Source organism: Lysobacter humi (ex Lee et al. 2017), from assembly GCF_054781815.1.
Genome location: NZ_BAAGTR010000009.1, coordinates 106506 through 160945, shown reverse-complemented (window position 1 = coordinate 160945; position 54440 = coordinate 106506). Strand labels below are relative to the sequence as shown.

Genomic DNA, 54440 nt, shown 5'->3' with positions numbered 1-54440 from the left:
CCTCGGGCTCGTCATCGTCGACGAGGAGCAGCGCTTCGGCGTGCGCCAGAAGGAGGCGCTGAAGGCGCTGCGCGCGAACGTACACCTGCTCACCCTCACCGCCACGCCGATCCCGCGCACGCTCAACATGGCCATGGCGGGCCTGCGCGACCTCTCGATCATCGCCACGCCCCCGGCGCACCGCCTCGCGGTGCAGACCTTCGTCGTGCCCTGGGACGATGCGCAGCTGCGCGAGGCCTTCCAGCGCGAGCTCTCGCGTGGCGGCCAGGTCTACTTCCTTCACAACGACGTCGAGAGCATCCAGCGCATGCAGCGCCAGCTGCAGGAGCTCGTGCCCGATGCACGCATCGGCGTCGCCCATGGCCAGATGCCCGAGCGCGAGCTTGAGCGCGTCATGCTCGACTTCCACAAGCAGCGCTTTAACGTGCTGCTCTCGACCACGATCATCGAGTCAGGCATCGACATCCCGAACGCGAACACGATCATCATCAACCGCGCCGACAAGTTCGGCCTCGCGCAGCTGCACCAGCTGCGCGGGCGCGTCGGCCGCTCGCATCACCGCGCGTATGCGTATCTCGTGATCCCGGATCGCAAGGCGATCACCGAGGACGCACGCAAGCGACTCGACGCGATCGCCTCGATGGACGAGCTCGGCGCCGGCTTCATGCTCGCCACGCACGACCTCGAGATCCGCGGCGCCGGCGAGCTGCTCGGCGAGGACCAGAGCGGGCAGATGGCGGAAGTCGGCTTCAGCCTGTACACCGAGCTGCTGGAGCGTGCGGTGCGATCGATCCGGCAGGGCAAGTTGCCCGACGTCGACATGACCGAGGCGCGAGGCGCCGACGTCGAGTTGCATGTGCCGGCGTTGATCCCGGATGACTACCTGCCCGACGTGCATACGCGCCTGACGCTCTACAAGCGCATCAGCAGCGCGCGCAATTCGGATGACCTGCGCGACCTGCAAGTGGAGATGATCGACCGCTTCGGCCTGCTGCCCGAACCCGCCAAGAACCTGTTCGCGATCGCCGAGCTCAAGCTGCAGGCGACGGAGCTGGGCATCCGAAAGCTCGACCTCGGCGAGGCCGGCGGGCGCGTGCAGTTCACCGACAAGCCGAAGGTGGACCCGATGGCGGTCATCAAGCTCATCCAGGGCCAGCCGAAGCACTACCAGATGGAAGGCCCGGACAAGCTTCGGATCAGGCTCGACCTCGCCGAGCCGGGGGCGCGGATGGCGATGGCCCGCGGGCTGCTGCTCACGCTCGCCGCGCGGGCGTGACCTGCGGCCCATGCGCACCCGGGCGGAACGCGGTGAGATGGCCGCACTCTGGGGAGAGTCCGCCATGCGCATCGCCGTCCTGCTCCTGACCCTGCTGGTCGCCAGCTGTGCGAGTACGCCGGACGCGTCGCAGGGCGCGACCTTCGTACTCGTCCGCCACGCCGAGAAGGCCAGCGACGACCCGCGCGACCCGACGCTGACCGAAGCCGGCCAGCGCCGCGCCGAGCGCCTGGCCTGGTCGCTCCGGCAGCGACCGGTGACCGCCGTCTACGCGACGCCACTGCGGCGCGCGCAGCAGACCGCCGCGCCGGTGGCGCGCGAGCATGGCCTGCCGGTGACGACTTACGAGGCGGCGGCTTCGCCGGTCGAGACCGCACAGGCATTGCGCGCGGCGCATGCGAGCGGCACGGTGCTCGTCGTCGGCCACAGCAATACCGTCCCGGCGATCGCCGCGGCGCTCTGCGGCTGCGCCATCGGCCCGATTGCCGAGACCGAGTACGGCCGACGCATCACGCTCACCGTGCTGCCGGATGGCCGCGTCACCGTCGACGACCGTCGCGAGCCCTGAGGCACCGGCCGTAACCCGCCGCCCACGCCGCCGCGGCTAGGGTCGGGCCACCTTCCACGGAGCCCGCCGATGCGCGACCTCGCGATTCGCCTCGCCCTGCCCCTCGTCCTGCTCGGCTCGGGCTGCGCCACCGCGGTCACCGGCGTCGGCATCACGCCGGGCCAGCCGATCCGGATCGCGCCGCCCGGCATGGTCACCCTGCCGGACCGCTCGACGCTGCGATACATCGGTATCGAGAACGATTCGCGCTGCCCGCCCAAGGTCTTCTGCGTGCATGCCGGGAGTGCGGACATCGTCTTCGAGCACCGTCCGACGAACGGCGATCCGCGCCGCCTGACCGTGAATTCCGCGACGCCCGGCACGGTTTCGCTCGGTGCATGGACGCTCAGCGTGCTCGAACTCGTTCCCGGACGCAGTCCACCGGTCGAGATCCGCGTCGATCGTTCACCCTGAACGCACGAAGCGGATCGGCAACCGTTTGTCAAGCCATCGCGACTGGACTATGTTCGAAGCGTGACCGCGGCGGGGCCCGCGGTACGGGGGAGAACATGAGGAATCGATTCCACGCACTGGCGGGCATCGTCCTGCTGGGTGTCGCCACGACCGCATCGGCGCAGGCCGCGGATCCTTGTCCCGCCCTGCCGGCCGACAGCGGACTGACCTGGGAGCACAAGGTCACCGCGGGCATGCAGTTCTGCACCGCGATCCGTGCGGACGGCAGCGAGGCCTTCGGCCTCTACATGGCCAAGGACACCGCATTCGAGCCGTCGCGCTCGGCGCGCGCCGAAGCTTCCGAGATCGACGGCCGCCCGGTGCACTGGTACCGCAGCGAGATCGCGGGCAAGCCCGACGTGCAGGCGCGCGAGACGCTGCTGCGCCTCGCCGACGGGCGCGTGGCGCACGTCTGGATCCAGGCGCGCTCGAAGGACGAGCTGGGCGAGGTGATCGCACGCACCCGCTCGCTGCGCTTCGGCGCGAACGCGCAGCTCAGCACCGCCGATTGATCCGCACGCGGGCGAGGGAGCGCCCGCCGCGTCAGAAGCGCCCGGCCTGGTAGTCGGCGAATGCCTGCTGCAGTTCCTCGCGCGTGTTCATCACGAACGGGCCATAGCGCGCGACCGGCTCGCGCAGTGGCCGGCCGGCGATCAACAGCGCACGCGCGCCCGATGCACCCGCGCGCAGCCCGACCGCGGGCCCTCCGGCGAGAACGCCGAGTTGCCCGGCCCGCAGCGTCGCATCGCCCATGCGCGCCTCGCCGTCGAACACGTAGACAAAGCCGGCGTGGCCTTCGGGCAGGCGGTGCGTCCACCCGGTGTCCGCATCGAGCGCGATGTCGAGATAGACGGGCGCGGTCGCGGGCTGATCGATCGGTCCGATCGCGTCGTCGACCTGTCCCGCGATCACCTTGACCTCTACGCCGGCGACGGGCCGGGCTACCGGGATGCGCTCCGGCGCGAACTCCTGGTAGCGCGGCGCGCACAGCTTGTCGCGCGCGGGCAGGTTCACCCACAGCTGGAAGCCGCGCATGCGGCCTTCCTGCTGCTCGGGCATTTCCGAGTGCACTAGACCGCGGCCGGCGGTCATCCACTGCACGCTCCCGGGCACCAGCACGCCCTCGTTGCCGTGGTTGTCGCGATGGCGCATGCGCCCGTCGAGCATGTAGGTGACGGTCTCGAAGCCGCGGTGCGGGTGATCGGGAAAGCCGGCGAGGTAGTCCTGCGGGCGATCCGTCCCGAATTCGTCGAGCATCAGGAACGGATCGAGGGCGTCGAGCTGCGGCGTGCCGATCACGCGGCTCAGGCGCACGCCGGCGCCGTCGGTGGCCGGCATGCCGGTGACGACGCGGCTGATTCGGGCGGACTCGGTCTCGTTCGACATGGCGTGCTCCTCGGGGACTCCAGCGACATACGGCCGCCCCGGCGTCACCCCATGCGCCGGCCCGGAACGGGTCGTTGCAGCGCCGGGACGATCGCGCGGCCGACCCGGTGCGAGGCGCCAGGCGTCACGCCAGCGCAGGCACCGCGGGCGGCGCGGCGCCGTCGTGGATGTAGCGTTCGAAGATCGCCGAGAAGTCGCGGGTGAGGTGGCGCTGCAGCGTGGCCGCATTGAGCGCGGCCAGGATCGCGTCGTAGTGCGCAACGATGGCACCCTCACCCGCCACGCTGCCCAGCTTGAACATGCCGGCGATTGCATCGAGCGCACGCACCGCGTTCTCGCGCGCGAAGGCGTCGGTGGACTGCTGGCGGCCGATCGCGATCAGCGCCTTGTAGATGTCCTTGACCTGGTCGATGAATGACTTGCGTACGTCGATGCTGAGCACGACGTCGCCGATCGCGAACTTGAGCTCGACGTCCATGTCGATGGTGCCGGCCGTCTCGATCGAGGCCCAGTGCACGCGCTGGTTCGCGTACTCGTAGCGCCGGATGGTGCGCTTGCTCGACACCGCGCTGTCGCCGTCGACGTGGATCAGCGCGAGGTTGGTGAAGCAGTACTCGTCCTTCTTCGACTTGATCAGGAAGAAGATGCGCTCGCCGTCCTCGTGGAAGAGATAGTCGTCGGCATCCACCTTTCCGTAGTCGGCGGGCGAGACGATGATGCCGATGTCGCTGACGCCGAGTGCTTCCGCTGCGAGCTTCTTGAACATGGCCGCTGGCCTCCCTGAATGGTGCGGCGATGCTAGCCCGAAGTGCGGGCGCGCAGGCGCCAACAGCGATGGATGCGCGCGTCGCGCTCGAAGTCGGGCGGGATGGTGCGTGGGCTGATGTCCTCGATCTCGGCGAACGCGCCGACCTGTGCTTCGTCGAGCCTGAAGCGCCGGTAGTTGTTCGAGAAGTAGAGGACGCCCCCCGGCGCCAGGCGCGCGATCGCCGCGCGCAGCAGGCGCACGTGCGAGGCCTGCACGTCGAAGTCGCCGGCGCGCTTGGAGTTCGAGAATGTGGGTGGATCGCAGAAGACGAGGTCGTACTGGCCGGCGTCGGCCTCGAGCCAGGCGATCGCATCGGCCTGGACGAGCCGATGGCGCGCCCCGCCCTGGCCGTTTTCCGCGAGGTTGTCGGCGCACCATTGCAGGTAGGTGCCCGAGAGGTCGACCGTGGTGGTGGCGCGCGCGCCGCCGAGCGCGGCGTGCACGGTGGCCGCGCCGGTGTAGGCGAACAGGTTGAGGAAGCGCGCGTCGCGGGCTTCCTCCGCGAGGCGCAGGCGCATCGGGCGATGGTCGAGGAACAGGCCCGTGTCGAGGTAGTCGAACAGGTTCACGCGCAGGCGCGCGTCGCCCTCGCGTACGGTGATGAACTCGCCGCGCCGGTCGAAGTGGCCGTACTTGCTGCCGCCCTTGCCGCGCTCCCGCGTCTTGACCGCGACGTTCTCGCGGGCCACGCCGAAAACCTCGCGGGCAGCCGCCAGCAGCTCGCCGCGCCGGCCGCGGGCGACCGCCTCCGGGATGTCCGCGGGCGGTGCATATTCCTGGACGTGCAGGAACGTGCGCGGCGCGGGCTCGTCGGTCGCGTAGACGTCGATCGCGGCGGCGTATTCCGGCAGGTCGGCGTCGTAGGCTCGGAAGCAGGTGACGCCGTCGCGCTCGCGCCAGGCCTTGAGCTTGCGCAGGTTCTTGCGCAGGCGGTTGGCGACCATCTCCGCACCGGGCGAGAGCGCGACAGGTTCCGCACGGACCGGCGCGGTGGCCGGGCCGATCGGGTCGACGACGAGCAGGGACGTCTCGATCGCACCGTTGAACATCGGATAGACCTTCTTCGCGCGCAGGCCGGTGGCGCGGGCGAGCGTCTCGTCGCCGCAGAGCAGGCTCGCGCGCCAGTCGGGCACGGCGCGACGCAGCGCATCGCCGAGGCTGCGGTACAGCGCGGGATCGGCCGCGAGGCGCGCGTCGTACGGCGGATTGCTGGCGACGAGGCCCGGGGCCGCCACGCCACCCTCCACCGGCTCGACCTTGCGTCCGCCGACCAGCCAGGGCGATGCATCGAGCGTCGCGACGTCGCCAGCTTCGAAGCCGATCACGTCGACGAGGCCGGCATCGAGCGCGTTCTCCCGCGCCGCGCGCACGGCCTGCGGATCGATGTCGCGGGCGAGGAAGACAGGTCGTAACGCCGCGCGGCCCGCGGCCTCGCGCGCGATGGCGTCGACGCGCAGGTCGGTCCAGCCATCGGCATCGAAGCCGAGCCAGCGGGTCGGCAGGTCGTCGCCATGGCGCAGCAGGCCGGGCGCGACGTCGGCGGCCATCAGTGCGCCCTCGATCACCAGCGTGCCGCTGCCGCACATCGGGTCGATCAGCGCGCCGCCGTCGCGATAGACCTCCGGCCAGCGCCCACGCAGCAGCACGGCCGCCGCGAGCACCTCCTTCAGCGGCGCCTCGACCTGCTTGCGACGCCAGCCGCGGCGATGCATCGGGCGGCCCGACAGGTCGATGGACAACGTGGCGCGGCCCTTGCGCACGACGAGGTTGAGGCGGACGTCGGGCGATTCGAGGTCGACGTCGGGCCGCGCACCGGTGCGCGCGCGGAGCTGGTCGACGACTGCGTCCTTCACGCGCTGCGCGGCGTACTGCGCGTGCTTGAGCGCGCTGCCGCCGACGTGGGCGTCGACCGCGAGGGTCGCGCCCGGCGGCAGGTGTTCGGTCCACTCCACGCGCCCGGCGCCGGCGTAGAGCGCGTGCTCGTCGGGGCAGTCGAAGTCGGCGATCGGCCAGAGCACGCGGCTTGCGAGGCGGGACCACAGCACGGCGCGCTGCGCATCGCGCAGGCTGCCGGTCACGTTCGCGCCGGCCGTCGTCGCGGTCGCGGCCTCGCAACCGAGCGCGAGCAGCTCGTCGACGAGGAGGTATTCGAGGCCCTTGCCGCAACTGGCGAAAAAGCGCATGGCTCAGAGCTCCCGCAGCAGGTCGGCGAAGGCGTGCGCACTGGCGTCGACATGCCTCGACAGCCGGTGGCCATCGTCGACGAGCAGCAGCCGGGCGCGCTGCGCGCGTGCCCAGGCGACGACGTCATCCGCGGGAATCAGCTCGTCGTCCCAGCCGTGAACGATCGACGTCGGCACGTTCGCGGCTTCGAGCGGATGCGCCGCGTTGAGGCGCACGGGCGGCGCCATCAGGAACAGCCCGGTCACCGGCAGTTCGAGCGAGACGCGCCCGCTGATCCAGGCACCGAGGCTGGAGCCGGCGAGCACCACCGGCCCGCGCGTGGCGGCCTCGCCCGCGCGCTCGCGCAGGCGCTCGAGGCGGCGGGCCACGTCGCCGAGCGGGCTGACGTCACGCAGTGCATCGAGATCGGTGTAATCCGGGCGCTCGTGGCTGTAGCCGAAGCGCTCGGCGACTTCGGCGAGCGCCGTCACCTTGGTGGCGTCGGGGCCGCTCTCGAAGCCATGGGAGAGGATGCAGTGTCCGCGCATGCGGGGCGTGGCCGGTCGGGGAAGTCGGCCATTGTCGCCCGGCCACGCGGCCGGCGCGTCACGACTGGATGCGCACGGCGTCGCCGAGCCGGATCCAGCCGCCCTCCACCACGCGCGCGCAGAGCCCGCCGTGGCCGCGCATGGCGTTGTAGCCGCCTTCGCCGAGCACCTCCTCCATCTTCGAGCAGGGATCGCACGGGCCGGTGCCTTCGAGCAGCACCTCCCCGACGCGGAAGAGGCGGCCCTTCAGCGCGATCAGCGGAATGCCGGAGACCACGACGTTGCGGCGCAGCCCGGACGGGTCGACCGCGCCGCGTCCGGCGAGCGCGGCGATCACCGGCAGGTGCTCGGCCTGCAGCAGGGTGACGCCGCGCTTGCCGTTGCTGCCGGCATAGCGATCACCCACCAGCCCGCCGCTTTCCTGCGCCTCGACCGCCTCGCGCATTTGCATGGGCGCGCCGCGCGCGGGCCGCACGCCGAGCCAGTCGACACGCCCGTCGCGCGGGAAGCGGCCGGTGAGCTGGCCGAGCAGGGAACGATCGGGAAATCGGGCCATCCGGGAAGGTTAACCACCGGCGGTCGCCGCGTCGTCTCGGCCGCGGGTAGCATCGCGACATGCTGCCCGATCTTCCGCCCCTGCCCGTGCACGTCGACCCCCTGCCCTACGCGTCGCGGCTCGATCCGCGTCCGGCCGCGCAGGTGGATCTCGTGATCGTCCACTGCACCGAAGTGCCGGACCTCGCAATGGCGCGCAGCTACGGCGAAAAGGTGCTCTACGCCGGCAGCGGCACCGGCAACAGCGGGCACTTCTACATCGACCGCGACGGTAGCCTGCACCAGTACGTCCCTGTCGAACGGGTGGCGAACCACACGCGCGGGTACAACCCGCGGTCGATCGGCATCGAACTGGTCAACACCGGGCGCTACCCGCACTGGTACGACAGCCGCCACCAGGCGATGGACGAGCCCTACACCCCCGCGCAGATCGACACGCTGATCGCGCTGCTGCGGCGGCTGGCAGCGGAGTACCCCTCCCTGCACTGGGTGACCGGGCACGAGGACCTCGACACGACGATGGTCGAGGCGAGCGACGATCCGGCGCGCCAGGTGCATCGCAAGCGCGACCCCGGCCCACTGTTCCCGTGGGACCACGTGCTGGCGAACGTGCCGCTGCAGCGCCTGAACGCCGCGCCCGCGGCACCCTGAGGCCGCCGGCCGTGCCGGGCCGGCCGCTTATAATTCCGCCCCACTCCGCCCGGATTCCCCGCGCATGACCTCCCCGGTATCCGAGCTGATCGAGCTGCTCCGGCTCGAACGGCTGGAAGACAACATCTTCCGCGGCCAGAGCCGCGACATCGGCACCAAGTACGTCTTCGGCGGGCAGGTGCTCGGCCAGGCCCTCTCGGCCGCGCAGTGCACGATGGATTCCGCGAAGGACGCCCGCGCCGCGCACTCGCTGCATGCCTACTTCCTGCGCGCCGGCGACGTCGAGGCGCCGATCCTCTACATGGTCGACCGCACCCGCGACGGCGGCAGCTTCTCGGTGCGCCGCGTGACCGCGATCCAGCACGGCCAGCCGATCCTGTTCCTGGCCGCGTCGTTCCAGCACGAGGAAGCCGGCAGCGAACACCAGCTGACCATGCCCGAGCTGCCGCAGCCCGACGACATCGACCCGGCCGACGCGGTGCCGGCGGAAGTCTTCGAGAAGCTGCCGATCAAGGTGCAACGCTGGCTCTCGCGCCGCGGCCCGTTCGAGTTCCGCCACGTCTATCCGCGCGACGAGCTGCGTCCGCCCAAGCGCCCGCCCTACCAGCAGGTCTGGTTCCGGCTGAGCGAGAAGGTCGGCGACGAGCCGGAGCTTCACCGCGCGTTGCTGACGTATGCGTCGGACTTCCACCTGCTCGGCACCGCGACGTTCCCGCACGGCATCAGCTACTACCAGCCGAACGTGCAGATGGCCTCGCTCGACCATGCGCTGTGGTTCCACCGCCCGTTCCGTGCCGACGACTGGCTGCTGTATTCCATCGACAGCCCGAGCGCTCAGGGCGCACGGGGCCTGGCCCGCGGCATGATCTACGACCGCGAAGGCCGCCTCGTGGCCAGCACCGCGCAGGAAGGCATGATCCGCGTGCTTCCCGACAAGGCGGGCCGCGGCCCGGTGGTGGGCTGAGATGCGGCAGGTCTTCGCCAGCGCGCGGCTCGAGAACGTCGAAGGCGTCGCGCAACTGCTGCGCGATGCGGGCATCGAGGTCCGCATCACGGAGGGTCGCTCGTACAAGGGAAACCGTCGCCGCACCGCGAGCTACGGCGAGCGCGAGGCGGCCCGGCCTGCCGTCTGGGTCGTGAAGTCCGAGGACCAGGCGCGCGCGCGCGAGCTGCTGCGCGAGGCGGGCCTGATCGACTCCACGCGCGGCGGCGGCTCGAAGCTGCGCTTCCGCTCCGAGTTCGGCGACGAGTCCACCCGCACGCCCGCGCAGCGTCGCGCCACGCGCATCAAGCTCGCCCTGCTCGCCGGCATCGTGATCGTGGTGGTGATGGCGTTCGTGCGCGGCGGCCGCACGCCCCCGGTCGTCGATACCGCCCGCGGCCCGTTCGACGGCCGCACTGCGGCGATGCTCGTACCCGTGGCCACCGCCGTGCTGCAGAGCGAGCTCGCGCGCGTCGACACGCCGGTCGCCTGCCTGTCGGTGGATGGCGTGGATGCGCCGCGCGAGGTGCGCGACGCGCTGCGTCCGCGCGAGCGGCAGACGCTCGTTCCCGCCTCGCACTGCACGCGCATCGCCGACGAGGACACGGGCAGCGTGCATCCGCAATCGAAGCAGCCGGCGACGCTGGTGGAGGTCGCGCGGTTCAAGCCGACGGCCGCGGATGCAGGCACCGTCGAGTTCACCGCCTACCACCACCGCATGTGGGCGCGCTACAAGACGCTCGAAGTGCGCCGCGTGCAGGGCCGCTGGCAGGTGGTGCGCGTCGTGAAGCACGTGGCGACCTGAACGAGGCTGGCGACGGACCGCCATGCAGTACGACCTCGCGATCTTCGACCTCGACGGCACCCTCGCCGATTCGTTCCCGTTCTTCATCGAGGCGCAGGCGGACGTGGCGCGGCGCCACGGCTTCGCGGCGATCGCGCCCCACGAGGTCGAGACGATGCGCGCGCTCGGGCCGCGCGGTGTGATGCGGCACGTGGGCATGCCGCGCTGGAAGCTGCCCTTCGTCATCCGCACCTACATGCGGCTGATGCGCGAGCGCACGTCCCCGATCCCGCTGTTCGACGGCATCGGGGACGCGCTCGCGCACCTCCAGGCGCGTGGCATGGCCCTCGCGGTGGTGACGTCGAACTCGCGCGAGAACGTCGACCGCCTGCTCGGCACGGACCACTGCAGCCGCATGCGGCATTTCGAGTGCGGCGCATCGATGTTCGGAAAATGCCGTCGCCTGCGGCGCGTGCTGCGCCTGGCGGGCGTCCCCGCGTCGCGCGCGATCTACATCGGCGACCAGCTCCCCGACGGGGAGGCCGCGCACGCCGCCGGGATGGACTTCGGGGCGGTCGGCTGGGGCTACGCCACGCTCGAATCGCTGCGGGCCTGTGGCCCGGCACGCGTCTTCCACCATCCGCGGGAACTGGCGTCGCTGGCCGACTGAGGCGCTACCGTGCGGCCGGCGGCATCCGGCGTGACGCGACCGCACCTGCCGGCGGCGCGTGACGAGTCCGATGCGCGATAGCGTCGAATGCCCCGTGCCGCGCATCGGGCCTGCGGGACATCGCGGCGGGCGTGAGACCGACGCGGATGTCTGCCACGGCTTCGCGAATGCACGCGCACGCGACCTGCCGCGTGCTCCCGGCACCGCTCAGGGCCGCCGCGCATCGTGGGGCCGCCGTGGTGTCACACCGTCGGCGCTCGTGCATCGAGAGCACGTTCGAACGCCTGGGAAAACGAAACGGCCGGGCAGTCGCCTGCCGGCCGTTTCGTGGTGCGGCGTCGATGCGATCAGCGACGCGAGCCGCCCGGGCGGATCTCCGCCTGCGACAGGAAGCCGTCGCGGTTCTCGTCCAGGAACGCGAACGCCTGCGCCATCCGCGGCATCGCCTGCTGCACCTCGTCGCGCGTCAGGCGGCCGTCGCGATTGCGGTCGGCCTGCTGGAAGCGCTCGGTGGCTTTCTGCTGGCGCGTGCGCTGGTGCTCGGCGCGCATGCGCTCGTGGCCCGCGCGCAGCTCGCTGTGCACGATATAGCCGTCGCGGTTGCTGTCGAAGCGATCGAAGTTCTGGGCGAGACGCGACTGGCCGACCTCGGTGCGCGCGATGCGACCGTCCTGGTTGGCATCGAGCTTCACGATGCGCTCGAGGTGCCCGCCACCGCGGCCGTGCTTGCCGCCCTTGCCGTGCTTCGGGCGCTCGGTGCGGTCGAGGCGGCCGTCGCGATTGGCGTCGAGCTGGTCGAAGCGCTGAGCCAGTCGCGGATGCGCGGCGGCCTCGGTGCGATCGATCGCGCCGTCGCCGTTCGCGTCGATACGGGCGCGGCCGCCCGCAGCCTGCGGGGCGGCGACGGCGACGCCGGTGGCGGCCACCGCGAGCGCCAGGAAGGTGGCTTGGATGTGCTTCATGGGATCTCCGTGGTCCGGCGTGAGTGCCGACACGGTGGGAAACGCGCCGCCACCGCTGGCGTTGACGCAGGCGTGCGCTTCATTCAGCCGGGGGCCAGCCGCAGTGGGCGGTATGCTGCGTACATGGGCGACACCCCGGCCCGCGACGACCACGACCTCCGCCTCTTCCACACCGGGCTGCATCCCTGCGGCTACTGGCCGGAACGACAGGCGCGCGACCTCGTGCTCGATCCCCGCGATCCGCGTCTCGCCGACTGGTACGCGCTCGCGCTCGGCTGGGGCTTCCGCCGCTCGGGCGACATCGTCTACCGCCCGCATTGCGGCGCCTGCCGCGCCTGCACGCCGGTCCGTATCCCGGTGGCGCCGTTCGTACCCGATCGCACGCAGCGCAAGTGCCTGCGCCGCAATGCCGACGTCGTGATGCGCATCTGCCCCGCCGAGCGCACCGACGAGCACCTCGCGCTGTATCGACGCTACCTCGCCGCGCGCCACGCCGGCGGCGGGATGGACGACCACGGCGCGACCGAGTTCGACCAGTTCCTGACCGGACGCTGGAGCCGCACGCGCTTCCTCGAGTTCCGCCTGGCGCCGGTCGATGGCGCGCCCGGGCGGCTTATCGCCGTCGCCGTCACCGACGTGACGGCCGACGCGCTATCCGCCGTCTACACCTTCTACGACCCCGACGCGGCGGCGCGCGGCCTCGGCACGTATGCGATCCTCCGCCAGCTCCAATGGGCGGCCGAGGACGGTCGCCACCACCTGTATCTCGGCTACTGGATCGCAGGCCATCCCAAGATGGACTACAAGCGCCGCTTCCGCCCGCTCGAGGCGTTCGACGGCCGCCAGTGGCGCCCCTTCGCTCCGGAGACCGAATGACCCGTACCGCCGCGCTCGTCGCCCTGCTAATCCTCGCCACGCTCGTGCTGGTGGCCTGCGTCCGCACGCGCGTACATGGCGACCGCGACGCCTGGGCCCGCGACGTCGGCGCAAACGGCCCGGCCGCGCTCCGCGTGGCCACGTACAACACGTCGCTCTACGACGAGAAGGCCGGGGGCCTGATCGCGCGCCTGGAGGCCGACGATGCCCCCGCGCGCAAGATCGCCGCGGTGCTGCAGCGCGTGCGGCCGGACATCGTGCTGCTCAACGAGTTCGACTACGACCCGCAGGGCCGTGCGGCGGACCTGTTCCAGCGCAGGTATCTGGAGGCCGCGCAGGCCGGCGGCGGCGCGGCGCTGCGCTATCCGTACCGCTATTTCGCACCGGTCAACACGGGCGTGCCGAGCGGGCTCGACATCGACCGCAATGGCACGATCGGCGGCGAAGGCCGCGGGCGCGGCAACGACGCCTGGGGCTACGGCCTGCATCCCGGCCAGTACGGCATGCTCGTGCTCTCGCGCCACCCGATCGACGCCGCCGCCGTACGCACCTTCCGGCTGCTGCGCTGGGGCGACATGCCCGGTGCGCGCCAGCCGATCGACCCGAAGACCGGCCAGCCGTGGTGGCCGCGGGAGACGTGGTCGCAACTGCGCCTGTCTTCGAAGACCCATATGGACGTGCCGGTGCGCACGCCGCTCGGCCGCGTGCACGTGCTCGCCGCGCATCCCACGCCGCCGGTGTTCGACGGCCCGGAGAACCGCAACGGCCTGCGCAACTTCGACGAGATCCGGCTCTGGGCCGAATACCTCACGCCCGGTGACAAGCCCTGGCTCCGTGACGACCGCGGCCGCGTCGGCGGCCTGCCGGAGGGCGAGCAGTTCGTGATCGTCGGCGACTACAACGCCGACCCTACCGATGGCGACGGCGAGCCCGGTGCGATCCTGCAGCTGGTCGGGCACCCGCGCGTGAATGCCTCGGTCGTGCCGCGCAGCGAAGGCGCGGTCGACCGCGCCCGCGAGCGCGGCATCACGCGGAAGGGCGATACGTCGGTGCACACCGGCGACTTCGGCCCCAACGCCGGCACGCTCCGGCTCGACTACGTGCTGCCGTCGACCGGCCTGCCCGTGCGCGGAAGCGGTGTGTTCTGGCCGCGTGCCGGCGAGGCGGGCGCGGACATCGCCGAGGCGAGCGACCACCATCTCGTCTGGGTGGATTTCGGGCCGCGTTGAACGACGGTCGGGTGGCTCTGTCCACCTGTGTCGAGGGCGCGGCGCGCGAGATAGCGGCGAGTGGCACGTGGCAACACCACGATACGGTCCGCGCAACGCACGTCACCGCAAAGCGTGCTCGAGGCGTGACACCGCACCGCCTCGACCCTACTGGTTGAGCCGCTCTCAGCCCTCCGGCGGGCGGCGCCGATCGTCGAGCGCGGAATGCGGCATCGCTGCAGGCGGTTCGAGTGCGGACGGCGCCGCCGGCCCCACGACGGGAAGCGCACGCGGCGCGGTGGTGGCCGTCGGGGCGAAGCCGAACGTGTCGTCGCCATGGCTGGAGACGATCATCCGGACCATGCCGAGCGGGATGAGCAGTTCGACCTCCGCCGGCGCCCCATTCTGGTCGACGCCATCGAGCGTCATCTCGAGGAACGCGCCGCCCGTATCGACGGTGCGGCAGCAGATCTGCGCACCGCCCGGCCCTTCGACCACGAAAGGCTTCACCGCATCGCCGAGCACCTCGAGCGCATTGTCGAACAGGAAGACGGCATAGCCGCATCGGTTCTCGGACATCTCAGTCTCCGTCGCGAAGGTCGACCGCGAGCGCGGCGGCGGCCCGGCGTGCGCGGGCGCGGGCATCGTCCACGTCGCTGCCGAGCGCGAGCGTGACGGCCACGCGGCGCTGGCCCGCCACGCGCGGCTTGCCGAACAGGCGCAGGTGCGTGTCGGGCTCGGCGAGCGCGGCGTCGACGCCGGAGAACACGGGAACACCGTGGCCCTCGGCGAGCACCGCGCACGAGGCGGCAGGCCCGAAGTCGCGAATGGCCGGGATCGGCAGGCCGAGGATCGCGCGCGCGTGCAGCGCGAACTCGCTCAGGTCCTGCGAGGCGAGCGTGACCAGGCCGGTGTCGTGAGGGCGTGGCGAGACCTCGCTGAACCAGACCTCGTCGCCGGCGACGAAGAGCTCAACGCCGAACAGGCCCCAGCCGCCGAGCTCGTCGGTGATCGCGCGCGCCACCTGCTGCGCGCGGTCCAGCGCGAGCGGGCTCATCGGCTGCGGCTGCCAGCTCTCGCGGTAGTCGCCGTCGCGCTGCAGGTGGCCGACCGGCGCGCAGAACGTGGTGCCCCCGACGTGCCGCACGATCAGCAGGGTGATCTCGTAGTCGAAGCGCACGAAGCCCTCGACGATCACCCGGCCCGCGCCGGCGCGGCCGCCGGTCTGCGCGTACTCCCACGCCGCTTCGACGTCACCGGGCTCGCGCACCGTCGACTGGCCCTTGCCCGACGACGACATCACCGGCTTCACCACGCACGGCAGGCCGATTTCGGCGATCGCCTGGCGGTATTCGTCGAACGTGTCGACGAAGCGATAGGGCGAGGTCGGCAGGCCGAGCGTCTCGGCGGCGAGGCGGCGGATGCCCTCGCGGTCCATCGTGAGCCAGGCCGCGCGTGCGGTCGGCACGAAGCGCCTGGTGCTTCCCGCCTGCGCGGCACGGGCTTCGAGCTCGACGAGCGTCGGCGTATGGATCGCCTCGATTTCCGGCACGACGAGGTGGGGCTGCTCGCGTTCGATCAGCGCGCGCAGGGCGTCGCCGTCGAGCATGTCCAGTACGTGGCTGCGATGGGCGACCTGCATCGCCGGCGCGTCGGCGTAGCGATCGGCGGCGATGACCTCGCAGCCCAGGCGTTGCAGCTCGATGGCCACCTCCTTGCCGAGTTCGCCCGAACCGAGCAGGAGCACGCGCGTGGCATGCGGGGAGAGGGGCGTGCCGATCTGCATGGCGGGCGTCGAAGGGGGCCAGCGCACAGTCTAGCGGGCACTTCCATCATCGAATCCTGCGCGTCGCCCGTGCGATGCTTGGCGCATGGGATCCCGCAGCCTGACCGCGCCGATGCTCTTCTGCGTGGCGAGCGCCCTCGCGCTCGCCGTGGCGGGCTGCGAGCGTGGGCCCGCACGCGGGGCCGACGCGCACGTCAGCGGGCTGATGCTCGATGCGCAGCTCGGCGAGATCAGCGGCATCGCCGTCTCGCCCCGTCATCCCGAAACGCTGTGGATGCACGACGACGGCGGCAATCCGCCACGGCTGTTTGCGATCGACCGCAAGGGCGACCGCGTCGCGACGTTCCGCATCGAGGACGTGCCCAAGACCGATTGGGAGGATCTCGGCGGCTTCCGCCGCGACGGCCGCAACTACCTCCTGCTCGCCGACACGGGTGACAACGGCGGCCTGCGGCGGACGCTGCAGCTGCACGTCATTCCGGAGCCCGAGCGGCTCGTCAACGAGCGCCTGCGGCCGAGCTGGTCGATCGTCTTCCGCTGGCCCGATGGCCCGCGCGACTGCGAGGCGATCGCCGTCGACGAGCGCGCCGGCGAGGTCCTGCTGATCTCCAAGCGCCGCCAGCCGCCGGAGGTCTTCCGGCTGCCGCTCGAGCCCGCGATGGAGCACCCGGTGACGGCGAGCCGTGTGGGACGGCTGCGCATGCCTGCCGCGCTCGCGCCGCAGGGCGGCACCAACCAGCGCGCCCCGCTCGCCGCGCAGGTGACCGGGGCGGACATTTCGCCCGACGGGCGCCGCCTGGCGGTGCTGACCTACCGCTACCTGCTCGTCTACAGCCGGCGCAGCCGCGAGGACTGGGCGACGGCGATCGCCCGCCCGCCGCGGATGATCGCCCTGCCCTGGCTGCCGCAGGCCGAGGCGGTCAGCTGGGATGCGAACGGCCGCCATGCCTATGTCACCGGGGAATTCGTCCCGGCGCCGCTGTACCGGATCGACCTCGATGCCGACGGACGGCCTTGATGGGCTGATATCGTTTTGATATCACTTGTGCATCCATCAGGGGTGCCCCATGAAAGAGATCACCGCGCGTTCCCTCCCCGGCCTTCCGGTTCTGTTCGCCCTGCTCCTGGCCGGTGCTGCCGACGGCTGGTTCTTCGCCACGTCGGTCGCCACCTCGCCCGGCGCGGCGGGGCTCGCTGCGCTCGTCGGGGCGCTGCTGTTCTTCGGCCTCTTCGGCCTGTACATGCTCGAGCCGAACCAGGCGGCGGTTCTGAGCCTGTTCGGCAAGTACGTGGGCACCGACCGCACCGACGGCCTGCGCTGGAACAATCCCTTCTACTCGAAGAAGAAGGTCTCGCTGCGCGTGCGCAACTTCGAGAGCGGCAAGCTCAAGGTCAACGAACTCGACGGCTCGCCGATCGAGATCGCGTCGGTGATCGTCTGGCAGGTCAACGACTCGGCGGAAGCCGTGTTCAACGTCGACGACTACGAGAGCTTCGTGCAGATCCAGGCCGAGTCCGCGCTGCGCGCGATGGCCACCAGCTACCCCTACGACCAGCACGAGGACGGCCAGCTCGCGCTGCGCAGCCACGCCGCCGAGATCAGCCAGCACCTGGCGCAGGAACTGGCCGAGCGCCTCGCGGACGCCGGCGTGCACGTGCTCGACGCGCGCATCTCCCACCTTGCCTACGCACCGGAGATCGCCCACGCGATGCTGCAGCGCCAGCAGGCGAACGCCGTCATCGCCGCGCGTACGCGCATCGTCTCCGGCGCCGTCGGCATGGTCGAGATGGCGCTCGCGGAGCTGCAGAAGAACGGCGTCGTGCAGCTCGACGAGGAACGCAAGGCACAGATGGTCAGCAACCTGCTGGTGGTGCTGTGCGGCGATCGCGGCACGCAGCCGGTCGTCAACGCGGGCTCGCTCTACTGATGGACGGCTACGGCATTGCACTCGCCTTCGCGCTCACCAGCGTGCCGGCCTTTCTCGTCGCACGCTCGCTCGCGCGCAGCCACGCACGCGACCTGCAGGCCGGGGGCGGCATCGCCGGCGCCTCCGGCCGCCTGGCCCGCCTCATGAACAGCGTCGGGATCGCGCTGCTCATCGGTGCCGGTGGCATGGCGTGGGCCGCCGGCGACACGCGACGCACGCTGCTCGTGGCGAGCGCGCTCGCATTGATCGTGAACGGCCTCGCGCTCGCCATGCTCGTCGCCGTGCTGCGTGGCCGCAGGTCCGGCCGGTGAGCGAGAAGAAGGCCTACCCCCTGCGCATCAATGCCGAGGTCCTCGCGGCGGCGCAGCGCTGGGCCGACGACGAGCTGCGCAGCCTCAACGCCCAGATCGAGTACGTGCTGCGCGACGCCCTGCGCAGGGCCGGCCGGCTGCCGGGCGGAAGCCCGCCGCCGGGCGATGGTGACGGCGCGGAGTGAACGGGCGCGCGGTGCGCGACATGGCGTCGCGGGCGCCGTGTGGAGCGGGCTCCTGCCGGCGATGCTGGAAAAGATGCTCGCCATCAGCGCGTCGACGATGCCAGGAAACGACATTGACCACGTCCGGAGACCGCCCGAGGCGATCGATACGACACGCCGGCCGGCTCGAACCCGGTGCACCTGTGTTGTTCGGGATCCTGGCAACCGTTGCGTCGCATCCACGTCCGCGGCATGAGGAACGCCCGACGCCTGCATCGTCGTTGCCCGCACGGCGTCGGGATTGCGCCCGGCGATCGCGGCCACCGCGCCAGCCCCGCCCTGACCGCTCCGAACCGCTTCCACGCGCATCGCATGGCGGAGCCCCGCCCCGCCCGTTAACCTGCGCCGCATGCATCCCGGATCCGCCCTGCTGATCAATACGCCCCACGTCGAGGTGTGGCCCGCGCGCCTGCTTCGGGCCCGATCGAACGCGCATGCGCGCCTGCTGGCGCAGGCCCAGCACGTGCTGCGCCGCAAGCGCGACGGGCGCTATCTCGCGGCCCTGCGGGACGGCGTCGCCGTCGCCATGGACGCGCGCTGGCGGCGCGAGCCCGGCGTCGAGGTGGCGCAGCGCGTGCTCGGGCGCGGCCCGCCCGCGACCTCGACGGACCTGCCGCTGGCACGCATCGAGCGCCGCCTGGACGCACTGGGCCTCGACGCCGAAGCCTATGCGGCGCGGAGCGGCCTTGCGCTCGTTGCCGAACCCGCCGTTCTCGCCTTCGCCGGATTCGATCGCTACCGGCGCCCGCTTTTCCTGCGTGCGCCGGCTGCACGCGCCTGGCAGTCGATGCAGGCGACCGCGCGACGCGACGGGGTCGTGCTCGAAGCGATCTCGGGCTACCGCAGCCACGACTACCAGCTCGGCATCTTCGAGCGGAAGCTCGCGCGTGGCCAGAGCGTGGAGCAGATCCTCACGGTGAACGCCGCGCCCGGCTACAGCGAGCACCATTCGGGGCGTGCGCTCGACATCGGCACGCCGGGCGAGCCCCCGGCCGAGGAGAGCTTCGAAGCGACGCCTGCGTTCGACTGGCTGCGCCGGCATGGCGCGGCCCATGGGTTCCGCATGAGCTACCCGCGCGACAATCCGCACGGCATCGTCTACGAGCCATGGCACTGGGCCTGGACCGGCGCTGCATGACGCGCACCATCGACGCGGCCTGGTCGAACGGCGCCAACCACTTCAACCTGATCCGCCTCGTCGCGGCGTGGCTGGTGATCTACAGCCATGCGTGGGCGATCACGGGCACGGTGGGCAACGACCACGTCGCGTGGCTGACCGGCTTCCGCTCCGCTGGCGCGCTCGCGGTGGACGTGTTCTTCCTGGTCAGCGGCTTCCTCGTCGCCGCAAGCTTCGAACGAAACGGCGCGAAGGCGTTCCTGGTGGCGCGCGTGCTGCGGATCTTTCCGGCGCTTGCCGTCTGCGTCGCGGCGACCGTGCTCCTCGGCGCGGCGCTCAGCGCGGATCCCGGCTACTGGCAGGATGCGCGCACCTGGCGATACCTCTGGAGCAACGTGAGTCTGTGGCGCGCGGAGTTCTGGCTGCCCGGCGTCTTCGAGGCGCTGCCGCGCACGGCGGTCAACGGCTCGTTGTGGACGCTTCCGATCGAGGGCCGGTTGTACCTGGCGCTTCTGCTGGCGGGCATCGCCGGTATGCTGCGGCCGACGCGCTATGTGTCCGCCTGGTCGATCGCCCTCATCGGCGCCGCGGCCTACGCCTGGCGCTCGGCGCCACTGCCCGAGCACATCGCCTACCTGCTGTGGGTGACCGCATTCTTCATCACCGGCACGTTGTTCTGGGTGCTGCGCACGCGGATCGTCTTGAGCGGCTGGGCGACGCTCATCCTCCTCGCCGTCGCAATCATCCTGCGCGGGGAGAGTTCCGTTGGTATCGCCGCCTACTTCGCGCTCGTGGCCTACGGCGGGCTGTGGCTCGCATTTTCGGCGCGACGCAATCTGCTTCGGCATACCGACGTGTCCTACGGGCTCTATCTCTACGGCTGGCCGTCGCAGCAGGTCGCGCTGCTGCTCGGGGCAACGAGCGTGGCCGCGAACATCGCGATCGCCTCGCTGATCGCGCTGGCGTGCGCCTTTGCGTCCTGGCACCTCGTCGAGCGACCGGCCCTCCGTCTCAAGAATCGCTTCGCCGTGCGGCTGCCCGCGATGGAACCGGCCTAGTCGAGGCGCGTCGCGGGACGGTTTCGATCAGGCGCTCCCTCGGCCCGGCCCCGCGGGGATCCGGCAGTCGACTCGACGATCCCGCCCGCGATGCCGCCGTCGGCTGAAATCTCAGGATCCAATCACGATGCCCGACGACCTGCTTCCCTGGATTCAGCGGCTGCCTGCGCACGGCCTCCGAGATGCGGCGTCCCGCGCCGCACGGCCGCCCGCGGCACCGGATCCGGATCGCCGGCGCATGCTGGCTGCGGGGCTCGGCGCCGCGGCCGGCGGAATGCTCGCATCCTGCTCGTCCGCGGACGCGCCGCTCGACGTCGACGACGTCGCGGGCATCAAGCAGGTACGTGTCTCGCGCGTGCTACGTCCCCGGAGCACCACGGCGGTGGCCCGGATCCTGGCCGAGACCCGGGGCGGCGTCTCCATCGGCGGCGCGCGCTACAGCATGGGCGGGCAGGTCGCCGCACCCGGATCCCTGCACCTCGACATGCGCGCGCTCGGCCGCGTGCTCGTCGTCGATCCGGCCCGGCGGATCGCACGCGTGCAGGCCGGCGTGCGATGGCGCGACCTGCAGGAGCATCTCGATCCGCACGACCTCGCCGTGCGCATCATGCAGAGCTACAGCAACTTCAGCGTAGGCGGATCGCTGTCGGTCAACTGCCACGGGCGCTACGTCGGGGCGGGCCCGCTGGTGAACAGCGTGCGCGCCATTCGCCTGGTGACCGCGGACGGCGACGTTCGCGAGCTGACCCGGCAGCAGGATGCGGAGCTCTTCGGCGCCGTCTGCGGCGGCTACGGCGGGCTCGGCGTCATCACCGAGGTCGAGGTCGACCTGGCAGCGAACACGCGGCTCGAACGCCGTGTCGAGGCGGTGGCGCTGGAGGACTACCCGGCCTATGTCCGCGAACGGATCGCCGGACGCAGCGACGTCGTGCTCCACAATGCGGACCTGTATCCACCGGCCTTCGACCGGCCGGTCGCGATCAGCTGGCATCGCACCGATGCACCCGTGACGGAGCACCGACGGCTGGTCCCGCGGGGCCTCGACTACACGCGGGAGAAGAACCTGATCTGGGCGGTGTCGGAACTCCCGGGCGGCGCAGCACTGCGCGAGAAGCTCGCCGCGCGCGAGCTCGACGAGCCTGTCGTGCAGTGGCGCAACTTCCAGGCGAGCCTCGATGCGGCCGCGCTGGAGCCCCGCACGCGGCGGATGTCCACCTACCTGCTGCAGGAGTATTTCGTGCCGGTCGCGGCATTCACCGCGTTCGCGCGCTCGATGGCCTCGATCCTGCAGGCGTCGGACGCGCAGGTCCTGAACGTCTCGCTTCGCCACTCGCCGCGCGACCCGACGAGCTTGCTGGCCTGGGCCCGCGACGATGTCTTCTCGTTCGTGCTCTACCACAAGCAGCGCAGGGTCCCGGGTGCCGACGCGGCGACGGCGGCTTGGACACGGCGCCTGGTCGACGCCAGCCTCGACGTCGGAGGACGGCATTACCTGCCTTACCGGCGGCATGCGACCCTAGCGCAATTCGAGCGCGGCTATCCCGCGATCGATGCCTTCGCTGCGATCAAGGCCCGGATCGATCCGGCGTACCGCTTTCGCAACCTGCTGTGGGACCGCTATCTGCGCTAGCGCAACGTCCGCGGTCCACCGCGCCCTGCGTACCGGAAAGGTCGCCGGGCTAGTCCTGCGACCGCTTCACGGCCGCACGCGCAGGCCCCGCGAAATCCGCGATCCGCCAGAGGTAGAAGCTCGCGTAGGTGCGGTACGGCCCCCAGGCCTCGCCGCGCTCGGCGAGCGCGCGGGGCGTAGGCATCGCGTCGAGCCCGTCGACGAGCTGCACGCCCTTGCGGATGCCGAGGTCGTCGACCGGCAGCACGTCCGGCCGGCCGAGACGGAACATCAGCATCATCTCCACCGTCCAGCGGCCGATGCCACGGATGGGGACGAGCGCCGCGATGATCGCGGCCTCGTCCATCACCGACATCTGCCGCACGGTCGGGATCTCGCCGAGCGCCTCGCGGCGTGCGAGGTCGCGCAGGGCGAGCAGCTTGTTGCCGGAGACGCCGCAGGCGCGCAGCGCGACGTCGTCGATCCGGGCCAGCGTGTCGGCATGCAGGCGGTCGCTGCCGATCGCCGCCTCCACGCGCCCGACGATCGTCGCGGCGGCCTTTCCGGAGAGCTGCTGGTAGAGGATCGCGCGGGCGAGCGCATCGACCGGGTCGAAGCTCTTCCGCCAGCGCGGCTCCGGCGCGATCGGCCCGATGCGTCGCATCCAAGGCGCGAGTGCACGATCGACGCGGCGCAGGTGGCGCGCCGCCGCATCCGTGTCGAAGCCCCGGCGCCAGCGCGGCACGTCAGCCCCGAGCCCGAGCGAATGCGATCAGCAGCCAGCCTGCGATCAGGGCGAGCCCGCCGGCAGGCGCGACCGACGTCCCCGTGCCGATGAGCGCGGCGCCTGCGAGGCTACCGGCGAATGCGAGCGTGCCTGTAGCGATGGCGTAGAGGCCGAGCCGCTCCGGCGTGCGTGTTGCGCCGGGCGCCAGTGCCACCAGCGCGAGTCCATGCCCGAATGCGAATGCGGCCGCGATGCCGAGCCGGCGCGCGGCGTCGGGCGATGCCGCATGCGAGGCATAGGCGCCGAGTGCGACCGACATCGCGGCGAGCGATGCGCCGGTCGCGCCGAGCAGGCGGGCATGCAGTGCCGTCGATCGCATCGGTATCTCCTCCGACCCCAAAACGAAAAACGCGCCGGCGAGCGGCGCGTTTTCCGGAGCTCCGAGGCTTACTTCACGGCCCAGAAGACCGTGAACTGGCCTTCCTCGGTGAAGCCGGCCGGGATACCGCCGGTCCAGGCCTCGTACGGGCGGTCGACCGTCTCGTAGCCGCGGGCGAGCGCCCACGCACGCAGTGCATCGCGCAGGTTCTGCAGGTTGCCCATGTCGCCCTTGAACGTGGTGCTGACCACGCGGCCGGCGTCGTTGTGCGCGACCTTGACCGGGCCCTCGAGCTTGATGCCCTCGATCTTGCCCGCGACGCCCGCCTTGCGAACCGGCTGCGCGACATCGAACGAGTAGGTCTGCGAGCCCTGCTCGTTGGTGATGATGCGCACCGGGCCGGCGGCCTCGAGACCGTTCGACGCCATCACCTTGCGGATCCATTCCTGGTTCGCGCTCATCTGGTTCTGGATCTTCTCGCGATCGACCGGTATCGCGGCGGTCACGAACAGCACCGTCTCGGCCGCGCGCGGCTGGATCGTCGGCACCGGCGCCTTGTACTGCTGCTGCAGCAGGCCGTAGTCGACGTTCGGGATCGTCGCGAGCGCATTGTTCAGGCGCTGCAGGCCGAGCTTGATGTCCTCGCCGACGCTGCTGCTCACGTACAGGCCGGCGTAGCGCGCGATCGGATTGAAGCCGTACTGCACGTCGTAGGTCTGCGTGACCTCGACGTTGCGGCCGCGGTTGCCCACGCGCTTGAAGGTGAACTCGCTCTGCTTGCCCGAGCCCGGGGTGTCGCTCTCGATGGCCCACTTGATGCGCTTGCCCGGCTCGGCCTCGACGATCTTCCACGAGGCGTTCGGCACGCCGCGCGCGTCGGAGGTCCAGCCGATCTGCGCACCGACGCCCGAATCCGGGCCCGAGCGCGTGATGTTCGCCTTCGGGTCGTGGAGCAGCACCGGGTTCCAGTCGGTGAAGCGGCGCACGCTGCTCAGCAGGTCGTACACGATCGTCAGCTTGCGGTTCGTCTCCACCTTCTCGACGAGGTGGCGGCTGGACGGCAGGAAGACGCCGATCAGCAGGAACAGCACGAACACGATCGCGAAGGAAATCAGGATCTCGATCAAACGGGTCATTCAGGAGTTCTCCGGGGCCTGGCCCGCGCCACCCGTCGCGGGCTCTGGGCGCAGACCGGCAATCCTAACAAGAGTGAGCGGCGGCTGCGAACACGCGGAACCGCGGCTTTCACCGAACAGTGCGGCAGGTCGCGCCCGCCGTGCGCCACGGCGACGACGGAAAAACCGGCCGTGGCCGGCCAACGCGCCGACGGTTCACGTGCCGCCAGCGATTTCTCTCTAAAGCACCGCCGTCTCCCGGTCAGCGCCGCGGCCCGCCACGACACTTCAGCGGGTCGGGCCCGAGGCGCCGGCGTGCGTCGCGGCCACCGGGCGCCACGAGGCCCGATCAGACGAGCTGCAGCTCGAAGGCCTTGAGGACCGCCCGCGTGCGATCGCGCACGCCGAGCTTCGACAGGATGTTCGAGACGTGGTTCTTGATCGTCCCCTCCGCCACGCCCAGCGAGTTGGCGATCTCTTTGTTCGAGAACCCGCCCGCCATCAGCCGCAGGATCTCGGTCTCGCGGTCGGTGAGCGGATCCGGACGGTCGAGGCTCACGAAGTCGTTGCGCATGTGCTCAAGGCCCGAGAGCAGGCGCTGGGTCACCGCAGGCTGCACGAGCGAGCCGCCGTCGGCCACGGTCTGGATCGCCCCGACGAGCTGGTCGAGCGAGACGTCCTTGAGCAGGTAGCCCTTCGCGCCCGCCTTGATCCCGGCGAGCACCAGCTGGTCGTCGTCGAACGTGGTGAGGATGATCGTAGGCGGCAGCTGCTGCGTGCGAGCGAGCATCTGCAGGGCCTCCAGGCCCGACATCACCGGCATCCGCATGTCCATCAGGACGACGTCGGGCTGCACCTGCGGGATCATCTCCACGGCCTGCTTGCCGTCGGCGGCCTCGGCGACGACCTCGATACCCGAGGCGAGCCCGAGCAGCGAGCGGACGCCCTGCCGGACGAGGTTCTGGTCGTCGACCAGCATCACGCGGATGCGGCGTTCGGCGGGGGCATTCATACGGCGACTCCTTCTCGGACCGCACTGGCGGCGGCGATGGGCAGGACGAGCCGGAGGCGGAATCCCTCCCCCGGGCGTGTATCGATCTCGAGGTCGCCGCCGTGCTGGGCGAGCCGCTCGCGCATGCCGCGCAGCCCGTTGCCGGCCACGAGCAGGTCGGCGCCGCGGCCGTCGTCGCGCGCGGTCATCACGATCCGCCCGGCGTCGCGCCCGGCCGCGATCCACAGGTTGCGCGCGCCCGCATGGCGCACGGCATTGGTGATGATTTCCTGCGTGCTACGCAGGAGCACGTGCGCGCGCTCGGGGTCGTCGAGCGTGAGGGGCGACTCGATGTCCATGTGGATGTCGAGCGAGGGCACGTTCTCGGCCAGCGGGCGCAGGGCGACGGAGAGGTCCATCGCCCCGCCCTCGCGCAGCTGGCTCACGGCCTCGCGCACGTCGGTGAGCAGCAGGCGCGCGAGCGTGTGGGCCTGGCTCACGTGCTCCTTGACGCGCCCGTCCGACAGGTGCCCCGCCACTTCGAGGTTCAGGCTCAGCGCGGTCAGGTGATGGCCGAGCAGGTCGTGCAGCTCGCGAGAGATGCGCGTGCGCTCGTTGACGCGCGCGCTCTCGGCGAGCAGCAGGCGCGTGGCGCGCAGCTCGGCATTGAGCCGACGCTGCTCCTCGCGCGCCTCGGCCTGCTGCCGCGCGACGAGGCTGGTGACGAAGACGAAGACGCAGAAGCCGACGTAGAGCATCGACTGCAGCGCCGCCTCGAAGAGCGGGAAGTTGAACCCGCGCACGAACACCGGGATCACTGCGAGCTGGCTGATCACCAGCCAGACGATGCCGGCCCGCAGCGGCAGCAGCCACGGCAGCACGCACGCCGTCGTCATGAGCAATACGCTGCCCAGCCCGCTCAGGCTGAAGTAGCTCACCATGATCGCGCTGACGGTGAGGGCGAGGAGCAGCACCAGGTCGACGGGACGCGTGCGCCGGCTGCCGAGCCCGCTGGTGAGCACCAGGTAGCTCAGGCCGAACATCGCGTAGGCGATCCAGCCGCCGACGGGCATAGGCTGCAGGCCGAGGGCCTCGTCGGGCACCGCCGGATCGGAGGCGCCCGGCGCGATCCACGTGTAGAGCAGCGGCAAGCCGACGACGGCCCAGGTGAACAGGCCCGCATAGCGGAGCAGTCGGGTGTGGTTCAGGCGGGCCAGCATGGACCCATCGTACGCGGTCGTTCCGCGCCCTCGCCCCGCCGGAAGTCATGCCAAGCGGCGCTGGCCCGCGCCCGGGGGCGTGCGATAATCCCGCGCCGCGCCGGACGGGCGCGGCGCACCACCGGGAGCCGCAAGAGAATGTCGATCGTCGTCCGCGACGTGCGCGAGCACGAGCTGGATTCCGTCCTAGCCCTGAACAACGCCGCCGGACCCGCGATCCTCCCGCTGGACTCCAACCGCCTGAAGTATTTCTTCGAGCGCGCCGAGTACTTCCGCGTGGCCGAGCGCGACGGTTCGCTGGCGGGCTTCCTGATCGGCATGGGCGATGCCTCGGGCCACGACAGCTCGAACTTCCGCTGGTTCAGCGAACGGCATTCGGAGTTCTTCTACATCGACCGCATCGTGGTGGCGAGCCGCCGTCGCGGCGGTGGCGTCGGCCGCGCGTTCTATGCCGACGCGCAGAGCTATGCCGAGCTGCGCTATCCGCGCATGGCCTGCGAGATCCTCCTGCAGGGCGGCATCGACCCGGTGATGCTCTTCCATGGCACGTTCGGCTTCCAGGAAGTCGGCCAGCAGGTGATGGAAGAGACGGGCCTACGCGCCTCGATGCTGATGAAGGAGCTCTGCAGCTATCCGTGGGTCGCCGAGACCTACGGCCGCGCGCTGCCCGCCGAGCCATGGATCCACACGCCGCGCACGCTCGACGTGACGCGCGCCACAGGGACGAACGCATGAATGCCGCGATGGATTTCGAGCCCGCGGGCGAGCTGAAGATCGGCCAGGTCGGCATCGCCAACCTGCGCGTGCGCACGCTCGACGTGGAAAAGCTCGCCGAGGAGATGCGCTCTCGCGTGCAGCGCGCGCCGAACCTGTTCGCGCGTGCCGCCGTGGTGCTCGACTTCGGCGGCCTGACGCGCACGCCCGACGTCGAGACCGCGCGCGCGCTGGTCGATGCGCTGCGCGATGCCGGCGTGCTGCCCGTCGCGCTCGCCTACGGCACGACCGAGATCGAGCGCCTGTCGGAACAGCTCGGCCTGCCCCTGCTCGCCAAGTTCCGGGCGCAGTACGAGCGTGCCGCCGGCGAGGCGCCGGAGCCGACCCCTGCGCCTGCGCCGCGGCGTGAGCCGGAACCCGTGCGCGAGCCGGCCGTCGCCGCGCCGTCCGCACCGGGCGGGCAGCCGGGCATGATCCAGGCGGCGCCGATCCGTTCCGGCCAGCAGGTGTACGCCGACGGCCGCGACCTCACGGTCCTCTCCGCGGTGGGTGCCGGCGCCGAAGTCATCTCCGACGGGTCGATCCACATCTACGGCGCGCTGCGCGGCCGCGCGCTCGCCGGCGCGCAGGGCTTCGAGCAGGCCCGCATCTTCTGCCGCGAGTTCCATGCCGAGCTCGTGGCCATCGCCGGGCACTACACGGTGTCGGAGGACATCCCCGCGCACCTGCTCGGCAAGCCCGTGCAGGTCTGGCTGGAGACGGGCCGGATCCGCATCGAGGCGCTCGAACACTAATCCAACACACGGCCGCATGCTTTCGGGCATGCTGTCGCCCGCGCCGGCCAAGCCGTGCGGGCTATCACGGAATACGGAGGAACCTCAGTTGGCCGAAATCATCGTAGTCACCTCGGGCAAGGGCGGCGTCGGCAAGACCACGACGAGCGCGAGCCTCGCCTGCGGCCTCGCGCGCCGCGGCCACAAGGTCGCCGTCATCGACTTCGACGTCGGCCTGCGCAACCTCGACCTGATCATGGGTTGCGAGCGCCGCGTGGTGTACGACTTCGTCAACGTGGTCAACGGCGAGGCCTCGCTCAAGCAGGCGCTGATCAAGGACAAGCGCTTCGACAACCTGTATGTGCTCGCCGCGTCGCAGACGCGCGACAAGGATGCGCTCACCAAGGAAGGCGTGCAGAAGGTGCTCGACGACCTCGCCGCCGACGGCTTCGACTACATCGTCTGCGACTCCCCGGCCGGCATCGAGAAGGGTGCGTTCCTCGCGATGTACTTCGCGGACCAGGCCGTCGTCGTGGTCAACCCGGAAGTGTCCTCGGTGCGCGACTCCGACCGCATCCTGGGCCTGCTCGCCTCCAAGACGCGCAAGGCCGAGCAGGGCGGGCGCATCAAGGAGCACCTGCTGCTCACGCGCTACAGCCCCAAGCGCGTGGAAACCGGCGAGATGCTCTCCATCGGCGACGTCGAGGAGATCCTCGGCCTGAAGGCGGTGGGCGTGATCCCGGAATCGGGCGACGTGCTCAATGCCTCGAACAAGGGCGAGCCCGTCATCCTCGAGACGCAGTCCGACGCCGCGCAGGCCTACGACGACGCGGTCGCACGCCTGCTCGGCGAAACCCGCACGCTGCGCTTCACCCAGGTCGAGAAGAAGGGCTTCCTCAGCAAGCTCTTCGGAGGCTGAGCCATGGGCATCTTCGACTTCCTCACGGCCAAGAAGCAGACCGCGAACGTCGCGAAGGACCGCCTGCGCATTATCGTGGCGCACGAGCGTGCCGGCCGCGGCGGGCCGGACTACCTGCCGATGCTGCAGCGCGAGCTGCTCGAGGTGATCCGCAAGTACGTGAACGTCGACGCCGAGTCGGTCAAGGTCGACCTGATCGGCGAAGGCGACAACAAGGTGCTCGACATCTCCGTCGCGCTGCCCGAGAACCAGCAGCAAGCCACGCTCTGAGGCGTCGACGCTGCACCGGATGCCCTCGCCCTGCGGGGGCATTTCCGTTTCCGGCCATCCAATGCTGACCCTGTCCGACATCGACGCCTCGCACGTCACCGCCCTGCTCGCGCGCTACGGGCTGCGGCTGGAGCACGTCGCCGACGGCGATGAAATTCCCGGCAGCTACTGGGGTGACTGCGAGGCGGGCCTGATCGGCGCGACCGTGTACGCGCGCGGTGACACGCCCGTGCACTCGCTGCTGCACGAGGCGGCGCATCTGATCGTGCTGCCGCCCGAGCGTCGCGCCGCGGTGCACACCGATGCGACCGATTCGGTCGAGGAGGAGGACGCGGTCTGCGTGCTGCAGGCGCTGCTCGGGGACGCGCTGCCCGGCGTCGGCGCCGGGCGCGTGCTGGCCGACATGGATGCCTGGGGTTACACGTTCCGGCTCGGCTCGGCGCGTGCCTACGTCGAACAGGATGCGGCGGAGGCCTGGGCGTGGCTGGCGCGGGCGGGGCTCGTCGACGCCGCGACCCGACGCCTCGTCGAACCCCCATGCGACGGCGCCCGCTTCGGCTGACGCCTGCGCGCGCCCGGTGCGGCCGGCTTGCGCGGCCCCGGTGGCCCCTCTAGCCTGCGGGCACCGCGCTCTCCGCGCCCTGCCCCACCGGAGTTTCCATGAAGCCCGCACGCGCCCTGCTCGCGCTGAGCATCCTTGCCGCCATCGGCCTGTCCGGCTGTGACCGCCAGGCGAGTCCGACCGCGACCGGCGCCGCCACGTCCGCCTCGTCGGCACCCGCGAACGAGACCGCCGACCAGTTCGTCGCGCGCGTCAACGAGGAATACCGCCGGATCTATCCGGAACTCACCGCGGCGCAGTGGCTCTCGTCGACGTACATCAACGACGACAGCCAGATGCTGTCGGCCAAGGCGAACGAGCGCTACCTGGCGCAGCTCAACAGCTGGATCGAGCAGTCTCGGCGCTTCGAGGGCCAGAAGATGTCGCCCGAGTCGGCGCGCGCGATTCGGCTCCTCAAGCTGTCGGCCGCGATGCCGCCGCCGAAGGATCCGGCCAAGCTCGCCGAGCTCACCCAGATCGCCACGCGCATGGAAGGCATGTACGGCGCGGGCGAGTTCTGTACCGGCGAAGGCCCGGCGCGCAGCTGCCGCCAGCTCGGCGAGCTCGAGGACGTGCTGCGCAGCAACCGCGATTACGACCAGCAGCTGCAGGCCTGGCAGGGCTGGCACACGATCAGCCAGCCGATGCGCAAGGACTACACGCGCTTCGTCTCGCTGGTGAACGAAGGCGCGCGCGACCTCGGCTTCGCCGACGCCGGCGAGCTGTGGCGCTCGGGCTACGACATGACGCCGGCGGAGATCGCCGCCGAGACCGATCGCCTCTGGGGCCAGGTCAAGCCGCTCTACGAGCAGTTGCACTGCTACGCGGGCTCGCGCCTCGATGCCAAGTACGGCAGCGACAAGGGCCACGTCGCCGGTGGCATGCTGCCCGCGCACCTGATGGGCAACATGTGGCAGCAGGACTGGGGGAACATCTGGGACCTGCTCGCCCCGTATCCGGGCGCCGGCAGCCTCGACATCAACGCCGCGCTGCAGGCGCAGTACCAGCGCAACCTCGCCGCCGAGACGGGCAAGCTCACCGGCGAGCGCACGCCGTCGGCGCTGGCGCAGGCCGAACAGGCCGCGGCACTCGCCACCGCGCGCCAGATGACCGAGCGCGCGCAGGAGTTCTACACGTCGCTCGGCATGCCCAAGCTGCCCGCGAGCTACTGGGACAAGACGCAGTTCATCAAGCCGCGGGATCGCGACGTGGTCTGTCATGCCTCGGCCTGGGACATGAACATGGCCGGCGACGTGCGCACGAAGATGTGCATCAAGCCCAACGAGGAAGACTTCACCACGATCTACCACGAGCTGGGCCACGTCTATTACTACCTGGCCTACAACAAGCTGCCGCCGATCTTCCAGGCGGGCGCGCATGACGGCTTCCACGAGGCGATCGGCGACACGATGGTGCTGGCGATGACGCCGAAGTACCTGCAGTCGATCGGGCTCGTCGACGCGCAGCAGCAGAGCAACGAGGCACTGATCAACGCGCAGATGCGCATGGCGCTGGCGAAGGTCTCGTTCCTGCCGTTCGGCCTGATGATCGACCGCTGGCGCTGGGGCGTCTTCGACGGCTCGATCAAGCCCGACCAGTACAACAAGGCCTGGTGGGACCTGAAGGCCAAGTACCAGGGCGTGGCGCCGGTTACGGCGCGCGGCGAGGAGTTCTTCGACGCCGGCGCGAAGTACCACGTGCCGGGCAATACGCCGTACACGCGCTACTTCCTCTCGCACGTGCTGCAGTTCCAGTTCTACAAGTCGCTGTGCACGGCGTCGGGGCATACCGGCCCGCTGTACGAATGCAGCTTCGCGGGGAACCCGGCGGCCGGCCAGAAGTTCTGGGCGATGCTCAACAAGGGCGCGAGCCAGCCGTGGCAGGCGACGATGAAGGAGCTGACCGGCGGCGAGAAGATGGACGCTTCCGCGATCCTCGAATACTTCGCACCGCTGCAGACATGGCTCAAGCAGCAGAACGAGGGGCGCACGTGCGGCTGGCAGGCGAATGCCGCGTCCGGCGCACCTGCGTCCCCGCCGGGCGCGCGACCGGCGGCGCCCGCCGCAGCGCCGACTGCGCAGGCCGGCACGACGCCGCGGACCTGATCGCGACGATGGCCGGGAAAGGGCCGGCGAAAGCCGGCCTTTTCTTTTGCGCGGAATTTCGGCGGCGTGCTACAGCGATCCTCGACCACCGCGGACACGGCGTATCGGTCAGACGCCCTCGCCGGGCAGGTCGCCTCCCGCCGCCGGGCATGCGGCATGGCGCGATACCCGCGCCTCCCACCGCCAGAACAGCCAGCCACCCAACACCATTGCCGCCGCCGCGATCGCGAGCCACAGCGGATCGTGCGTGAGCCACGGCGACACCACGCCCGCGATCAGGGCATTCATCACCAGGCTGATGAACGCCTGCAGCGACGACGCCGAGCCGCGCTGCCGCGGATACATGTCGAGGATGGCGAGCGTGATCACCGGGAACACGAGCGCGATGCCGAAGGCGTGGATCGCCATGGGCACGAGCGCCCAGGGCACGTCGGGCACACGGTCGACGAGGTTGTAGGCAAGCCCGTAGATCATCGCGACCGCGGCGGCGGCGAAGCCGATCTGCACGAGGCGGTCGCCGCCGAGGCGCCCCGCCGCGCGCCCCGAGGTGAACGAGCCCAGCACCATGCCGCCGATCGTGGGGATGAAGAACCAGCCGAACTGCGTCTCGGTGAGGTGGCGACCGTCGAGCCGCAGCATTTCGAGCACGAAGGCCGGCGCCGACGCGATGTAGAGGAACAGCGCCCCGAAGTTCAGCGCCGACGCGGCCGAGAGCCGCTGGAACCGCGGGTTGAGGAAAATCGCCGCGTAGTCGCGCAGCAACTGCCGCGGCGCCAGGCGCAGGCGCGCGGCGGGCGGATGCGTCTCCGGCAGCACGGCCCACGTCGCGGCGAGCAGCACGACGGCGAACGCCACGAGGAACCAGAAGATCATCGGCCAGCGCTGCCAGCCGAGGATCCAGCCGCCGATCACCGGCGCGATGGCCGGCGCGATGCCGAAGATCATCGAGACCTGGCTCATCAGCCGCTGCGCATCGGGGCCCTGGAAGACATCGCGGATCACGGCGCGGCCGACGATGAGCCCGACGCCCGAGGACAGACCCTGCAGCGCGCGGTACGCGAGCAGCGTGGGCAGGTCGGTGGCCAGCGCGCAGCCCACGGACGCGAAGGCGAAGACCACGAGCCCGCCGAGGATCACGCGCCGACGCCCGATCGCGTCCGACAGCGGCCCGTGCACGATCGACATCACCGCGTAGGCGATCAGGTAGACGCTGATGGTCTGCTGCATCGCGACGCCGTTCGCGGCGAACTGGCGGCCGATCGCGGGGAACGCCGGGAAAATCGTGTCGATCGAGAACGGCCCGAACATGGCGAGCCCGCCCAGCAGCAGGGCGAGGCGTCGCGTGGAGGGCCGGGTCGCGGGCTCGGTCATCGGGCGCGGGCGAAGGTGGGGCGACTAGGGTACGGGCTGCGATGCGCACGCGGCGTCGCCCTCGCGCAACAGCGCGGCGTGCCCGCATGCGGAACGCGCCGTCACCCCCGGCGGGGTTGCCCGGGCCGGCCCACGCCCCTAGGTTGGGACGATGGACTCCACCCCTCTCCTCGTCCGCCGTCGCGGCACCGAGCGCAGCGACTTCGGCATCGTGCGCTCGCTGCTGCCCTACCTGCGGCCGCACGTGGCGCGCATCGTCATCGCGATCACCTTCCTGCTGGCCGCGAAGCTGCTCGGGCTCACCGTGCCGATGCTGCTCAAGCGGATCGTCGACTCGCTCGATACCGCGCCGGACCTGCGCGTGCTGCCGGTGCTCCTGCTCGCCGCCTACGGCGCGGCGCGCGTGGGCTCCAATCTCTTCACCGAGTTGCGGCAGGTGGTGTTCGCGCGCGTGATGGCGCGCACCGCACGCGAGGTCACGCTCCAGGTCTTCCGCCACCTGCATGCGCTCAGCCTGCGCTTCCACCTGCAACGGCGCACCGGTGGCGTCTCGCGTGACGTCGAGCGCGGCGGCACCGCGATCACCGACCTGCTCGACTGGACGATCTACACGATCATCCCGACCGCGATCGAGGTCACGCTGGTCACCGCCTTCCTCGTCTGGGCCTACGACTGGACCTTCGGCGCGATCACGCTCGCCACGCTGCTCGGCTACATCGGCTGGACGTTCGCCGTCACCGAATGGCGCACGCGCTACTACCGCGCGAAGGTGGAGGCCGATACCCGGGCGAACGCGCGCGCGATCGACTCGCTGCTCAACTACGAGACGGTGAAGTACTTCGGCAACGAGGAGCACGAGGCCCGCCGCTACGACGCGAACCTCAAGGGCGTCGAGGAGGCCACCGTCATGAGCCTGAAGTCGCTCGCCGTGCTCAACGTGGGGCAGACGGTGATCGTTTCGCTCGGCGTCACGGCGCTCATGTGGCGCGCGGCGAGCGGCGTGGTAGCGGGCGAGTTCACGCTCGGCGACCTGGTGCTGGTCAATGCCTACCTGCTGCAGCTCGCGGCGCCGCTCAACTACCTCGGCATGATGTACCGCGAGATCAAGCAGGCGCTCACGAACATGGAGCGGCTGTTCGGCCTGCTCGACGAGAAGCTCGACGTGCAGGACCGCCCGGACGCGACGCCGCTGCAGACCCGCCAGGCGCACGTGCGCTTCGAGGACGTGCGCTTCGCCTACGACCCGCGCCGCGAGATCCTCAAGGGCATCAGCTTCGACATCCGGCCCGGCCAGACCGTCGCCGTCGTGGGCCATTCCGGCTCGGGCAAGTCGACGCTCGCGCGCCTGCTCTACCGCTTCTACGACCCGGACCACGGGCGCATCACGATCGACGGCATGGACCTGCGCGACCTCACGCAGGCGTCGGTACGCGCCGCGATCGCGACCGTGCCGCAGGACACCGTCCTGTTCAACGACACGATCTTCTACAACATCCACTACGGCCGGCCGGACGCGAGCCGCGAGGAGGTCGAGGCCGCCGCGCGCGCCGCCCACATCCACGACTTCATCCTCGCCATGCCCGATGCCTACGAGACCGAGGTCGGCGAGCGTGGCCTCAAGCTCTCCGGCGGCGAGAAGCAGCGCGTCGCGATCGCGCGGGCGCTGCTCAAGAACCCAGCCATCATGATCTTCGACGAGGCCACGTCGGCGCTGGACTCGCGTTCGGAGAAGGCCATCCAGGCGGAGCTCGAGCGCATCGCGCAGGGGCGCACCACGCTCGTGATCGCGCACCGGCTGTCGACCGTGATGAATGCCGACCGGATCCTGGTGATGGACGCGGGCCGCATCGTGGAGGCTGGCACGCACGAGGAGCTGATCGCGCGGCCCGGGCACTATGCCCAGCTCTGGCAATTGCAGCTTCAGGCCGAGGCGGAAGCGACCGGGTAGAACCGCGGCGTATCGTTCAGGCGCGGCGACTGGTCGATGTGCTGGCCGTCTGCGGTGTGTCGGGGCCTGACGCGAGGCCGACCGGCCGCGCCGACCCGGAACAGGACCGTCGGACCGGACCGTGCCCGCGGCTATAATCGGCACGACACATCCGGTGGGAGAAGCGGGCCCGACCCGCTGCCGAAGGCGCAATCGCCCGGAATCGCTCAGGCCCCGTACCGCCGGTTGTACACACTCTGGAGAGATCGGCCGGCCCTCGGGTCCGCGCCGGCGCCGAAGGGGCAAGACACGCCGCCTCCCCCGCGTGTCCAAACTCTCAGGCAAAAGGACAGAGGGGGCGAGCGGGGCTTTCGAGCAGCGCGAGCTGCGAGCCCGCGAGCGCCCGTCGGCCGCGAGGCCGGCGGGCGGGTCTTCACGTGCGACGCAGGTCGCATCGCGAGGCCCGATACCCCTCCCGCGGCCCGCCCGCGCCTAGATGCCCGCCATGACCCAGCCCGCTACCCTCCGCGCCCTCGAGCACCACGACGGCTTCCTCGAGCGCCACATCGGCCCCAACGCGGCCGAGATCGCGCACATGCTGCGCACCGTCGGCTTCGACTCGATCGACGCACTGACCGACGCGATCGTGCCCGGCTCGATCCGCTCCCCGAACCCGCTCGCACTGCCCGAGCCGATCAGCGAGGTCGAGGCGCTCGCCAAGATCCGCGGCATCGCGAAGAAGAACACGGTCTTCCGCTCGTTCATCGGCCAGGGGTACTACGGCACGCAGACGCCGAACGTCATCCTGCGCAACATCCTCGAGAACCCGGCGTGGTACACGGCCTACACGCCGTACCAGGCGGAGATCTCGCAGGGCCGCATGGAAGCGCTGATCAACTTCCAGACGATGGTCGCCGAGCTCACCGGCATGGAGATCGCGAACGCGTCGCTGCTCGACGAGGCCACCGCGGCCGCCGAGGCGATGACGCTCGCCAAGCGCTCGGCCAAGTCGAAGTCGAACGTGTTCTTCGTCTCCAATGGCGTGCATCCGCAGACGCTCGCCGTGCTGCGCACGCGCGCCGAGCCGCTCGACATCGAGCTCGTGATCGGCGACGACGTGCAGGCGGTCGACACCGACGCCTTCGGCGTGCTGCTGCAGTACCCGACGACGTTCGGCGAAGTGCGCGACTACCGCGCGCTCGCCGAAGCGGTGCACGCGCGCGGCGGCCTGGTGTCGGTCGCCACCGACCTGCTGGCGCTGACGCTGATCGCCGCGCCCGGTGAATGGGGTGCGGACATCGTGGTGGGCAACAGCCAGCGCTTCGGCGTGCCGTTCGGCTTCGGGGGCCCGCATGCGGCCTTCATGGCCTGCCGCGACGCCTTCAAGCGCTCGATGCCGGGCCGCCTGATCGGCGTCTCGATCGATGCCGAGGGCAAGCCCGCCTACCGCCTGACCCTGCAGACGCGCGAGCAGCACATCCGCCGCGAGAAGGCGACGAGCAACATCTGCACCGCCCAGGTCCTGCTGGCGGTCATGGCCAGCATGTATGCGGTCTACCACGGGCCCGAAGGGCTCACGCGCATCGCCCGGCGCGTGCATCGCCTCGCCGTGATCCTCGGCGGCGCGCTCGGCAAGGCCGGGGTGGCGGTCGGCGCGAACTACTTCGACACGCTGCACGTCACCGGCGTGGACGCCGCGGCGGTCCACGCGAAGGCGCGCGAGGCCGGCATCAACCTGCGCGCGATCGACGGCGCATCGGTGGGCATCAGCCTCGACGAGACGACCACGCGCGACGACATCGCCGCCCTCGCCCGAGTCTTCGGCGCGGACATCGGCGACATCGACGCGCTGGACAGCGAGACCGCCGACGCGCTGCCGCAGGCCCTGCTGCGCAGCTCGCCCTTCCTCACGCACCCGGTGTTCAACACGCATCACAGCGAGCACGAGCTCCTGCGCTACATGCGCATGCTGGCCGACAAGGACCTCGCGCTCGATCGCACGATGATCCCGCTGGGCTCGTGCACGATGAAGCTCAATGCCACCGCGGAGATGATCCCGGTGACGTGGCCGGAGTTCGCGAACATCCATCCGCTCGCACCGGCCGACCAGGCCGAAGGCTATCGCCAGCTCATCACCGAGCTGGAGCAGATGCTGGTCGAGTGCACGGGCTACGACGCGGTCAGCCTGCAGCCCAATTCCGGCGCGCAGGGCGAATACGCGGGCCTGCTCGCGATCCGTGCCTACCACCGCGCGCGCGGCGAGGGCCACCGCGACATCTGCCTGATCCCCGAGTCCGCGCACGGCACGAACCCGGCGTCGGCGCAGATGTGCGGCATGTCGGTCGTGGTGACCAAGTGCGATGCCAACGGCAACGTCGACGTGGCCGACATCCGCGCGAAGGCCGAGAAGTACAGCGACCGCCTCGCCGCGATCATGATGACCTACCCCTCCACGCATGGCGTGTTCGAGGAGGATGTGGTCGAGATCTGCGAGATCGTCCACGAGCACGGCGGCCAGGTGTACACCGACGGCGCGAACATGAATGCGCTCGTGGGCGTGGCCAAGCCCGGCAAGTGGGGCTCGGACGTGAGCCACCTCAACCTGCACAAGACGTTCTGCATCCCGCACGGCGGCGGCGGCCCGGGCGTGGGCCCATGCGCGGTGAAGGCGCACCTCGCGCCGTTCCTGCCGGGCGCGCTGCACCGCGATGGCCTGCGCACCGAAGGCGTGGGCACTGGCGACGTGGGCATGGTGTCGGCAGCCAGCTTCGGCTCGGCCTCGATCCTGCCGATCAGCTGGATGTACGTGACGATGATGGGCGCCGAAGGCCTGCGCCGCGCGACGCAGGTGGCCCTGCTCAATGCCAACTACATCGCCAAGCGCCTCGAGCCGCACTATGCGACGCTCTATTCGGGCCGCAACGACCTCGTCGCGCACGAGTGCATCCTCGACCTGCGGCCGATCAAGGACGCCACCGGCATCTCCGCCGAGGACGTCGCCAAGCGCCTGATCGACTTCGGCTTCCATGCGCCGACGCTCAGCTTCCCCGTGGCCGGCACGCTGATGGTCGAGCCGACGGAGAGCGAGTCGCTGCACGAGCTCGACCGCTTCGTCGACGCGATGATCCAGATCCGCGACGAGATCCGCGCGATCGAGGACGGCCGGCTCGACCGCGAGGACAATCCGCTCAAGAACGCGCCGCACACCGCGACGATGGTGGCGGGCAGCGAGTGGACGCATGCTTATCCACGCGAGCTCGCCGCGTTCCCGCTGCCGGTGCTGAAGCAGCACAAGTACTGGCCGCCGGTGGGCCGCGTGGATAACGTCTACGGCGACAAGAACGTCTTCTGCTCGTGCGTGCCGGTCGAGGCGTTCGCGGACGAGCCCGAGGCCTTCAGCGAGCCCAACGTGATGTGACGCACCCGGCGCCGCGCGGACGACGGTCCCGCGGCGCCGGGCCGCCGCGCTCGGAGCCGCCCGTCGGCTGTGTGCGCTGGCGTACATACGCTGTCCCCCCCGGCGTCCGACAATCCTTCGCTGAATAGGGAGGTGGCCGAGGGGAATGAACACCACGACGACGCGCTGGCTGGCACGCAACGGGTTGCTCGAGACGCTGTCCGAGGAAGAGTGCGACCGCCTGCGCGACGACCTGCAGGTCGTGGAGCTCCCCGCGGGCAAGGTGCTCTATGCCAGCGGCGCGACCCAGCCGTGCATGTACTTCCCGCGCTCGGGCGTGGTGTCGATGACGTACACCACGGAGAGCGGCGACAGCACCGAGTTCGCGATGATCGGACGCGAGGGGCTGGTGGGGATCGCCACGCTGATGGACAGCCGGTCGACGCCGTCCAGCGCGGTGGTGCAGGTGGCGGGCGAGGCGCTGGCGCTGCGCGCCGACGTGGCGGACCGCGAGTTCCGCCGCGGCGGGCAGTTCCAGTTCATGGCCACGCGCTACATGCAGGTGCTGCTGGCGCAGATGGCGCAGACCGCGGTCTGCAACCGCCACCATTCCGTCGAGAAGCAGCTCTGCCGCTGGCTGCTGCTGTGCCACGACCGCATCGGCAGCGACGAGCTGCAGCTCACCCAGGAGACCATCGCGGCGCGCCTGGGCGTGCGGCGCGAAGGCGTCACCGAAGCCGCGCGGCGCCTGCAGGACCTCGGCCTGATCCGCTACTCGCGCGGTCGCATCTCGATCGTCGATCGTGCCGGCCTGGAGCGCCAGTCCTGCGAGTGCTACGCCGTGGTGCGCGCCGAATACGACCGCCTGCTGCCGCCCGCGCTGGCGACGGCCTGATGGAGCTCTGCGTCTACAGCGGCGCCGGCGGCGTGCTCGTCTTTGTGCCCGAGCCCTGCCGGCCGCCGCTCGAGGCGGAACAGTCGTTCGGCCCGCTGCATGAGCAGGGGCGCATGCGCGCTGAAACCACGAGCGCGTGGGCCGGCATTCTGGAGCAGATCGACCGGCACCTGTTCGCCGTGGTGTCGCCCGACGCCGTCGAAGGCCTGCTCCACGGATCGCGGGATCCCGCGACCTAGGCCACGCGCCGCGGCTCGCGCCGCGATCCGCGCGATATCCAGCGAATCAATGCACCGTGCGCGCCGCGGCATGCACGCGGTTGCGTCCGTGCTGCTTGGCCGCGTACATCGCCTGGTCGGCGCGCAGCACGAGGCTGGAGACGTCGTCGTCGGGCTGGAGGGCGGCGACACCGGCCGAGAAGGTCAGCGGCCGCGACGCCGCATCGATGCCGCGCGTGGCCTGGAGCAGGGATTCGACGCGCGTGACCGCCTGCGGCAGCGTCAGCCCGAGCATCACGATGAGGAACTCCTCGCCGCCCCAGCGCCCCATCAGGTCGGTGTCGCGCAGGTGCATCCGCGCGTGGTCGGCGAAGGTCCACAGCACCGCATCGCCCTGCGCATGGCCGAGCGAGTCGTTGATCTGCTTGAAGTGGTCGATGTCGATCACGGCGACGCAGAAGCCCGTGCCGCAGGCCCCGGCCGAGCCGCGCAGGCCTTCGAGGCGTTGCATCATCGAGCGGCGGTTCGGCAGGCCCGTCAGTTCATCGGTGGTGGCGAGGCGCTGGACCTCCGCGAGCGCCTGCCGCAGCCGCTCCCCCTTGTCACGCAGCGAAGACCGCAGCGCGGACAGGCGCGCGGCGACGACCGCGAACGCCGAGAGCAGCACCACGGACATCACCAGGTTGATGACGTCGAGCGGAAGGCTCGCGGCCGGCGGCTCGTCGCCGGAGGGCGCGAGGCCGAGGATGTGCGCGCCCGTCACCGCGACGAGGCTCAGCGAGGCGAACAGCGCGAGCCCGACGATCCTCCGCCGCGGCAGCGCGAACGCTCCGAACGCGAAGATCAGCAGCAACGGAAAGAGCGTCACGGTCCGGATCGGGCCGCAGATCAGGTAGCCCCAGCAGACCGCGACGATCGCCATCGCGATCTGCCATTCGGTGAGCGCCGGGTCGCGCAGGCGCTCGCTCCAGCCACTGCGCAGCGCGACGTAGGCGGTGACGATGCCGCTCGCCACGAAGGCCGCCCACGGCACGAGATGCGCGGCGCGCATCCAGCCGTGGTCGATGCCCCAGACCATCAGCGCGGCGGCCGCGGCGTACACGCCGCCGGCGGTCACCCATTGCAGCAGGCGGATGCGGCGTCGCGGATCACGCCCGGCGACGAGCGCGAGCACGCGCTCGCGCCCGCCGGGGCCGCGCGGGCGACCGGGCGCCGGGGTCTCGGCGATGCTGCGGCTCGTAATCACGGGGCTCCGGGCCGACCCGGTCGGGTCACGCGCCATTATCGGCAGGCGCCGACCCGATCTTGAGACGGGCGTCGCAGGTCGCGAGGCGCGTACCCGCAGGGCCCCCTACGCTGCGGATCCGCGGGACGGCCCGGGGCACCCTTCACGTTCCGAGTGCGCGCGCCAGATAGGGCGCCGTACGGCTGTCGCTCGCACGCGCGATGTCCCCGGGCGTTCCGCAGGCCACCAGTCGCCCGCCCTGCTCGCCCGCACCCGGCCCGACGTCGATCACCCAGTCAGCCTGCGCCACCACCCGCATCTCGTGCTCGACGAGCACCACGGTGCCGCCGGCGTCGACCAGCCCGTGCAGCTGCGTCATCAGGCGATCGACATCGGCGGGGTGCAGGCCGGTCGTCGGCTCGTCGAGCACGTAGAGTGCGCGGCCGCGCTGGCTGCGCTGCAGCTCGGTGGCGAGCTTGATGCGCTGCGCCTCGCCGCCGGAGAGTTCCGTGGCGGGCTGTCCGAGGCGCAGGTAACCGAGGCCAATGTCGCGCAAGAGCTCGAGCGGGCGCCGGATGGCGGGCTCATCGGCGAAGAACTCCGCAGCTTCCTCGACGCTCATCGCGAGGACGTCCGCGATCGAGCGCTCGCGCCATCTCACCTTGAGCGTGGCCTCGTTGTAGCGCGCGCCGTGGCACGTCGGGCACGGCGCGTACACGCTGGGCATGAAGAGCAGCTCGACGCTGACGAAGCCCTCGCCCTCGCACGTCTCGCAACGGCCCTTGGCGACATTGAACGAGAAGCGCCCGGCATCGAAGCGCCGGCGGCGCGCCTCGGGCGTGGCCGCGAACAGCTTGCGGACGTGGTCGAAGAGCCCGGTGTAGGTCGCGAGGTTCGAGCGCGGCGTGCGGCCGATGGGCTTCTGGTCCACACGAACGAGGCGGCGCACAAGCTCGAGATCGCCGTCGAGATGGCCCTGCGTGCGCGTCTCCACGACCGGGCCCGCGGCCTCGTCGGCCGCATCGTGCTCGTCCTCCGGCTCGTGGCCGAGATGCCCGCAGACGAGCTCGACGAGCGCCTGGCTCACCAGGCTCGACTTCCCCGAGCCCGATACGCCCGTCACCGCGGTAAGCACGCCGAGCGGAATGCGCGCATCGAGGCCATGCAGGTTGTTGCGATGGATGCCGCGCAGCTCGAGCCAGCCGGTCGGCCTGCGCGGCGTGCGCATGGGCACCGTGTCCCCGGCGAACAGGTAGCGCGCGGTGCTCGACTCGGCCACGTTGCGCAGCCCGTCGGGCACGCCGCTGTAGAGGATGCGGCCGCCGCGCTCGCCGGCACCGGGGCCGACGTCGACCAGCCAGTCCGCGCGCCGCATGGTCTCGAGATCGTGCTCGACGACGAACAGCGAATTGCCTGCACGACGCAGCGCGTCGAGCGCATCGAGCAGCGCTTCGCCGTCGGCAGGATGCAGGCCTGCGGTCGGCTCGTCGAGCACATAGACGACGCCGAACAGGTTCGAGCGGATCTGCGTGGCCAGGCGCAGGCGCTGCAGTTCGCCGGGCGAGAGCGTGGGCGTGCTCCGGTCCATCGAGAGGTAGCCGAGCCCGAGGCCCTGCAAGGTGCCGATACGCGCGATGAGATCGGCGGCGATCCGCTGCGCGGCAAGGCGCTTTTCCTCCGACAGCTCGGGCGTGCGATGCACGTCGGGCGCCGCGGCGTGCGTCGCGTGGCCGGCGGCGCCGCGGCGCGCGCGATCGCGTTTCGTCGCCTCGCGCCCTCGCGCGCTCTCGCCTGCACCGGCGACGGGTGCCGTCTCGAAGCGTCCGTCGGCGATCGGCTGCAGCAACGCGGCGACGCGGTCGAACGACATCCGGGACAGCGTGCCGATGTCGACGCCGGCGAACGTCACGCCCAGCGCCTCGCGGCGCAGGCGCTTGCCGTCGCAGACCGGGCACAGGCTGCCGACCATGTAGCGCGAGACGCGGCGCTTCATGAGCGCACTCTGCGTGGTGGCGAACGTATGCAGTACGTACCGGCGCGCGCCCATGAAGGTGCCCATGTAGGCGGGCTCCAGCTTCTTCTTCAGAGCAGCGCGCGTCTCGGCGGGCGTGAAGCCGGGGTAGACCGGCGCGGTGGGCTGTTCCTCGGTGAAGAGGATCCAGTCGCGCTCCGTCTTCGGCAGGTCCTTCCACGGGCGGTCGACGTCATAGCCGAGCGTGACCAGGATGTCGCGCAGGTTCTGGCCATGCCAGGCCGGCGGCCACGCCGCGATCGCCTTCTCGCGGATGCTCAGCGACGGGTCGGGCACCATCGAGGCCTCGGTCACCTCGTACACGTGCCCCAGGCCGTGGCAGTGCGGGCAGGCGCCCTGCGGCGTGTTCGGCGAGAAGTCCTCGGCATAGAGCATCGCCTGCCCGGGCGGATAGTGGCCGGCGCGCGAATACATCATGCGCACCAAGCTCGACAGCGTGGTCACGCTGCCGACCGTCGAGCGCGTGCTCGTCGCGCCGCGCTGCTGCTGGAGCGCGACCGCGGGGGGCAGGCCCTCGATCGAGTCGACGTCCGGGACGCCTGCCTGGTCGATCAGCCGGCGCGCATAGGGTGCGACCGATTCGAGGTAGCGACGCTGCGCCTCGGCGAAGAGCGTGCCGAAGGCGAGCGACGACTTGCCGGAGCCGGAAATGCCGGAGAAGACGACGAGTGCGTCGCGCGGGATGTCGACGTCGACGTCCTTGAGGTTGTGCTCGCGCGCGCCGCGCACGCGGACGTGGGCGTCGGGGGCGCGCGGCGGTGCGTGGGTAGGTCGGTTCATGGGCGGGATCGTCGCAGAGTCGGATGGTTCGGGCCGCCGGAACGCGAGCGGCGGTGAGGAACGCTAGGACCGCCGCATGCGGGCGATGACGAAACCGACGACTGCCGCGACGAGCAGCAGGATCGCGCCGATGCGCAGCACGCGCTCTTCATAGAGCGACGCGAGCATGGAGCAGCCGCCCAGCGACAGGGCCAAGCCCGCGGCGGCCAGGTTGCGGATCGCGATAGGCATGCTGGCGTTTCCGTCCGCCGTCGGGCTGGAGCGGGAGCCTGGCATCCGCCGGGTTAGCTGCGGGTCAGCGTCGCGCCATGCCGCTGCATCCGTCCACGCAACGCTCGCCCGGCGCTAACGCGGGACACGGCAGCCTGCGCGTGTCCACACCAACCGGAGGCACGCCATGTCGAACAAGAATCGGCCGCAGAGCGAGGACCCGATCCTCACGAAGGCGACCAACGACGGCCGCATCAATACGCAGACCCAGCGCGACAGCCTGCTGATGCACGACGACAACCAGGCCGACCAGTCCGAAGGCGCGCAGGCCGAGGGCCAACCGACCGCGATGCACGGCCGCGGGGCGGGCTTCAGCCGCAATACGCACTGAGCCGTTTTCCGTACGCGATCTGAGCGGCCCGGGCGCTGGGCAGCGTCCGGGCCTTTCGCGCGTCCGGTACGCGGACTAGGCTTGCGGCCTCTCTCGCGAACCGTCGCCATGAACCCCATCCTGACCGCACCGCTCCTGCTCACGGGCCTGCTGGCCGTCGCGCCCACGGCCGCCGTCGCCGCCGGGCCCGGCGTGAAGGCATCGAGCCCGGACGAAGCCCGCGCGACGGCGGGCGACAGCCGTGGCGCGCGCCCCGCGGTCATCGTCCACCGCGACGCCGGCTGCGGCTGCTGCCTGAAGTGGGTCGACCACCTGCGCAAGGCGGGCTACACCGTCGACGTGCGCGTGTCGGACGACATGCAGGCGATCAAGCAGCGGCTCGGCGTGCCCGCCGCCGCGCGCTCGTGCCACACCGCCGAGGTCGCCGGCTATTTCGTCGAGGGCCACGTGCCCGTCGCCGACGTCGACCGGCTGCTCGCCGAGCGCCCCGAGGGCCGCGGCATCGCCACGCCGGGCATGCCGATCGGCTCGCCGGGCATGGAAGTGCCGGGCATGGCGGCGCAGCCGTTCTCCGTGGCCCTCGTCGATGCGCGCGGCCGGATGCGGGTGTTCGCAACGCACTGAAGTGGCGGCCGCGCCGGACGCAGCGAACGCCGCTGCGCGCGACCTGTCATTTTCCGACGCGATGGTCCGCCGCCGATCCGCGAACGAAGGACTACGCTGACCTGGGGGCCGTCAGCGCCAGCCCGCATCCCGCGATGAACGCTCCTGCGCGGCGTCGAAGACGTCGCCGTCGAGCCGCGCGTCGACCGCCGCCTGCACTTCCGGCGCGAGCGCCGTGGAGGCCTGTCGCACTTCGCCCTCCGCCTGGCCGCGTCGCGCGACGACCTCGAGGCGCCAGGCATCGTTCTCGCGGCAGGCGAGCCCGCTCATGCGCGGCTCGGCGAACGTGCGACAGATGCGCCCGTCCGCGTCTCGGAACGTGAGCCCGATCGCCGTCCCTGCGAGCGGCTCGCTCGCGAGCCCGCGCTCGAGCGCCTGCGCGAGCGGGCCGCGTGCGACGAGTCCGGCGGTGTCCATCGAGACGGGCCCCGTGCCCGTGCGGAGCCACGCCGCGGCCGCGAGCACCGCCACCGATGCCGCGATCGCGAACGCCGGCACGCGCCAGCGCGACGGCGCCTTCGCCTCGCGCCGCGTGCGCAGTTCGACCACGTCCGCCGTGTTGGATGCCGTCGGCGCGCGCAGTGCGTCCACCAGCCGCTGCGGCACGGGCTCGGCGAGCACGCCGTCGAACGCGCCCCGCACCTGCGCGCGCAGGCGGCGCTCACGCTCCACGCGCGCGGCCACCAGCACGTCGGCCGCGACGGCCGCCTCGATGCGCGCGGCGTCTGCGCCGGCGAGCTCGCCGTCCACGTAGGCCTGGATGTCTTCGTCGCGGATGTTCATGGTGCCTCGCCGAGATGGTTCTGCAGGGCGGCGCGCGCACGCGCGAGCCGGCTGGTGACGGTGCCGACCGGGACGCCGAGCACGTCGGCGGTCTCGCGGTACGACAGGCCCTCCACCAGCACGAGGGCCACCACTTCGCGCTGCTCCTCCGGCAGCCGCGCCATCGCGCTGGCGACCGACATCGCATCCGACTGGCGCTCCACCGCCAGCTCGCCGACCGACTCGCCCGCCTCCTCCGGCGCGAACACCGCTGCGCGCCGCGTGCGAGCGCGCAGCTCGTCGGTCCAGGCATTGCGGACGATGCCGAACACCCAGGCGTCGAGGCGTGCGTCGGGCCGGTACTGGTCCGCACGCGCGAGCGCACGCTCCAGCGCGACCTGCACCAGGTCGTCGGCATCGAAGGCATTGCCGGTCAGCACCCGCGCCAGGCGGCGCAGGCGCGGGAGCAGCTCGATCAGGCCCTGCTGGATATCGACGGTCCGGTTCACGCGTTCGATGGCTCTACGTGCGGGAGGGCCGATTTCTTCCATCGCGCGCGAATTGCGGTCAGCGGGCGTGGGGCGGGCCGATGCTAGCATCCGGGCCGCTTCGCTCCGGACCCTGCCCATGCACCGTCTCCGCGTGCTGCTCACCGCCTTCCTCGCCGTCGCTACCGTCGCCGGCGCGGCATCGGCGCAGGTGCTCGGCGTGCCGGGGCTGCCGTCGCTGCCGGACCTCGCACGGCCGGTCGCGGGCGTGGTCGAGGGCGCTGCGAACGCGCCGCTGATCCGTGCCCCCCTCGACAGCCTGCGCCACGCGCAAGTGCGCGAGCTGCTGCGTCGCGAGCCGCTGCGCATCGCGCTCGATCCGCTCGGCGAGCCGGTCCTTCGCGGCGAGTTCCTCGCGACAGGCGCGGACGACGCTGCGCTCGATGCGATCCGCGCGGCGGGTTTCGACGTGCTGCGGGCGGCCGACGAGGGCGCCGCGCTCGGCATCGACCTCCACGTACTGCGCGACACGCGTCGTCGCGACCCGGGCCGGGCGATGCGCGCGCTGCAGCAGGCCGCGCCGGCCGTCGAGTTCGCCTACCAGCACGTCTTCCTGCCCGCCGGAACGCCGTCCGCACAGCCGGCCGCACCGCAGTCCGCGGTCGAGCTGCGCATCGGCCTCGTCGACGGTGGCGTCGACGCGCGCAGCGTGCCCGGCATGCGCGTCGAGCGCTTCGGCTGCGACGGTCGCGCGGTCCCGCAGCCGCATGGCACGTCCGTGGCCGCGCGCCTCGGCGCCCAGGCACGCGGCACGCTGTTTGCCGCCGACCTGTGGTGCGGCGAGCGCGTCGGCCGCGCCACGCTCGGCCTCGTCGAGGCGCTGGGCTGGATGGCGCGCGAGCGCGTCGCGGTCGTCAACGTGAGCCTGGTCGGCCCCCACAATCCGGTGCTCGCGCGCGCGGTGCAGGCGATGGTCGAGCGCGGACATGTGATCGTCGCGGCGGTCGGCAACGACGGACCCGCCGCGCCGCCGCTCTATCCCGCGGCGTATCCCGGCGTGGTCGGCGTGAGCGGCGTCGACGCGAAGCTGCGCGTGCTGCCGGAGGCGGCGAGCGGGCCGCAGGTGGACTTCAGTGCGCCCGGCGTCGTCGGCCCTCGCCAGCGCGGCACGTCGTTCGCCGCGCCGGTCGTCGCACGGGCGATCGCCGCGCGCCTGCGCGAGCCCTCGCCCGTGCGGGCGCGCGACGTGCAACGCGAGCTCGCCGCGCAGGCACGAGACCTCGGCGCACCGGGCCGCGATGCGCGCTACGGCGAAGGCCTCATCGCGACGGCTTTCTGAACGGATCCCGACTCGATCCCGAAGGCCGGGAAGAAGCGCCATGCGACGTTCGTAGAGCACTCCAGACACCGCGGATGGTCCGCGGAACCGGAGACACGACATGCGCAAGACGACTCTTCTCGCCTCGATCCTCGCCACCGCCGTAGCCGTCGCCCTGCCCGCGCAGGCGCAGCTGCTCGGCGGCGGCGGCTCCATCGGCGGCGGCCTGACCGGCGGGCTCGGCGGCAGCGTGAATTCGACCGTCGGCCGCGTGGGTGGCGACCTCGGTGGTGCCGTGCGCGGCCAGGCGTCCGGCACGCTCGACGCCGCCGGCCGCATCGAATCCGTCCGGCAGCGCGCGGCCGAGCGGGCCGAGCGCACCCGTGCCCGTGCGGAGCAGGCCGCCAACGGTGCGATCGACACCGCGGGCCGCACCGCGGGCTCGGCGAGCGCCGCAGCCAACGGCAGCGCGTCCGGCGAAGGCAGCGTCGACGTGACGCGTGATGGCGTGGCGCTCGGCGGCCGCGGTCAGGGCAACGGCGCGGCAAACGGTTCGCTCGATGCGTCGGGCGTCACCCGCGGCCTCGACAACGCCCGCGAGCGTGCCGCCGACGCGGGCCAGCGCGGCCTCGATGTCGCCACCGGCGTGACCGCCAATGCCCGCGCGACCGCGACGGGCACGGCTTCCGCGGCTCGCTCCACCGCACGCAACGCGGCGGCGAACGCGCAGGGTTCGGCGCAGGGCGCCGCGGACGCCGCGCTGTCGGCCGATTCCGACCTGCTGCGCGGCCGCGGCGACGGCTCGCTGAATGCCGGCGGGGAGGCGAGCGGATCGGCCGACGGCGATGCGCGCAGCGGCGGCGGCTCGGCCAATGCCGCGGCGAACGGCAGCGGCCGCGCCGACGCGCGGGCCTCGCGCCGCGGCGCCTCGGCGGACGCGTCGGCCAATGGCGACGCCGGCGCACGCGGCTCGCGTCGCTGATCGCCGTCGGCGCCGAACGTCTGGTTGCCTCGTACGACACCGGGCCCCGGGAACACCGGGGCCCAGCACGTCGCCTTCGGGGCGAGCCCTCCCCCACCGCACGACGAGCCCCCATGCGCCCCCTCCTGCTCCTACCCCTGATCGCCTCCATCGGCGCCGCGCAGGCCGCCGACGGCGCACGCGTCGGCATCGGCGTCGAGACGTCGAGCGGCCGCTACGGCACCGCATCGAAGACCCGTGTCGATTCCATTCCCCTTTCGGCCAGTGCCACGCGCGGTCGCTGGACGGTGCGTGCGAGCGTGCCCTGGCTGCGCGTCGAGGGCGATTCCAACGTGGTCCCCGGCCTCGGCACCGTCCCCAACGGCAATCCACAGGGTCGCGGCCGCACCGGCCTGCCGATCGTCGATCCCGCGCTCGGCGGAGCGCAGCCCGGCGCGCAGCCCGCGCCTCCGCAACGCGGCACCGCATCGGGTGTCGGTGATGCACGACTCGGCGCGACCTACCTCGTGGCCGGCAAGAGCGCGGGAATCGGCTTCACCGGTAACGCCAAGATCGCGACGGCCGACGAGGACAAGGGCCTCGGCACCGGCGCGAACGACTATGGCGCCGCGGTCGACGTCTACCGCAACGTCGGCACCGCAACGCTCTACGGCGGCGTGGGCTACACCCGGTTCGGGCGCTCGCGCTACATCGATGTCGACGCCGCGACGAATGCGAACGCGGGTGCGAGCGTCGCAGCGGGCCGCGGTCGCGTTGGCATGCAGGTCGACTGGCGCGAGGCGGTGACGCGCACCACCGGGGCACGCCGCGAGGCCACGGGCTTCTACTCGCGGCCGGTCGGCAAGAAGAGCGACGTGCAGGTCTTCGCGAGCAAGGGCATGGGTGATGGCAGTCCCGACTGGGGCGCGGGCGTCGGCGTCAACATCGGCTTCTGACGGACCGCCGCATCGCGCGGCCCACCCGGCCCTGCAACGGGCCCACCAGAGAAAAAGCCCCGCGATGCGGGGCTTTTTCGTGGGCTCGCGGTGCCACTCAGGCGAACGGATCCTCCAGCACGATGGTCGCGTCGCGATCCGGGCCGGTCGACACGATCGCGAGCGGGCAGCCGGCCAGTTCCTCGAGTGCGCGCAGGTAGGCGCGTGCCGCCGCCGGCAGCTTCTCCCACTCGGTGATGCCGGCGGTGCTCTCCTGCCAACCCGGGAACTCGAGGTACACCGGCGTGCATTCCTCCCAGCCGGCGGCGTCCAGCGGCGCGTACTCGGTGCGCTTGCCGCGGTATTCGTAGGCGATCGCGATCTTGAGCTTCTCCATCCCGTCGAGGATGTCGAGCTTGGTGATGCACAGGCCGGTGATGCCGTTGATCGCGACCGCACGCTTGAGCGCCACGATGTCCATCCAGCCGCAGCGGCGCGGGCGGCCGGTGGTCGCACCGTATTCCTGGCCGCGGTCGCGGATGCCCTGTCCCACTTCGTCGTCGAGCTCGGTAGGGAACGGTCCGCCGCCCACGCGCGTGGCGTAGGCCTTCGCGATGCCGAGCACGTAGTCGATCGCGTCCGCGCCGACGCCCGTGCCGGCCATGGCGCCGCCCACCGTCGTGTTCGACGAGGTGACGTACGGATACGTGCCGTGGTCGATGTCGAGGAGCGAGCCCTGCGCGCCTTCGAACATCACGCGCTTGCCCTGCTTGCGCAGGTCATGGAGGATGCCGGCCACGTCGGCCTTCATCGGCTCGACGTACTCGCCGAACGCGAGCGCGTCGTCGAGCGTCGTCTGGAAGTCCACGCCCTCGACGCCCAGGTACTTCGTCAGCACGAAGTTGTGGTAGTCGAGCGCGCTGCGCAGCTTCTCGGCGAGCTCGGTCGGGTAATGAAGGTCCGCCACGCGGATGCCACGACGCGCGACCTTGTCCTCGTACGCAGGCCCGATGCCGCGGCCCGTGGTGCCGATCGCCTTGCCGCCCGCGGCCTTCTCGCGCGCCTGATCGAGCGCGATGTGGTACGGCATGATGAGCGGCGTCGCTGGCGAGATCTTCAGGCGCGAGCGCACTTCCACCCCGTTGCCCTCGAGCTCCGCGATTTCCTTCTGCAGCGCACCCGGGTGCAGCACCACGCCGTTGCCGATCAGGCACAGCGCGTCGGGACGCAGGATGCCCGACGGGATCAGGTGGAGCACCGTCTTCTTGCCGCCGATGACGAGCGTGTGGCCCGCATTGTGGCCGCCCTGGAAACGCACGACCGCGCCGATCTCCTCGGTCAGCAGGTCGACGATCTTGCCCTTGCCCTCGTCGCCCCACTGCGCGCCCAACACCACGACTGACTGACCCATCTCGCTCGCTCCTGTCGCGCCGACGGCGACCTGCCGCCCGACCGCTGAAGTGTCGCCGACGCCTTGCGGCCCCGGACAAGGAAAAAGCCGGCGGGGAAGTCCCCGTCCGGCTTTTGTGCATTATCCGGGTTTTGCACCGCGGGGGCCACCGCCGGCGGCGGGGCCCTCAGACAAGCCGGCGCACGATCCACAGCGCCACCAGCCCGGCGCCCACGATCACCGCGCCGAAGAGCCGCAATTGCCGGCTCGGGATCGCGTAGAGCCGCTCCGCCGCGCGCTTCCAGCCGTCGGGCGCGATGAAGAGGAACAGACCCTCGAGTACCGCCACCAGGCAGATCGCCGACAGCAGCGGCTCGAGCATCAACGATCGGACTTCATGTACTGCAGGAACGGATCGTCGCGGTCGAGCACGATGACGGTCCTACCGCCCTCGAACGCCTTGCGGTAGGCATCGAGCGAGCGCTGGAACGCGAAGAACGACGGATCACGCTGCGCCGCGTCGGCGTACAGGCGCGTGGCCTCGGCATCGCCTTCGCCGCGCATGCGCTGCGCATCGCGCTCGGCCTCGGCCACGATCACCGAGCGGTCGCGGTCGGCATTCGCCTTGATGAGCTGCGCCTGCTCCTCGCCTTCCGCACGCAACTGGCTCGCCACCTGCTGGCGCTGCGCGCGCATGCGGCTGTAGACGTCGTCGATCACGCGGCTGTCGGTCGGGAGGTCGATCTTCTTGATACGCAGGTCCGCGATGCGCACGCCGAGCGTCGAAGCGCCGCGATTGATGATCGCGAGCTGCTGGCCGACGATCCGCGTGCGGTCACCGGAGACCACTTCCGACAGCGTGCGGCTGTTGATCTCGTTGCGCAGCGCGTCCTTGATGATCGGCGCCAGACGCTCGATCGCGACCTTCTCGTCGCCGCCGGTGGCGCGGTAGAAGGCACGCAGGTCCTCGATGCGGCCGATCGCGAAGAAGTCGACGCTGACGTCCTTGCGCTCGGAGGTGAGGTAGCGCTCGGACTCGGCCGGCAGCACCAGCAGGCGGCGATCGAAGACGCGCGCGCTCTCCACCAGCGGCACCTTGAAGTGCAGGCCCGGCCCGAGGTCGGTGCGCACCACGCGCCCGAGGTTCAGCACGATCGCGCTGTGGCCCTCGCGCACGATGAAGACGGAACTCATCAGCGCCACCAGCACGATCACCGCGGTGACGATCCACATCGGCATTTTCATCGGCCGGTCTCCTCGCCGCGCGGCTGGCGCGGCGTACGTCCCCGCGACTCAGCCTCGGTCGCGGTGACCGACGGCAGCATCTCGGGCGTGATCAGGGGGGCGCCCGCACCCGACGGCGCGGCCTGCGCGGCGCCGGCCTGCGGGGCCATCGGGACGTAGATCAGCTGGCGCGAGTCGCCGCCGACGATCGTGCGGTTCTGCGCGAGCACGTCCTGCACGGTCTCGAGCCACAGGCGCTTGCGGGTGACGTCCGGTGCGTTCTTGTATTGCTCGACCAGCAGCGTGAACCGCTGCGCATCGCCGGTCGCACTCGCGACCTTCGCGGTCTTGTAGCCTTCAGCGGTCGCGCGGATGCCCGCCGCGGCGCCGCGCGCCTCGGGCACGATCTTCGCCGCATACGCGCGGGCCTCGCTGATCACCCGGTCCTTGTCCTGCTGCGCGCTGTTGACGTCGTCGAACGCCGGCTTGACGGCTTCCGGCGGGCGCGCGTTCGGCAGGTTGAGCTCGGTCACCGCGAGCCCGGTGCGGTAGGCATCGAGCGAGCGCTGCAGGCGATCGCGCGCGGCCACGGCGATCGCATTGCGCGAACCGAGCACGTTGTCGAGCTTGGAGCGGCCGACCAGTTCGCGCACCGCGGACAGCGAGGCCTGCTCGAGCACGGCGACGGCGTCGCGCGTGCCGAAGCGGTAGAGCACGGGGTCGGAGATCCGGTACTGCACGTTGATCTCGACCTGCACGATGTTCTCGTCGGCGGTCAGCACCGGCACGTTGTCGGTGAACGTCTCGATGCGGGTCGCGTTGACCTTCTCGACCTTCTCGATCGGCCACGGCGCCTTCAGGTGCGGACCCGGGTTCAGCGTGCGCGCATAGGCACCGAGGCGCAGCACCACCGCGCGCTCCTGTTCGGCGACCAGCACGAACGAGCTGAAGACGAGCCACAGGCCGATGACGATCGGAATCCAGCGCGCCGGCCCACCGCTGCCGTCGACGAGGCCCCGCAGGCGGTCGAAGACGTCCTGCGGGCCGAAGCCGCGTCGCCTGGGGGTGCGACCGCGGTCGCCGTTGTCACTGCCGGGGGTGTTCCAGGCCATGCCTGCTCCTGAGGGGGACGCGCCGGACCGCCGTCACCGGCGGCCGCCGGGTGGGCGGACCATCGCCGGGGCGGCTCGAAGGGCCGGCGCGCAGGGATTTCCGATTCTAGGTGGGGGGTCCAGCGGCCTCAAGCAAGACCCGGATCCTGCGGCGGTTCCGGAATCAGCGGGGCGAGCAGGTGCCCGCCGGCCGAATCGGCCAGGCGTCGCGCCTCCGCCTGCGGGAGATCGAGGTCCAGCTCCCAGCCGGCTTCGTCGCCGCGCTCGGCACGGACCGCGCCGATCTCGTAGAGCCGCCCGCGCAGGCGCGCCGCCTCCGTGGGCAGGTGGATGCGCCCCGTCACGCGTTCCAGCCCCAGCAGCTCGCCCAGCGCATCGCGCAGAAGGTCGAGCCCTGCGCCGTCGCGTGCCGACAGCCAGACGCGCGGGCGCTCCTCGACGAAACGGTCGTAGCGTGCGGCGGTGTCCTCGAGCCGGTCGATCTTGTTGTAGACGAGCAGCTGGCGGATGTCCGCCGCACCGATTTCCTTCAGCACGGCGTCGACCTGCGCGATCCGCTCGCTGCGCAACGGATCGGCGGCGTCGACGACATGCAGGAGCAGATCGGCCTCGCGCGCTTCGGATAGCGTGGAGCGGAAGGCCGCGACGAGCTCATGCGGCAGGTCACGGACAAAGCCGACCGTGTCGGCGAGCACCACGCCGCCGCCCGGCAGCTCGATGCGGCGAACGGTCGGATCGAGCGTGGCGAATAGCTGGTCGGCGGCGTAGGCATCGGCGCCACTGAGCGCGTTGAACAGCGTCGACTTGCCCGCGTTCGTATAACCGACCAGCGCGACGCGCGGCATGCCGCTGCGCACGCGGGCTCGGCGCATCTGCGTGCGCTGCACCTCGACCTTGTCGAGCTTGGCGGAGAGCTGTTCGAGGCGCTTCTGCAGCAGGCGGCGGTCGGTCTCGAGCTGGGTCTCGCCGGGGCCGCGCAGGCCGATCGCACCGCCGCGCTGGCGCTCGAGATGTGTCCAGCCCCGCACCAGGCGCGTGGCCATGTGCCGGAGCTGCGCGAGCTCGACCTGCAGCTTGCCGTCGTGGCTGCGCGCGCGCTGCGCGAAGATATCGAGGATCAGCCCGGTGCGGTCGACCACGCGGCGCTTGAGCGCGCGCTCGAGGTTGCGCTCCTGGCCGGGGCTGAGCGGATGGTTGACGAGGATCAGGTCCGCGCCGCTCGCCTCCGCGGCGGCAAGCACTTCCTCGAGCTTGCCGCTGCCGATGAGCGTGGCCGCATTGGGGCGATCGATGCGCGCGGTGAGCACGGTGGCCACCGTCGCGCCGGCCGAGCGGGCGAGCTCGGCGAATTCCTCCAGCACCGAC

General features: G+C 71.2%; 56 protein-coding genes and 1 riboswitch (2 of these 57 cut by a window edge). Of the genes, 32 read left to right on the top strand and 24 right to left on the bottom strand.

Features of this window, described 5'->3' with window-relative positions:
* From mfd to ACYVJJ_RS07600, 4 genes are all read left to right on the top strand, one after another.
* Positions 1-1276: the end of a transcription-repair coupling factor gene (gene mfd / locus ACYVJJ_RS07615; RefSeq protein ID WP_460832448.1), read on the top strand. 2237 nt of this gene lie to the left of the window's left edge; 1276 of the gene's 3513 nt are visible here — the last part of the coding sequence; the start codon falls outside the window, past its left edge; the stop codon is at positions 1274-1276.
* A 64-nt stretch (positions 1277-1340) separates the two neighbouring features.
* On the top strand, positions 1341-1844 hold the full coding sequence (locus ACYVJJ_RS07610; protein WP_460832446.1) for a SixA phosphatase family protein: 504 nt from the start codon (positions 1341-1343) through the stop codon (positions 1842-1844).
* 69 nt (positions 1845-1913) lie between these two features.
* Positions 1914-2297 (top strand): hypothetical protein, encoded by a 384-nt coding sequence (locus ACYVJJ_RS07605; RefSeq protein ID WP_460832445.1) that lies wholly within the window; start codon positions 1914-1916, stop codon positions 2295-2297.
* Between the two features lie 95 nt (positions 2298-2392).
* Complete coding sequence (locus ACYVJJ_RS07600) at positions 2393-2848, top strand: hypothetical protein (protein WP_460832444.1); 456 nt, start codon at positions 2393-2395, stop codon at positions 2846-2848.
* Positions 2849-2879: 31 nt separating this feature from the next.
* On the opposite strand, the gene ACYVJJ_RS07595 is transcribed toward ACYVJJ_RS07600, so the two are convergent.
* From ACYVJJ_RS07595 to ACYVJJ_RS07575, 5 genes are all read right to left on the bottom strand, one after another.
* The gene (locus ACYVJJ_RS07595; protein WP_460832442.1) at positions 2880-3722 is read right to left on the bottom strand and encodes a pirin family protein; all 843 of its coding nucleotides are present in this window, start codon (positions 3720-3722) and stop codon (positions 2880-2882) included.
* 124 nt (positions 3723-3846) lie between these two features.
* Positions 3847-4488, bottom strand: coding sequence for a PH domain-containing protein (locus ACYVJJ_RS07590; RefSeq protein ID WP_460832441.1), 642 nt, complete (start codon positions 4486-4488; stop codon positions 3847-3849).
* A gap of 32 nt (positions 4489-4520) precedes the next feature.
* Positions 4521-6713 carry a bifunctional 23S rRNA (guanine(2069)-N(7))-methyltransferase RlmK/23S rRNA (guanine(2445)-N(2))-methyltransferase RlmL gene (rlmKL, locus tag ACYVJJ_RS07585; RefSeq protein WP_460832439.1) on the bottom strand — a complete coding sequence of 731 codons (2193 nt, stop codon included), beginning with the start codon at positions 6711-6713 and terminating at the stop codon, positions 4521-4523.
* 3 nt (positions 6714-6716) lie between these two features.
* Entirely contained in the window at positions 6717-7241 is a 525-nt protein-coding gene (locus tag ACYVJJ_RS07580; RefSeq protein WP_460832438.1) for an alpha/beta hydrolase, read from the bottom strand.
* A gap of 58 nt (positions 7242-7299) precedes the next feature.
* Positions 7300-7797, bottom strand: a complete 498-nt coding sequence (locus ACYVJJ_RS07575) for an MOSC domain-containing protein (protein WP_460832436.1) — start codon at positions 7795-7797, stop codon at positions 7300-7302.
* Between the two features lie 62 nt (positions 7798-7859).
* Between ACYVJJ_RS07575 and ACYVJJ_RS07570 the strand changes: the two genes are divergently transcribed.
* From ACYVJJ_RS07570 to ACYVJJ_RS07555, 4 genes are all read left to right on the top strand, one after another.
* Positions 7860-8447, top strand: coding sequence for an N-acetylmuramoyl-L-alanine amidase (locus ACYVJJ_RS07570; protein ID WP_460833334.1), 588 nt, complete (start codon positions 7860-7862; stop codon positions 8445-8447).
* A gap of 64 nt (positions 8448-8511) precedes the next feature.
* Positions 8512-9411, top strand: coding sequence for an acyl-CoA thioesterase (locus tag ACYVJJ_RS07565; protein ID WP_460832435.1), 900 nt, complete (start codon positions 8512-8514; stop codon positions 9409-9411).
* 1 nt (position 9412) lies between these two features.
* The gene (locus tag ACYVJJ_RS07560; RefSeq protein ID WP_460832434.1) at positions 9413-10234 is read left to right on the top strand and encodes a hypothetical protein; all 822 of its coding nucleotides are present in this window, start codon (positions 9413-9415) and stop codon (positions 10232-10234) included.
* Between the two features lie 22 nt (positions 10235-10256).
* Positions 10257-10883: an HAD hydrolase-like protein gene (locus tag ACYVJJ_RS07555; RefSeq protein ID WP_460832432.1), complete on the top strand. Its 627-nt coding sequence runs from the start codon at positions 10257-10259 to the stop codon at positions 10881-10883.
* 347 nt (positions 10884-11230) lie between these two features.
* On the opposite strand, the gene ACYVJJ_RS07550 is transcribed toward ACYVJJ_RS07555, so the two are convergent.
* A complete protein-coding gene (locus ACYVJJ_RS07550; protein ID WP_460832431.1) occupies positions 11231-11845 on the bottom strand; it encodes an EF-hand domain-containing protein in 615 nt (204 codons plus the stop codon).
* A gap of 123 nt (positions 11846-11968) precedes the next feature.
* Between ACYVJJ_RS07550 and ACYVJJ_RS07545 the strand changes: the two genes are divergently transcribed.
* Positions 11969-12721, top strand: coding sequence for an arginyltransferase (locus ACYVJJ_RS07545; protein ID WP_460832429.1), 753 nt, complete (start codon positions 11969-11971; stop codon positions 12719-12721).
* Positions 12718-13950 (top strand): endonuclease/exonuclease/phosphatase family protein, encoded by a 1233-nt coding sequence (locus ACYVJJ_RS07540; protein ID WP_460832428.1) that lies wholly within the window; start codon positions 12718-12720, stop codon positions 13948-13950. Before ACYVJJ_RS07545 ends, ACYVJJ_RS07540 begins: the two co-directional genes overlap by 4 nt.
* A gap of 165 nt (positions 13951-14115) precedes the next feature.
* Here ACYVJJ_RS07540 and ACYVJJ_RS07535 read toward each other — a convergent pair whose 3' ends face one another.
* Positions 14116-14508: a hypothetical protein gene (locus tag ACYVJJ_RS07535; RefSeq protein ID WP_460832426.1), complete on the bottom strand. Its 393-nt coding sequence runs from the start codon at positions 14506-14508 to the stop codon at positions 14116-14118.
* A gap of 1 nt (position 14509) precedes the next feature.
* Positions 14510-15715: a formate-dependent phosphoribosylglycinamide formyltransferase gene (gene purT / locus ACYVJJ_RS07530; protein WP_460832425.1), complete on the bottom strand. Its 1206-nt coding sequence runs from the start codon at positions 15713-15715 to the stop codon at positions 14510-14512.
* Positions 15716-15800: 85 nt separating this feature from the next.
* On the opposite strand from purT, the gene ACYVJJ_RS07525 reads away from it, so the two are divergent.
* The 7 genes from ACYVJJ_RS07525 to ACYVJJ_RS07495 all read left to right on the top strand — a co-directional run bounded on the left by ACYVJJ_RS07525 (position 15801) and on the right by ACYVJJ_RS07495 (position 21983).
* A complete protein-coding gene (locus ACYVJJ_RS07525; RefSeq protein ID WP_460832424.1) occupies positions 15801-16733 on the top strand; it encodes a hypothetical protein in 933 nt (310 codons plus the stop codon).
* Positions 16734-16782: 49 nt separating this feature from the next.
* Positions 16783-17643 carry an SPFH domain-containing protein gene (locus ACYVJJ_RS07520; RefSeq protein ID WP_460832422.1) on the top strand — a complete coding sequence of 287 codons (861 nt, stop codon included), beginning with the start codon at positions 16783-16785 and terminating at the stop codon, positions 17641-17643.
* On the top strand, positions 17643-17954 hold the full coding sequence (locus ACYVJJ_RS07515; RefSeq protein WP_460832421.1) for a hypothetical protein: 312 nt from the start codon (positions 17643-17645) through the stop codon (positions 17952-17954). Before ACYVJJ_RS07520 ends, ACYVJJ_RS07515 begins: the two co-directional genes overlap by 1 nt.
* A complete protein-coding gene (locus tag ACYVJJ_RS07510) occupies positions 17951-18139 on the top strand; it encodes a type II toxin-antitoxin system antitoxin (protein WP_460832419.1) in 189 nt (62 codons plus the stop codon). The genes ACYVJJ_RS07515 and ACYVJJ_RS07510 overlap by 4 nt, the downstream gene beginning before the upstream one ends.
* A gap of 388 nt (positions 18140-18527) precedes the next feature.
* Complete coding sequence (locus ACYVJJ_RS07505; protein ID WP_460832418.1) at positions 18528-19316, top strand: M15 family metallopeptidase; 789 nt, start codon at positions 18528-18530, stop codon at positions 19314-19316.
* Positions 19313-20353 carry an acyltransferase family protein gene (locus ACYVJJ_RS07500; RefSeq protein ID WP_460832416.1) on the top strand — a complete coding sequence of 347 codons (1041 nt, stop codon included), beginning with the start codon at positions 19313-19315 and terminating at the stop codon, positions 20351-20353. The genes ACYVJJ_RS07505 and ACYVJJ_RS07500 overlap by 4 nt, the downstream gene beginning before the upstream one ends.
* Positions 20354-20591: 238 nt before the next feature.
* On the top strand, positions 20592-21983 hold the full coding sequence (locus tag ACYVJJ_RS07495; RefSeq protein WP_460832414.1) for an FAD-binding oxidoreductase: 1392 nt from the start codon (positions 20592-20594) through the stop codon (positions 21981-21983).
* 49 nt (positions 21984-22032) lie between these two features.
* On the opposite strand, the gene ACYVJJ_RS07490 is transcribed toward ACYVJJ_RS07495, so the two are convergent.
* The 5 genes from ACYVJJ_RS07490 to ACYVJJ_RS07470 all read right to left on the bottom strand — a co-directional run bounded on the left by ACYVJJ_RS07490 (position 22033) and on the right by ACYVJJ_RS07470 (position 26394).
* Positions 22033-22707 carry a DNA-3-methyladenine glycosylase family protein gene (locus tag ACYVJJ_RS07490; RefSeq protein ID WP_460832412.1) on the bottom strand — a complete coding sequence of 225 codons (675 nt, stop codon included), beginning with the start codon at positions 22705-22707 and terminating at the stop codon, positions 22033-22035.
* Between the two features lies 1 nt (position 22708).
* Complete coding sequence (locus tag ACYVJJ_RS07485) at positions 22709-23068, bottom strand: DUF423 domain-containing protein (protein ID WP_460832410.1); 360 nt, start codon at positions 23066-23068, stop codon at positions 22709-22711.
* Positions 23069-23136: 68 nt separating this feature from the next.
* On the bottom strand, positions 23137-24204 hold the full coding sequence (locus tag ACYVJJ_RS07480) for an SRPBCC family protein (RefSeq protein WP_460832408.1): 1068 nt from the start codon (positions 24202-24204) through the stop codon (positions 23137-23139).
* A gap of 328 nt (positions 24205-24532) precedes the next feature.
* Positions 24533-25195: a response regulator gene (locus ACYVJJ_RS07475; protein WP_460832406.1), complete on the bottom strand. Its 663-nt coding sequence runs from the start codon at positions 25193-25195 to the stop codon at positions 24533-24535.
* A complete protein-coding gene (locus tag ACYVJJ_RS07470; protein WP_460832404.1) occupies positions 25192-26394 on the bottom strand; it encodes a sensor histidine kinase in 1203 nt (400 codons plus the stop codon). The genes ACYVJJ_RS07475 and ACYVJJ_RS07470 overlap by 4 nt, the downstream gene beginning before the upstream one ends.
* A gap of 138 nt (positions 26395-26532) precedes the next feature.
* Between ACYVJJ_RS07470 and ACYVJJ_RS07465 the strand changes: the two genes are divergently transcribed.
* The 6 genes from ACYVJJ_RS07465 (at position 26533) to ACYVJJ_RS07440 (ending at position 31776) form a co-directional block, all read left to right on the top strand.
* Positions 26533-27129: a GNAT family N-acetyltransferase gene (locus tag ACYVJJ_RS07465; protein ID WP_460832402.1), complete on the top strand. Its 597-nt coding sequence runs from the start codon at positions 26533-26535 to the stop codon at positions 27127-27129.
* Complete coding sequence (gene minC, locus ACYVJJ_RS07460) at positions 27126-27902, top strand: septum site-determining protein MinC (protein WP_460832400.1); 777 nt, start codon at positions 27126-27128, stop codon at positions 27900-27902. The genes ACYVJJ_RS07465 and minC overlap by 4 nt, the downstream gene beginning before the upstream one ends.
* Before the next feature lie 88 nt (positions 27903-27990).
* The gene (gene minD / locus ACYVJJ_RS07455; RefSeq protein ID WP_460832398.1) at positions 27991-28800 is read left to right on the top strand and encodes a septum site-determining protein MinD; all 810 of its coding nucleotides are present in this window, start codon (positions 27991-27993) and stop codon (positions 28798-28800) included.
* A 3-nt stretch (positions 28801-28803) separates the two neighbouring features.
* The gene (gene minE / locus ACYVJJ_RS07450) at positions 28804-29070 is read left to right on the top strand and encodes a cell division topological specificity factor MinE (protein WP_460832396.1); all 267 of its coding nucleotides are present in this window, start codon (positions 28804-28806) and stop codon (positions 29068-29070) included.
* A gap of 61 nt (positions 29071-29131) precedes the next feature.
* Entirely contained in the window at positions 29132-29632 is a 501-nt protein-coding gene (locus tag ACYVJJ_RS07445; RefSeq protein WP_460832395.1) for a hypothetical protein, read from the top strand.
* A gap of 98 nt (positions 29633-29730) precedes the next feature.
* Complete coding sequence (locus ACYVJJ_RS07440; RefSeq protein ID WP_460832393.1) at positions 29731-31776, top strand: M2 family metallopeptidase; 2046 nt, start codon at positions 29731-29733, stop codon at positions 31774-31776.
* A 108-nt stretch (positions 31777-31884) separates the two neighbouring features.
* On the opposite strand, the gene ACYVJJ_RS07435 is transcribed toward ACYVJJ_RS07440, so the two are convergent.
* Positions 31885-33147, bottom strand: a complete 1263-nt coding sequence (locus ACYVJJ_RS07435; RefSeq protein ID WP_460832392.1) for a multidrug effflux MFS transporter — start codon at positions 33145-33147, stop codon at positions 31885-31887.
* Positions 33148-33298: 151 nt separating this feature from the next.
* Between ACYVJJ_RS07435 and ACYVJJ_RS07430 the strand changes: the two genes are divergently transcribed.
* The 4 genes from ACYVJJ_RS07430 to ACYVJJ_RS07415 all read left to right on the top strand — a co-directional run bounded on the left by ACYVJJ_RS07430 (position 33299) and on the right by ACYVJJ_RS07415 (position 39605).
* A complete protein-coding gene (locus tag ACYVJJ_RS07430) occupies positions 33299-35095 on the top strand; it encodes an ABCB family ABC transporter ATP-binding protein/permease (RefSeq protein WP_460832390.1) in 1797 nt (598 codons plus the stop codon).
* 226 nt (positions 35096-35321) lie between these two features.
* A riboswitch (glycine riboswitch) is annotated at positions 35322-35437 on the top strand.
* 133 nt (positions 35438-35570) lie between these two features.
* On the top strand, positions 35571-38492 hold the full coding sequence (gene gcvP / locus ACYVJJ_RS07425) for an aminomethyl-transferring glycine dehydrogenase (RefSeq protein ID WP_460832389.1): 2922 nt from the start codon (positions 35571-35573) through the stop codon (positions 38490-38492).
* Positions 38493-38637: 145 nt separating this feature from the next.
* On the top strand, positions 38638-39366 hold the full coding sequence (locus tag ACYVJJ_RS07420; RefSeq protein ID WP_460832387.1) for a Crp/Fnr family transcriptional regulator: 729 nt from the start codon (positions 38638-38640) through the stop codon (positions 39364-39366).
* Positions 39366-39605, top strand: coding sequence for a hypothetical protein (locus tag ACYVJJ_RS07415; protein ID WP_460832385.1), 240 nt, complete (start codon positions 39366-39368; stop codon positions 39603-39605). The genes ACYVJJ_RS07420 and ACYVJJ_RS07415 overlap by 1 nt, the downstream gene beginning before the upstream one ends.
* Before the next feature lie 46 nt (positions 39606-39651).
* Here ACYVJJ_RS07415 and ACYVJJ_RS07410 read toward each other — a convergent pair whose 3' ends face one another.
* The 3 genes from ACYVJJ_RS07410 to ACYVJJ_RS07400 all read right to left on the bottom strand — a co-directional run bounded on the left by ACYVJJ_RS07410 (position 39652) and on the right by ACYVJJ_RS07400 (position 43852).
* The gene (locus ACYVJJ_RS07410; RefSeq protein WP_460832383.1) at positions 39652-40830 is read right to left on the bottom strand and encodes a GGDEF domain-containing protein; all 1179 of its coding nucleotides are present in this window, start codon (positions 40828-40830) and stop codon (positions 39652-39654) included.
* A gap of 142 nt (positions 40831-40972) precedes the next feature.
* Positions 40973-43621 carry an excinuclease ABC subunit UvrA gene (locus tag ACYVJJ_RS07405; RefSeq protein WP_460832381.1) on the bottom strand — a complete coding sequence of 883 codons (2649 nt, stop codon included), beginning with the start codon at positions 43619-43621 and terminating at the stop codon, positions 40973-40975.
* A gap of 63 nt (positions 43622-43684) precedes the next feature.
* A complete protein-coding gene (locus tag ACYVJJ_RS07400; RefSeq protein ID WP_460832380.1) occupies positions 43685-43852 on the bottom strand; it encodes a hypothetical protein in 168 nt (55 codons plus the stop codon).
* 166 nt (positions 43853-44018) lie between these two features.
* Between ACYVJJ_RS07400 and ACYVJJ_RS07395 the strand changes: the two genes are divergently transcribed.
* Positions 44019-44222 (top strand): hypothetical protein, encoded by a 204-nt coding sequence (locus tag ACYVJJ_RS07395; protein WP_460832379.1) that lies wholly within the window; start codon positions 44019-44021, stop codon positions 44220-44222.
* 108 nt (positions 44223-44330) lie between these two features.
* The gene (locus ACYVJJ_RS07390) at positions 44331-44846 is read left to right on the top strand and encodes a DUF411 domain-containing protein (RefSeq protein WP_460832378.1); all 516 of its coding nucleotides are present in this window, start codon (positions 44331-44333) and stop codon (positions 44844-44846) included.
* A 111-nt stretch (positions 44847-44957) separates the two neighbouring features.
* Here the strand turns inward: ACYVJJ_RS07390 and ACYVJJ_RS07385 are convergent, their stop codons facing one another.
* Both ACYVJJ_RS07385 and ACYVJJ_RS07380 read right to left on the bottom strand, forming a co-directional pair.
* On the bottom strand, positions 44958-45668 hold the full coding sequence (locus tag ACYVJJ_RS07385) for an anti-sigma factor family protein (protein WP_460832376.1): 711 nt from the start codon (positions 45666-45668) through the stop codon (positions 44958-44960).
* Positions 45665-46156 (bottom strand): RNA polymerase sigma factor, encoded by a 492-nt coding sequence (locus ACYVJJ_RS07380; RefSeq protein ID WP_460832374.1) that lies wholly within the window; start codon positions 46154-46156, stop codon positions 45665-45667. Before ACYVJJ_RS07380 ends, ACYVJJ_RS07385 begins: the two co-directional genes overlap by 4 nt.
* A 118-nt stretch (positions 46157-46274) precedes the next feature.
* Between ACYVJJ_RS07380 and ACYVJJ_RS07375 the strand changes: the two genes are divergently transcribed.
* The 3 genes from ACYVJJ_RS07375 (at position 46275) to ACYVJJ_RS07365 (ending at position 49370) form a co-directional block, all read left to right on the top strand.
* On the top strand, positions 46275-47474 hold the full coding sequence (locus ACYVJJ_RS07375) for a S8 family serine peptidase (protein WP_460832373.1): 1200 nt from the start codon (positions 46275-46277) through the stop codon (positions 47472-47474).
* Positions 47475-47574: 100 nt separating this feature from the next.
* Positions 47575-48435, top strand: a complete 861-nt coding sequence (locus ACYVJJ_RS07370; RefSeq protein ID WP_460832372.1) for a hypothetical protein — start codon at positions 47575-47577, stop codon at positions 48433-48435.
* Between the two features lie 113 nt (positions 48436-48548).
* Positions 48549-49370, top strand: a complete 822-nt coding sequence (locus tag ACYVJJ_RS07365) for a transporter (protein ID WP_460832371.1) — start codon at positions 48549-48551, stop codon at positions 49368-49370.
* A gap of 97 nt (positions 49371-49467) precedes the next feature.
* Here ACYVJJ_RS07365 and ACYVJJ_RS07360 read toward each other — a convergent pair whose 3' ends face one another.
* From ACYVJJ_RS07360 to hflX, 5 genes are all read right to left on the bottom strand, one after another.
* Positions 49468-50760 carry an adenylosuccinate synthase gene (locus tag ACYVJJ_RS07360; RefSeq protein ID WP_460832370.1) on the bottom strand — a complete coding sequence of 431 codons (1293 nt, stop codon included), beginning with the start codon at positions 50758-50760 and terminating at the stop codon, positions 49468-49470.
* A 166-nt stretch (positions 50761-50926) separates the two neighbouring features.
* On the bottom strand, positions 50927-51121 hold the full coding sequence (locus ACYVJJ_RS07355) for a DUF2065 domain-containing protein (protein WP_460832368.1): 195 nt from the start codon (positions 51119-51121) through the stop codon (positions 50927-50929).
* Positions 51121-51984, bottom strand: a complete 864-nt coding sequence (gene hflC / locus ACYVJJ_RS07350; RefSeq protein ID WP_460832367.1) for a protease modulator HflC — start codon at positions 51982-51984, stop codon at positions 51121-51123. The genes ACYVJJ_RS07355 and hflC overlap by 1 nt, the downstream gene beginning before the upstream one ends.
* Positions 51981-53075: an FtsH protease activity modulator HflK gene (hflK, locus tag ACYVJJ_RS07345; RefSeq protein WP_460832366.1), complete on the bottom strand. Its 1095-nt coding sequence runs from the start codon at positions 53073-53075 to the stop codon at positions 51981-51983. The genes hflC and hflK overlap by 4 nt, the downstream gene beginning before the upstream one ends.
* Positions 53076-53203: 128 nt before the next feature.
* Positions 53204-54440, bottom strand: partial view of a ribosome rescue GTPase HflX gene (hflX, locus tag ACYVJJ_RS07340; protein WP_460832364.1) — the 3' portion only. The gene runs 68 nt beyond the window's last position; 1237 of the gene's 1305 nt are visible here — the last part of the coding sequence; its start codon lies beyond the right edge, outside the window — the gene reads right to left on this strand; it ends in the stop codon at positions 53204-53206.

What these genes read in the sequence shown, in the direction of transcription:
- hflC (WP_460832367.1), bottom strand. Translation starts at nt 51,984, where the DNA reads ATGAAAATGCCGATGTGGATCGTCACCGCGGTGATCGTGCTGGTGGCG.
- ACYVJJ_RS07445 (WP_460832395.1), top strand. Translation starts at nt 29,132, where the DNA reads ATGCTGACCCTGTCCGACATCGACGCCTCGCACGTCACCGCCCTGCTC.
- ACYVJJ_RS07440 (WP_460832393.1), top strand. Translation starts at nt 29,731, where the DNA reads ATGAAGCCCGCACGCGCCCTGCTCGCGCTGAGCATCCTTGCCGCCATC.
- ACYVJJ_RS07520 (WP_460832422.1), top strand. Translation starts at nt 16,783, where the DNA reads ATGAAAGAGATCACCGCGCGTTCCCTCCCCGGCCTTCCGGTTCTGTTC.
- ACYVJJ_RS07575 (WP_460832436.1), bottom strand. Translation starts at nt 7,797, where the DNA reads ATGGCCCGATTTCCCGATCGTTCCCTGCTCGGCCAGCTCACCGGCCGC.
- ACYVJJ_RS07475 (WP_460832406.1), bottom strand. Translation starts at nt 25,195, where the DNA reads ATGAATGCCCCCGCCGAACGCCGCATCCGCGTGATGCTGGTCGACGAC.
- ACYVJJ_RS07550 (WP_460832431.1), bottom strand. Translation starts at nt 11,845, where the DNA reads ATGAAGCACATCCAAGCCACCTTCCTGGCGCTCGCGGTGGCCGCCACC.
- ACYVJJ_RS07555 (WP_460832432.1), top strand. Translation starts at nt 10,257, where the DNA reads ATGCAGTACGACCTCGCGATCTTCGACCTCGACGGCACCCTCGCCGAT.
- ACYVJJ_RS07580 (WP_460832438.1), bottom strand. Translation starts at nt 7,241, where the DNA reads ATGCGCGGACACTGCATCCTCTCCCATGGCTTCGAGAGCGGCCCCGAC.
- ACYVJJ_RS07465 (WP_460832402.1), top strand. Translation starts at nt 26,533, where the DNA reads ATGTCGATCGTCGTCCGCGACGTGCGCGAGCACGAGCTGGATTCCGTC.
- ACYVJJ_RS07470 (WP_460832404.1), bottom strand. Translation starts at nt 26,394, where the DNA reads ATGCTGGCCCGCCTGAACCACACCCGACTGCTCCGCTATGCGGGCCTG.
- ACYVJJ_RS07525 (WP_460832424.1), top strand. Translation starts at nt 15,801, where the DNA reads ATGGGATCCCGCAGCCTGACCGCGCCGATGCTCTTCTGCGTGGCGAGC.
- ACYVJJ_RS07500 (WP_460832416.1), top strand. Translation starts at nt 19,313, where the DNA reads ATGACGCGCACCATCGACGCGGCCTGGTCGAACGGCGCCAACCACTTC.
- ACYVJJ_RS07540 (WP_460832428.1), top strand. Translation starts at nt 12,718, where the DNA reads ATGACCCGTACCGCCGCGCTCGTCGCCCTGCTAATCCTCGCCACGCTC.
- ACYVJJ_RS07390 (WP_460832378.1), top strand. Translation starts at nt 44,331, where the DNA reads ATGAACCCCATCCTGACCGCACCGCTCCTGCTCACGGGCCTGCTGGCC.
- ACYVJJ_RS07605 (WP_460832445.1), top strand. Translation starts at nt 1,914, where the DNA reads ATGCGCGACCTCGCGATTCGCCTCGCCCTGCCCCTCGTCCTGCTCGGC.
- ACYVJJ_RS07610 (WP_460832446.1), top strand. Translation starts at nt 1,341, where the DNA reads ATGCGCATCGCCGTCCTGCTCCTGACCCTGCTGGTCGCCAGCTGTGCG.
- ACYVJJ_RS07370 (WP_460832372.1), top strand. Translation starts at nt 47,575, where the DNA reads ATGCGCAAGACGACTCTTCTCGCCTCGATCCTCGCCACCGCCGTAGCC.
- ACYVJJ_RS07595 (WP_460832442.1), bottom strand. Translation starts at nt 3,722, where the DNA reads ATGTCGAACGAGACCGAGTCCGCCCGAATCAGCCGCGTCGTCACCGGC.
- ACYVJJ_RS07505 (WP_460832418.1), top strand. Translation starts at nt 18,528, where the DNA reads ATGCATCCCGGATCCGCCCTGCTGATCAATACGCCCCACGTCGAGGTG.
- ACYVJJ_RS07375 (WP_460832373.1), top strand. Translation starts at nt 46,275, where the DNA reads ATGCACCGTCTCCGCGTGCTGCTCACCGCCTTCCTCGCCGTCGCTACC.
- ACYVJJ_RS07355 (WP_460832368.1), bottom strand. Translation starts at nt 51,121, where the DNA reads ATGCTCGAGCCGCTGCTGTCGGCGATCTGCCTGGTGGCGGTACTCGAG.
- ACYVJJ_RS07435 (WP_460832392.1), bottom strand. Translation starts at nt 33,147, where the DNA reads ATGACCGAGCCCGCGACCCGGCCCTCCACGCGACGCCTCGCCCTGCTG.
- ACYVJJ_RS07590 (WP_460832441.1), bottom strand. Translation starts at nt 4,488, where the DNA reads ATGTTCAAGAAGCTCGCAGCGGAAGCACTCGGCGTCAGCGACATCGGC.
- rlmKL (WP_460832439.1), bottom strand. Translation starts at nt 6,713, where the DNA reads ATGCGCTTTTTCGCCAGTTGCGGCAAGGGCCTCGAATACCTCCTCGTC.
- hflK (WP_460832366.1), bottom strand. Translation starts at nt 53,075, where the DNA reads ATGGCCTGGAACACCCCCGGCAGTGACAACGGCGACCGCGGTCGCACC.
- ACYVJJ_RS07480 (WP_460832408.1), bottom strand. Translation starts at nt 24,204, where the DNA reads ATGACCCGTTTGATCGAGATCCTGATTTCCTTCGCGATCGTGTTCGTG.
- ACYVJJ_RS07360 (WP_460832370.1), bottom strand. Translation starts at nt 50,760, where the DNA reads ATGGGTCAGTCAGTCGTGGTGTTGGGCGCGCAGTGGGGCGACGAGGGC.
- ACYVJJ_RS07565 (WP_460832435.1), top strand. Translation starts at nt 8,512, where the DNA reads ATGACCTCCCCGGTATCCGAGCTGATCGAGCTGCTCCGGCTCGAACGG.
- ACYVJJ_RS07395 (WP_460832379.1), top strand. Translation starts at nt 44,019, where the DNA reads ATGTCGAACAAGAATCGGCCGCAGAGCGAGGACCCGATCCTCACGAAG.
- purT (WP_460832425.1), bottom strand. Translation starts at nt 15,715, where the DNA reads ATGCAGATCGGCACGCCCCTCTCCCCGCATGCCACGCGCGTGCTCCTG.
- minE (WP_460832396.1), top strand. Translation starts at nt 28,804, where the DNA reads ATGGGCATCTTCGACTTCCTCACGGCCAAGAAGCAGACCGCGAACGTC.
- ACYVJJ_RS07560 (WP_460832434.1), top strand. Translation starts at nt 9,413, where the DNA reads ATGCGGCAGGTCTTCGCCAGCGCGCGGCTCGAGAACGTCGAAGGCGTC.
- minC (WP_460832400.1), top strand. Translation starts at nt 27,126, where the DNA reads ATGAATGCCGCGATGGATTTCGAGCCCGCGGGCGAGCTGAAGATCGGC.
- ACYVJJ_RS07495 (WP_460832414.1), top strand. Translation starts at nt 20,592, where the DNA reads ATGCTGGCTGCGGGGCTCGGCGCCGCGGCCGGCGGAATGCTCGCATCC.
- ACYVJJ_RS07385 (WP_460832376.1), bottom strand. Translation starts at nt 45,668, where the DNA reads ATGAACATCCGCGACGAAGACATCCAGGCCTACGTGGACGGCGAGCTC.
- ACYVJJ_RS07420 (WP_460832387.1), top strand. Translation starts at nt 38,638, where the DNA reads ATGAACACCACGACGACGCGCTGGCTGGCACGCAACGGGTTGCTCGAG.
- ACYVJJ_RS07430 (WP_460832390.1), top strand. Translation starts at nt 33,299, where the DNA reads ATGGACTCCACCCCTCTCCTCGTCCGCCGTCGCGGCACCGAGCGCAGC.
- ACYVJJ_RS07415 (WP_460832385.1), top strand. Translation starts at nt 39,366, where the DNA reads ATGGAGCTCTGCGTCTACAGCGGCGCCGGCGGCGTGCTCGTCTTTGTG.
- ACYVJJ_RS07545 (WP_460832429.1), top strand. Translation starts at nt 11,969, where the DNA reads ATGGGCGACACCCCGGCCCGCGACGACCACGACCTCCGCCTCTTCCAC.
- gcvP (WP_460832389.1), top strand. Translation starts at nt 35,571, where the DNA reads ATGCCCGCCATGACCCAGCCCGCTACCCTCCGCGCCCTCGAGCACCAC.
- ACYVJJ_RS07485 (WP_460832410.1), bottom strand. Translation starts at nt 23,068, where the DNA reads ATGCGATCGACGGCACTGCATGCCCGCCTGCTCGGCGCGACCGGCGCA.
- ACYVJJ_RS07405 (WP_460832381.1), bottom strand. Translation starts at nt 43,621, where the DNA reads ATGAACCGACCTACCCACGCACCGCCGCGCGCCCCCGACGCCCACGTC.
- ACYVJJ_RS07400 (WP_460832380.1), bottom strand. Translation starts at nt 43,852, where the DNA reads ATGCCTATCGCGATCCGCAACCTGGCCGCCGCGGGCTTGGCCCTGTCG.
- ACYVJJ_RS07365 (WP_460832371.1), top strand. Translation starts at nt 48,549, where the DNA reads ATGCGCCCCCTCCTGCTCCTACCCCTGATCGCCTCCATCGGCGCCGCG.
- ACYVJJ_RS07600 (WP_460832444.1), top strand. Translation starts at nt 2,393, where the DNA reads ATGAGGAATCGATTCCACGCACTGGCGGGCATCGTCCTGCTGGGTGTC.
- ACYVJJ_RS07515 (WP_460832421.1), top strand. Translation starts at nt 17,643, where the DNA reads ATGGACGGCTACGGCATTGCACTCGCCTTCGCGCTCACCAGCGTGCCG.
- ACYVJJ_RS07535 (WP_460832426.1), bottom strand. Translation starts at nt 14,508, where the DNA reads ATGTCCGAGAACCGATGCGGCTATGCCGTCTTCCTGTTCGACAATGCG.